The sequence below is a fragment of the Frigoribacterium sp. Leaf186 genome (assembly GCF_001423905.1).
Taxonomy (GTDB): domain Bacteria; phylum Actinomycetota; class Actinomycetes; order Actinomycetales; family Microbacteriaceae; genus Frigoribacterium.
In genome coordinates this window covers 196,279-253,303 of the sequence record NZ_LMPQ01000011.1, presented here as the reverse complement: position 1 = coordinate 253,303, position 57,025 = coordinate 196,279, and the positions used below count along the sequence as shown (strand labels likewise).

Annotated in this window: 51 protein-coding genes (2 of these 51 running past the window's edge); 12 read left to right on the top strand and 39 right to left on the bottom strand. The window is 72.0% G+C overall.

Features of this window, described 5'->3' with window-relative positions; translation table 11 throughout:
* The 4 genes from ASG05_RS12730 to ASG05_RS12715 all read right to left on the bottom strand — a co-directional run.
* Nucleotides 1–418, bottom strand: the beginning of a protein-coding gene (locus tag ASG05_RS12730) for a LamG-like jellyroll fold domain-containing protein (protein ID WP_235491510.1). It extends 920 nt beyond the left edge of the window; the window shows 418 of its 1,338 coding nt (coding positions 1–418); the start codon lies at nt 416–418; its stop codon lies off the left edge, out of view.
* Between the two features lie 108 nt (nt 419–526).
* Nucleotides 527–1,132, bottom strand: a complete 606-nt coding sequence (locus ASG05_RS12725) for a hypothetical protein (RefSeq protein ID WP_056261391.1) — start codon at nt 1,130–1,132, stop codon at nt 527–529.
* Between the two features lie 183 nt (nt 1,133–1,315).
* A complete protein-coding gene (locus tag ASG05_RS12720; RefSeq protein ID WP_056261389.1) occupies nt 1,316–3,028 on the bottom strand; it encodes an AarF/ABC1/UbiB kinase family protein in 1,713 nt (570 codons plus the stop codon).
* Nucleotides 3,029–3,033: 5 nt separating this feature from the next.
* Entirely contained in the window at nt 3,034–3,576 is a 543-nt protein-coding gene (locus ASG05_RS12715) for a PadR family transcriptional regulator (RefSeq protein WP_056261386.1), read from the bottom strand.
* A gap of 391 nt (nt 3,577–3,967) precedes the next feature.
* Between ASG05_RS12715 and ASG05_RS12710 the strand changes: the two genes are divergently transcribed.
* Entirely contained in the window at nt 3,968–5,941 is a 1,974-nt protein-coding gene (locus ASG05_RS12710; RefSeq protein ID WP_056261383.1) for an Ig-like domain repeat protein, read from the top strand.
* Between the two features lie 202 nt (nt 5,942–6,143).
* On the opposite strand, the gene ASG05_RS12705 is transcribed toward ASG05_RS12710, so the two are convergent.
* The 4 genes from ASG05_RS12705 to ASG05_RS12690 all read right to left on the bottom strand — a co-directional run bounded on the left by ASG05_RS12705 (nt 6,144) and on the right by ASG05_RS12690 (nt 11,298).
* The gene (locus tag ASG05_RS12705; RefSeq protein ID WP_056261712.1) at nt 6,144–8,069 is read right to left on the bottom strand and encodes a glycoside hydrolase family 127 protein; all 1,926 of its coding nucleotides are present in this window, start codon (nt 8,067–8,069) and stop codon (nt 6,144–6,146) included.
* Nucleotides 8,070–8,108: 39 nt separating this feature from the next.
* Nucleotides 8,109–8,987 carry a carbohydrate ABC transporter permease gene (locus tag ASG05_RS12700; protein WP_082486768.1) on the bottom strand — a complete coding sequence of 293 codons (879 nt, stop codon included), beginning with the start codon at nt 8,985–8,987 and terminating at the stop codon, nt 8,109–8,111.
* Nucleotides 8,984–9,970 carry a carbohydrate ABC transporter permease gene (locus ASG05_RS12695; RefSeq protein WP_082486767.1) on the bottom strand — a complete coding sequence of 329 codons (987 nt, stop codon included), beginning with the start codon at nt 9,968–9,970 and terminating at the stop codon, nt 8,984–8,986. Before ASG05_RS12695 ends, ASG05_RS12700 begins: the two co-directional genes overlap by 4 nt.
* Before the next feature lie 68 nt (nt 9,971–10,038).
* A complete protein-coding gene (locus tag ASG05_RS12690; protein ID WP_235491509.1) occupies nt 10,039–11,298 on the bottom strand; it encodes an extracellular solute-binding protein in 1,260 nt (419 codons plus the stop codon).
* Between the two features lie 165 nt (nt 11,299–11,463).
* On the opposite strand from ASG05_RS12690, the gene ASG05_RS12685 reads away from it, so the two are divergent.
* Nucleotides 11,464–12,489, top strand: coding sequence for a LacI family DNA-binding transcriptional regulator (locus ASG05_RS12685; protein ID WP_056261379.1), 1,026 nt, complete (start codon nt 11,464–11,466; stop codon nt 12,487–12,489).
* A 135-nt stretch (nt 12,490–12,624) separates the two neighbouring features.
* On the opposite strand, the gene ASG05_RS12680 is transcribed toward ASG05_RS12685, so the two are convergent.
* From ASG05_RS12680 to ASG05_RS12660, 5 genes are all read right to left on the bottom strand, one after another.
* Nucleotides 12,625–13,410: an SDR family oxidoreductase gene (locus ASG05_RS12680; protein WP_056261377.1), complete on the bottom strand. Its 786-nt coding sequence runs from the start codon at nt 13,408–13,410 to the stop codon at nt 12,625–12,627.
* 282 nt (nt 13,411–13,692) lie between these two features.
* Nucleotides 13,693–16,077 (bottom strand): beta-glucosidase, encoded by a 2,385-nt coding sequence (locus ASG05_RS12675; protein ID WP_056261699.1) that lies wholly within the window; start codon nt 16,075–16,077, stop codon nt 13,693–13,695.
* A gap of 47 nt (nt 16,078–16,124) precedes the next feature.
* The gene (locus ASG05_RS12670; RefSeq protein WP_056261374.1) at nt 16,125–17,030 is read right to left on the bottom strand and encodes a carbohydrate ABC transporter permease; all 906 of its coding nucleotides are present in this window, start codon (nt 17,028–17,030) and stop codon (nt 16,125–16,127) included.
* On the bottom strand, nt 17,027–18,061 hold the full coding sequence (locus ASG05_RS12665; protein ID WP_056261372.1) for a carbohydrate ABC transporter permease: 1,035 nt from the start codon (nt 18,059–18,061) through the stop codon (nt 17,027–17,029). The genes ASG05_RS12670 and ASG05_RS12665 overlap by 4 nt, the downstream gene beginning before the upstream one ends.
* A gap of 9 nt (nt 18,062–18,070) precedes the next feature.
* Nucleotides 18,071–19,357, bottom strand: a complete 1,287-nt coding sequence (locus tag ASG05_RS12660; protein WP_056261370.1) for an ABC transporter substrate-binding protein — start codon at nt 19,355–19,357, stop codon at nt 18,071–18,073.
* A 148-nt stretch (nt 19,358–19,505) separates the two neighbouring features.
* Here ASG05_RS12660 and ASG05_RS12655 point away from each other — a divergent pair, with 148 nt between their 5' ends.
* The 3 genes from ASG05_RS12655 to ASG05_RS16435 all read left to right on the top strand — a co-directional run bounded on the left by ASG05_RS12655 (nt 19,506) and on the right by ASG05_RS16435 (nt 21,936).
* Nucleotides 19,506–20,513 carry a LacI family DNA-binding transcriptional regulator gene (locus ASG05_RS12655; protein ID WP_056261367.1) on the top strand — a complete coding sequence of 336 codons (1,008 nt, stop codon included), beginning with the start codon at nt 19,506–19,508 and terminating at the stop codon, nt 20,511–20,513.
* Nucleotides 20,514–20,567: 54 nt separating this feature from the next.
* Nucleotides 20,568–21,224 carry a hypothetical protein gene (locus tag ASG05_RS12650; protein ID WP_056261694.1) on the top strand — a complete coding sequence of 219 codons (657 nt, stop codon included), beginning with the start codon at nt 20,568–20,570 and terminating at the stop codon, nt 21,222–21,224.
* Between the two features lie 574 nt (nt 21,225–21,798).
* On the top strand, nt 21,799–21,936 hold the full coding sequence (locus ASG05_RS16435; protein WP_157490228.1) for a hypothetical protein: 138 nt from the start codon (nt 21,799–21,801) through the stop codon (nt 21,934–21,936).
* Between the two features lie 226 nt (nt 21,937–22,162).
* Here the strand turns inward: ASG05_RS16435 and ASG05_RS12640 are convergent, their stop codons facing one another.
* The 3 genes from ASG05_RS12640 to ASG05_RS12630 form a co-directional block, all read right to left on the bottom strand.
* Complete coding sequence (locus tag ASG05_RS12640; RefSeq protein ID WP_056261360.1) at nt 22,163–24,256, bottom strand: cell wall-binding repeat-containing protein; 2,094 nt, start codon at nt 24,254–24,256, stop codon at nt 22,163–22,165.
* Between the two features lie 141 nt (nt 24,257–24,397).
* Entirely contained in the window at nt 24,398–25,783 is a 1,386-nt protein-coding gene (locus tag ASG05_RS12635; protein WP_056261356.1) for an SLC13 family permease, read from the bottom strand.
* 131 nt (nt 25,784–25,914) lie between these two features.
* Complete coding sequence (locus ASG05_RS12630; protein WP_056261351.1) at nt 25,915–27,276, bottom strand: homoserine dehydrogenase; 1,362 nt, start codon at nt 27,274–27,276, stop codon at nt 25,915–25,917.
* 168 nt (nt 27,277–27,444) lie between these two features.
* On the opposite strand from ASG05_RS12630, the gene otnK reads away from it, so the two are divergent.
* From otnK to ASG05_RS12615, 3 genes are read left to right on the top strand one after another with little or no spacing between them, the layout of a single operon-like run.
* On the top strand, nt 27,445–28,725 hold the full coding sequence (gene otnK / locus ASG05_RS12625; RefSeq protein WP_056261346.1) for a 3-oxo-tetronate kinase: 1,281 nt from the start codon (nt 27,445–27,447) through the stop codon (nt 28,723–28,725).
* Nucleotides 28,722–29,372: a class II aldolase/adducin family protein gene (locus tag ASG05_RS12620; protein WP_056261342.1), complete on the top strand. Its 651-nt coding sequence runs from the start codon at nt 28,722–28,724 to the stop codon at nt 29,370–29,372. The genes otnK and ASG05_RS12620 overlap by 4 nt, the downstream gene beginning before the upstream one ends.
* Nucleotides 29,373–29,392: 20 nt before the next feature.
* Nucleotides 29,393–30,214, top strand: a complete 822-nt coding sequence (locus ASG05_RS12615; RefSeq protein WP_056261340.1) for a DeoR/GlpR family DNA-binding transcription regulator — start codon at nt 29,393–29,395, stop codon at nt 30,212–30,214.
* Here the strand turns inward: ASG05_RS12615 and opgC are convergent.
* From opgC to ASG05_RS12555, 12 genes are all read right to left on the bottom strand, one after another.
* Entirely contained in the window at nt 30,177–32,720 is a 2,544-nt protein-coding gene (gene opgC / locus ASG05_RS12610; protein ID WP_235491508.1) for an OpgC domain-containing protein, read from the bottom strand. The genes ASG05_RS12615 and opgC overlap by 38 nt on opposite strands.
* A complete protein-coding gene (locus ASG05_RS12605) occupies nt 32,708–33,127 on the bottom strand; it encodes an ATP-binding protein (protein ID WP_082486766.1) in 420 nt (139 codons plus the stop codon). The genes opgC and ASG05_RS12605 overlap by 13 nt, the downstream gene beginning before the upstream one ends.
* A complete protein-coding gene (locus ASG05_RS12600) occupies nt 33,120–33,452 on the bottom strand; it encodes an STAS domain-containing protein (RefSeq protein WP_055977855.1) in 333 nt (110 codons plus the stop codon). Before ASG05_RS12600 ends, ASG05_RS12605 begins: the two co-directional genes overlap by 8 nt.
* Entirely contained in the window at nt 33,449–35,428 is a 1,980-nt protein-coding gene (locus tag ASG05_RS12595; RefSeq protein WP_056261687.1) for a glycosyltransferase, read from the bottom strand. Before ASG05_RS12595 ends, ASG05_RS12600 begins: the two co-directional genes overlap by 4 nt.
* A 29-nt stretch (nt 35,429–35,457) precedes the next feature.
* Nucleotides 35,458–36,630, bottom strand: coding sequence for a PP2C family protein-serine/threonine phosphatase (locus ASG05_RS12590; protein WP_056261334.1), 1,173 nt, complete (start codon nt 36,628–36,630; stop codon nt 35,458–35,460).
* Between the two features lie 160 nt (nt 36,631–36,790).
* Entirely contained in the window at nt 36,791–37,204 is a 414-nt protein-coding gene (locus tag ASG05_RS12585; RefSeq protein WP_056261331.1) for a hypothetical protein, read from the bottom strand.
* Entirely contained in the window at nt 37,204–38,343 is a 1,140-nt protein-coding gene (locus ASG05_RS12580) for an Asp23/Gls24 family envelope stress response protein (RefSeq protein WP_056261328.1), read from the bottom strand. The genes ASG05_RS12585 and ASG05_RS12580 overlap by 1 nt, the downstream gene beginning before the upstream one ends.
* A 97-nt stretch (nt 38,344–38,440) precedes the next feature.
* The gene (locus ASG05_RS12575; RefSeq protein ID WP_056261327.1) at nt 38,441–39,043 is read right to left on the bottom strand and encodes a hypothetical protein; all 603 of its coding nucleotides are present in this window, start codon (nt 39,041–39,043) and stop codon (nt 38,441–38,443) included.
* Entirely contained in the window at nt 39,040–39,618 is a 579-nt protein-coding gene (locus tag ASG05_RS12570; protein WP_056261324.1) for a DUF6286 domain-containing protein, read from the bottom strand. Before ASG05_RS12570 ends, ASG05_RS12575 begins: the two co-directional genes overlap by 4 nt.
* The gene (locus tag ASG05_RS12565; RefSeq protein ID WP_056261320.1) at nt 39,615–39,968 is read right to left on the bottom strand and encodes a hypothetical protein; all 354 of its coding nucleotides are present in this window, start codon (nt 39,966–39,968) and stop codon (nt 39,615–39,617) included. The genes ASG05_RS12570 and ASG05_RS12565 overlap by 4 nt, the downstream gene beginning before the upstream one ends.
* Nucleotides 39,965–40,153 (bottom strand): DUF2273 domain-containing protein, encoded by a 189-nt coding sequence (locus ASG05_RS12560; protein WP_054144850.1) that lies wholly within the window; start codon nt 40,151–40,153, stop codon nt 39,965–39,967. The genes ASG05_RS12565 and ASG05_RS12560 overlap by 4 nt, the downstream gene beginning before the upstream one ends.
* The gene (locus tag ASG05_RS12555) at nt 40,150–40,596 is read right to left on the bottom strand and encodes an Asp23/Gls24 family envelope stress response protein (RefSeq protein ID WP_056261317.1); all 447 of its coding nucleotides are present in this window, start codon (nt 40,594–40,596) and stop codon (nt 40,150–40,152) included. Before ASG05_RS12555 ends, ASG05_RS12560 begins: the two co-directional genes overlap by 4 nt.
* 324 nt (nt 40,597–40,920) lie before the next feature.
* Between ASG05_RS12555 and ASG05_RS12550 the strand changes: the two genes are divergently transcribed.
* Genes ASG05_RS12550 through ASG05_RS12540 form a run of 3 tightly spaced genes read left to right on the top strand, consistent with a single transcriptional unit; the run spans nt 40,921 to nt 42,403 of the window.
* Nucleotides 40,921–41,460 carry an RNA polymerase sigma factor gene (locus ASG05_RS12550; protein ID WP_056261314.1) on the top strand — a complete coding sequence of 180 codons (540 nt, stop codon included), beginning with the start codon at nt 40,921–40,923 and terminating at the stop codon, nt 41,458–41,460.
* The gene (locus tag ASG05_RS12545; RefSeq protein ID WP_157490227.1) at nt 41,457–42,071 is read left to right on the top strand and encodes an Asp23/Gls24 family envelope stress response protein; all 615 of its coding nucleotides are present in this window, start codon (nt 41,457–41,459) and stop codon (nt 42,069–42,071) included. The genes ASG05_RS12550 and ASG05_RS12545 overlap by 4 nt, the downstream gene beginning before the upstream one ends.
* Complete coding sequence (locus tag ASG05_RS12540) at nt 42,068–42,403, top strand: hypothetical protein (protein WP_056261308.1); 336 nt, start codon at nt 42,068–42,070, stop codon at nt 42,401–42,403. The genes ASG05_RS12545 and ASG05_RS12540 overlap by 4 nt, the downstream gene beginning before the upstream one ends.
* Nucleotides 42,404–42,466: 63 nt before the next feature.
* On the opposite strand, the gene ASG05_RS12535 is transcribed toward ASG05_RS12540, so the two are convergent.
* The 10 genes from ASG05_RS12535 to ASG05_RS12490 form a co-directional block, all read right to left on the bottom strand.
* Nucleotides 42,467–43,705, bottom strand: a complete 1,239-nt coding sequence (locus ASG05_RS12535) for an alpha-hydroxy acid oxidase (protein WP_056261306.1) — start codon at nt 43,703–43,705, stop codon at nt 42,467–42,469.
* Nucleotides 43,706–43,709: 4 nt separating this feature from the next.
* Nucleotides 43,710–45,251 (bottom strand): rhamnulokinase family protein, encoded by a 1,542-nt coding sequence (locus tag ASG05_RS12530; RefSeq protein ID WP_056261303.1) that lies wholly within the window; start codon nt 45,249–45,251, stop codon nt 43,710–43,712.
* The gene (locus tag ASG05_RS12525) at nt 45,248–47,293 is read right to left on the bottom strand and encodes a bifunctional rhamnulose-1-phosphate aldolase/short-chain dehydrogenase (RefSeq protein WP_056261301.1); all 2,046 of its coding nucleotides are present in this window, start codon (nt 47,291–47,293) and stop codon (nt 45,248–45,250) included. The genes ASG05_RS12530 and ASG05_RS12525 overlap by 4 nt, the downstream gene beginning before the upstream one ends.
* 116 nt (nt 47,294–47,409) lie before the next feature.
* Nucleotides 47,410–48,573 carry an L-rhamnose isomerase gene (gene rhaI, locus ASG05_RS12520; RefSeq protein ID WP_056261298.1) on the bottom strand — a complete coding sequence of 388 codons (1,164 nt, stop codon included), beginning with the start codon at nt 48,571–48,573 and terminating at the stop codon, nt 47,410–47,412.
* Complete coding sequence (locus tag ASG05_RS12515) at nt 48,570–49,049, bottom strand: L-rhamnose mutarotase (RefSeq protein ID WP_082486763.1); 480 nt, start codon at nt 49,047–49,049, stop codon at nt 48,570–48,572. The genes rhaI and ASG05_RS12515 overlap by 4 nt, the downstream gene beginning before the upstream one ends.
* A 100-nt stretch (nt 49,050–49,149) precedes the next feature.
* Nucleotides 49,150–50,649 (bottom strand): L-fucose/L-arabinose isomerase family protein, encoded by a 1,500-nt coding sequence (locus tag ASG05_RS12510; protein ID WP_056261295.1) that lies wholly within the window; start codon nt 50,647–50,649, stop codon nt 49,150–49,152.
* A gap of 114 nt (nt 50,650–50,763) precedes the next feature.
* A complete protein-coding gene (gene rhaS, locus ASG05_RS12505) occupies nt 50,764–51,828 on the bottom strand; it encodes a rhamnose ABC transporter substrate-binding protein (RefSeq protein ID WP_056261291.1) in 1,065 nt (354 codons plus the stop codon).
* Between the two features lie 71 nt (nt 51,829–51,899).
* Entirely contained in the window at nt 51,900–53,006 is a 1,107-nt protein-coding gene (locus tag ASG05_RS12500; RefSeq protein ID WP_082486762.1) for an ABC transporter permease, read from the bottom strand.
* Entirely contained in the window at nt 52,999–54,030 is a 1,032-nt protein-coding gene (locus ASG05_RS12495; RefSeq protein WP_056261290.1) for an ABC transporter permease, read from the bottom strand. Before ASG05_RS12495 ends, ASG05_RS12500 begins: the two co-directional genes overlap by 8 nt.
* Nucleotides 54,027–55,634, bottom strand: coding sequence for a sugar ABC transporter ATP-binding protein (locus tag ASG05_RS12490; RefSeq protein ID WP_082486761.1), 1,608 nt, complete (start codon nt 55,632–55,634; stop codon nt 54,027–54,029). The genes ASG05_RS12495 and ASG05_RS12490 overlap by 4 nt, the downstream gene beginning before the upstream one ends.
* Nucleotides 55,635–55,833: 199 nt before the next feature.
* Here ASG05_RS12490 and ASG05_RS12485 point away from each other — a divergent pair, with 199 nt between their 5' ends.
* Nucleotides 55,834–56,859 (top strand): LacI family DNA-binding transcriptional regulator, encoded by a 1,026-nt coding sequence (locus tag ASG05_RS12485; protein ID WP_369814056.1) that lies wholly within the window; start codon nt 55,834–55,836, stop codon nt 56,857–56,859.
* Here the strand turns inward: ASG05_RS12485 and ASG05_RS12480 are convergent, their stop codons facing one another.
* Nucleotides 56,860–57,025, bottom strand: the end of a protein-coding gene (locus tag ASG05_RS12480; protein WP_056261287.1) for a glycoside hydrolase family 78 protein. The gene runs 2,432 nt beyond the window's last position; only the last 166 of its 2,598 coding nucleotides appear in the window; its start codon lies off the right edge, out of view; it ends in the stop codon at nt 56,860–56,862.

The following is a 57,025-nucleotide window of genomic DNA, read 5'->3' as shown; positions in this document are numbered from 1 at the left end:
CCACGAGCGACACGACGAGCACGCCGAGGGCTCGGTCGCCGCCCTGCCACAGCATCGCCGAGCCGATCGCGGGGACGAGCAGCACGCCCACCCCGCGGACGGCCTCGGTCGGGACCAGGCTCGAGTCGACGTCGGCGTTGGCGTCACCCCTCAACCGCAGCCCGTCGTCGGTGGTGTCGACGAGCCGGTGCAACCGCAGGGCGCCGGCACGGTCGGGGTCGTCGACGAGCAGCACCTGGCCGGCGTCGAGGTGGTCGACGTCGACGGGCATCGCCACGACGACGTCGCCCGCCACGATGGCGGGCGCCATCGAGCCCGAGACGACGGTGGTCGGCGACCAGCCCCAGAGGGCCGGGACGGCCGCCCAGAGCAGGAGGCACACGGCCGTCGCGAGGACGACCCGCGCGGTCGTCGCCACGCACAGCGCACCCCAGAACGACAGAGCGGTTCGGCTCTGCGGATTCGTGGTGGCGGTCGTCATGGCGGCGTGGCCGGGCTCGGAGGTCGACGGGGGTCGACGACCGGGTCAGCGGGTCTGGGCCTCCCAGGTGAAGGCGATGGCCGCTCGGGAGTCCTGACCGGAGTTCGGCGTCGACTGGTTGAGCGTGTAGGTGAACTTGAACGACCGGGACTCGGGGGTCGTGCCGGCCGGCGACCAGGTGGGGGCGCCGTTCGCGTACCCGGTCCGCTGGCTCGCGAAGTCGGCGAGCGTGCCCGAGAAGACCTGGGCGTTCTGCGAGGAAGGGGTGAACGAGTCGCACGAGGTGCTCGACCCGCCGGTGCCCTGCTGGACGGTCAGGTCGAGGTACGACGAGAGCGAGTTCGTCGTCGTCGCCGACGTGCCGTAGAGCCGGACCGCCGAGGGCGCGCTGCCCTTCGAGGTGACGGTGATGCACTTCGAGCCGCTGTCGCCGGGCACGAGGTTCGAGGCCGTGAACAGGGCCACGTCGGCGTCGTCGTCGGTGAGCTGCACGGTGCCGGTCGACCAGTTGCTGGTCGGGTTCGAGGTGGTGGCGGAGAACGCCGAGTAGGAGGCCGTCGAGATGATGGCTCCGGAGGCGATGACGGCGACGGGCACGGCGGCCCAGCGGGCGCGGCGCGTCCAGCGGGCGCGACTGATCGATCGGGACATGTCGGGGAGTCCTTCGGGTGGGGTGCGTCGGGCCCCCGTGGTGCGGGTCGGGAGGGGGCGCGCGACGTGTCGGCACGGTGCCGATGAGCCGAAAGTACCCACGAATCGTCCCCCGGGTAAGGGCCCGGGTGTCCCCAGTGAGGGGGAACCCCCTGTACCCCTTTCGGGCCCCGGCCCGGGTCGTCAGCGCCCGCGGCCGGCCAACAGGGCGTGCAGCAACGGCACCGCCGAGGTGACCATGAGCACCGTGCCGAGCACGTCGTCGCCGCTGCGGAGAACGGCCCCGGCGACGAGCAGCGCCCCGAAGAGCACGGCCGAGACGACCCGCCGCGCCACCCGCTCGATGCGTCCGAGCTGGCGCTCGATGCGCGGGCTGCCCACCTCGAGCGACCCGTCCTGCAGGCGGTCGACCAGACCGTCGAGGCGGCCGGGCAGTCGCGCGGCGACGGAGGCGGCGTCGAGGGCGCGCCGTGCGACGTCCTGCACCGCGTTGCCCCGCTCGTCACGGATCAGCTGTGCCGCGTACGGCTCGACCGAGTCCCAGAGGTTGAAGCTCGGGTCGAGCGCGCTCGCGACGCCCGACGTGAGCGTCATGGCCCGCAGGACGAGCAGGAAGTCCTCGGGCAGCTGGAACGGCAACGACCGGATCAGGTCGCCGAACTGGCCGGCGAACTCGCGGTACTCACGGGGGTCGACCTCACGCAGCTCGGCGAAGCCCATGCCGCCGAACCGGGCGAAGGTCGCGCTGACGGCTCGCTCGAGCCCCACGGTGTCGGCACTCGGCAGCAGGACGCCGAGGTCGCGCATGGCGGTGACCATGCCCGAGCCGTCGCGTGACGCCGCCGCGATGAGCAGCTTGCGGAGCCCGGTGCGGGTGCCCGTCGGCACCTCGCCCATCATGCCGAAGTCGATGAAGGTGAGCTTCCACGGCCGGGCACCGTCGACCGCGTCGGGCACCGGGGTCACGAAGATGTTGCCGGGGTGCGGGTCGGCGTGGAAGAACCCGTGGGTGAAGAGCTGGTCGAACATCACCTCGGCGAAGACCGGCGCGACGTCGGCCGGGTCGATGCCCGCCGCGGCCAACGCCTCGACGTCGGTGATCTTGATCGCCGAGACGTCGTCCAGCACGAGGACCCGTCGCGTGGTGCGCTCCCAGACGACCTCGGGCACGCTCACCCGGTCGTCGCCGGCGAAGTCGGCCGCGAACCGGGCCGAGTTGGCCGCCTCGTTGAGGTAGTCGATCTCTTCCAGGCTGGTGCGGGCGAACTCCTCGACGAGCGAGGGGGCGTCGACCCGATCGGACACGAGCCGGACGTGGCTGAGCCAGCCGCCTACGCGGCGCAGGGCCGCGAGGTCGACGTCGACGATCGCGTCGATGCCGGGCCGCTGCACCTTGAGCACGACGGCGTCCAGCCCGGTGTCGGCCGAGTCGGCGGGGCCGAGCGTCGCCCGGTGCGCCTGACCGAGCGAGGCGGCGGCGATGGGCGACGGGGCCACCGTGGTGAACACCCGGTCGAGGGGTCGCCCGAGCTCGGCCTCGGCGAGCGCGCGGATGCCCTCGAACGGCACCGGGGTGACCTCGTCCTGCAGGCCCTCGAGTTCTTTCGTGATCTCGGGCGGCAGCACGTCGAGGCGCGACGACAGGTACTGGCCGACCTTGATCATCAGGCCGCCGAGGTCGAGGGCGAGCGCGTGGAACCCCCGGGCGAACCGACGCATGCGCCGCGCCCTCGTCCGTTCGGCCAGCCGTCTCAGGCCGAAGCGCGGCAGCACGAGTTCGAACCACCAGGTGACGGCCAGGTGGCGCGACGCGAAGCGGAGGATGCGGCGGTATCGGGCGCGACCCGCGGCGTCCTGGAAGGCGGGACGGGACGGATCGTGTCCGGCGGACGACACCCGCGTCAGTCTCGGGCGAGGATCGAGTAGATGCGACGACGGGCGTCGTCGAGCACCGCCACGGCCTCGTCCACCTGCTCGGGCGAACCGGAGCGTCCGACCTGGGCGGTGGCGCGGGCGAGGTCGACGCCCGCCTTGGGCAGCGCCGTGTAGCGGTCGCCCGACGACGGACCGGCAGCACGGAACGGTGCCGAGTCGTCGGCGCCCGCGACGGCGCGACCGGCCTCGGTGAGCGAGTACACCTTGCGACCGTCGGTCTCTTCGGCGGCGACGAGGCCCTCGTCGCTGAGCAGCTGCAAGGTCGGGTAGACCGAGCCGGCGCTGGGCTTCCAGTCGCCGCCGCTGCGGTCCTCGATCTCGCGGATGACCTGGTAGCCGTGCATCGGTCGCTCGGCCAGCAGTGCGAGGATCGCTGCGCGCACTTCGCCCCGGGGCGCCCGGGTGCCCTCGCGTCGGTCGAAGGTCGAGCGCAGCTGCTCCATGGCCTGCCACATGCCGTCGAGGCCGGTGCCCATGCCGAAGGTTCCGGCGGATGACGTGTTGTTCATGGTGTTCTCCTTCTCGAGGGTGGAACGGGGTCGAACGACACCCGGACGATATACCCCGGCACCCCGCCGGTCAGGGCTGACACCCAGACAGGGGAGGCGCGGCGGCCGAGATTCCGAACGCTCCTGTTCTGGGGGTGCCCCGGGACTCGGACGGGGGGTTCGAGACCGCGCACGACGGTGGTTGTGTTCTATGCACGGGCATGAACCCCCGTCGACGGCTCGCTGCCGTCATCCCTCCGGCGTTCCCCGACGTCCGCCGGAGGACTCCCTGCCGCCTCGGCGTTCCCCGACGTCCGTCGAGGCGGCAGGACCTCCGGCGTTCCCCGACGTCCGCCGGAGGGCACCACCCTCGGTGACGACCCGCGCGCCGAGACAGCCCCGGAGTCCCTCCATGCCCTCGTCCCCGATCCGCCGCCTCGCGGCGACCACCGCCGCGGCGGCCCTGCTGCTCACCGCCCTCGCGACCGCCCCGGCCCAGGCCGCGTCCTCGCCGACCGACGAGGCGCCTCCCGTGGTGACGGCGGCCGCCTCGCCCGCAGGCGTGACGGCCGACCTCTCGGACGACATGGTCGAGGTGCCCGCGTCGCCGTTGATGAAGGCGCAGACCGACGACGAGGTCTCGCGCGCCTCGACCGTGACGACGCACCCGGTCTACGTGAGCGTCGCCACCGTGACCGCCACGACCTCGGACGACTCCGCCACGCCCCCCGACGAGGCCTCGATCCGCACCGCGGTCGCCCAGCTGCACGACTACTGGTGGGAGGAGTCCGGCCACACCGTCGACGTGACGCTCGGCGGCATCGAGACGCGCCCCCTCGACCAGGCCTCGTGCAACCCCTCGACGGTGCTCAACACGGTGCACACCTCGGCCTTCGGCGGCCGGTTCGCCCGGTACGCCTGGGCCGGCACGAACGAGCACCTGCTCGTCCTGACCCGCGAGACCTGCGGCACGACCGCGTTCGGCACGGTCGGCGGCGACGGGGGCGAGATCTTCAGCTCGTACGGCACGGGCACCGCGCTCGGCGTCCCCGTGCTGCTGCACGAGTTCGGCCACAACCTCGGCTTCGGCCACGCCGGGGCCGGCATGTGCCGCAGCACGACCTCGTTCGACGGGGCCGCCGACGACTACCGCTACGCCACGTCGACCGACACCCCGGCCGCCTGCCCCGTGCTCGAGTACGGCGACTTCCTCGACATCATGGGCTACTCGGTCTCGTCGGCCCGGCCCCACCTCTCGTCGGTGCAGCGGGTGCGGGCGGGCTACCTGAGCGACGTGACGACCCTCAGCGGAGCGGGCACCGAGCGCCAGGTCGTCGTCGGTTCGCTCGACGGCGCCGCGACGGGCCGGGCCGTCAAGGTCGTCGACCCGATCAGCGGGCAGGACTACTACCTCGAGTACCGCACCGCCACCGGCCAGGACGCCACCAGCGCCGAGTTCGCCGGCCGGTCGTCGTCGTGCGCGCTCGTCGCCCCGGGCTACACCCGCTGCGCGCTCACGAGCGACAAGACGACCGGCAGCGTGCGCGTGCTGCGGTCGCTCACCTTCTCGGGCACCGTCACCTCGACCGTCGCCCTCGCCGTCGGCCTCGACGCGAAGGCCGACCCCAGCCGTCGCGACACGCACCTCGACGCGGGCGAATCGTTCACGAGCGCGAACGGCGGCTTCACCGTGTCGGTGCGGTCGATGACGCCCTCCGGAGGCGCGGTGCTCGACGTCACCCTCGCCGGCGCCGCCAAGCAGAGACCCGTCGCCGCCCCGGCGACCGCCGTCGCCACGACGAGCACGCTCACCGTCGACCGCACGCGCCAGGCCTACGGCTCGACGACGCGCATCACCGCCACCACGCGGGTCGTCACGGCCGACGGGTCCGCGCCGGTCGGCACCGTCACGCTCCGCGACGGCACGAGCACGGTCGGCTCCGCACGGGTCGGTACCGACGGGCGCTCCGCGGTGACCCTGCCGGCGACGACCAGGGTCGGCGCCCACTCGCTCCGCGCCTCCTTCGTTCCCGACACGGCCGCACAGGGTGCCTCGGACTCGGCGGCGGTCGCCGTCACCGTCGACAAGGCGTCGTCGTCGAGTGCGCTCTCGACGGGCACGGCCCCGGTCAAGCGCAACGCCGCGGCGAACGTGACCGTCACGGTCGCCGTGCCGGGCGTGACGAACCCCGGCGGTGTCGTCACCGTCTCGGCCGGCGGCAAGGTGCTCGGCACGACCGAGCTCACCAGCACGGGCGGGGGCCGCGTGACGGTCCCGGTCGCCTCGTTCACCCGGGGAGGCGTCTACGCCCTGACGGCCTCGTACGCCGGGACGGACACGCTGTCCGCCAGCGTGTCGAAGCGGATGATCGTCGTCGTCCGCTGAGGCGCCGCGCCGCGCCTCCCCGCGTCTCGCGGCAGGCGCCAGGCGCCGAGCACCCGGCACCTGGCACGACGAGCGGTGGGTCGCGGTACCGGACCACGACCCACCACCCGGCCCGACGGGAAGAGCCGCCGGGCGACCGGGCCTTCTCAGGAGCCCGGGGACCTCTCACCACCGGTCGCGACGTCGTCGCGACCTCTCGCCCTCAACCTCGCCGCGCCTCCCCGGCGACCGGCAGCCAGACGCGCATCGTCGAGGGCCCGCGGTTCGCCCAGGTGGCGTAGGGCACGAGGTCGACGGGGCCGAGCGCCCGACTCGAGTCGTGCGACCGGCCGTACGGCCAGTCGTCGCCGTCGTCGGTCAGTCGCGACACCTCGACGGTGACCCCCTGAGCCGTGGTGACGGGCTCGACCGACGTGTCGACGACCACGTCGTTGACGTCGCCCTCGGGCAGGTCGGTCGATTCGAGGGCCATCACGAGCGGTCCCCGCTGCACGGCGACCTGTCCGCGCACGGCGTCGATGCGGGCGTCCGGCGTCACCCAGCGGGCCTCGACGGGGAACCGGACCGTGACGACGTCACCGGCGCGGAACGAACGCCGGACCGTCGTCACGCGCCCCACCCGGGTCGACGGCGCCTCACCGGGGCCACCGACCGCGGCGGACCCCGCCCACGACGGGATGCGCAGGTCGAGCCCGACCTCGCGCCCGGCGTCCTCACGCCAGGTGACGGTGACGTCGCCGTCGTACGGGTAGCCGCTGCGGACCGAGACCGCGACGGGCGTGCCGTCGGCCAGGGCCGTGTCGACGTCGTAGTCGCCGTACTGGTGCAGCTGCAGGCCGTCCGCCGTGGTCGTGGCGAAGCTCAGCTCGACGCTCGCCAGCGTGCGGGCCACGTTCGTCGGGCAGCACGACACCTCGAACCACGGCGCCCGCAGGCTCGACAGGGCCCGGGCGTTCAGCTCGTCCTCGTCGGGGGCGACGCCGTCGGTGCGCTGGTGCAGCGTGTTCGTGTAAAAGAAGGCCCGACCGTCCTCACGGGGCGAGGCCATCACGGTGTTGAGCAGCGTCCGCTCGATCAGGTCGGCGTACCGGGGATCGCCGTCCTGCAGCAGCAACCGCCACGACACCATGTTCGACGCGATGCCGGCGCACGTCTCGGAGTAGGCCCGGTCGGGCGGCAGCTCGAAGTCGGCACCGAACGCCTCGTCCTGGTGGTGCGACCCCATGCCACCCGTGACGTACGTGCGCCGGGCGACGGTCGCCTCCCACTGACGGCGGACGGCGTCGGCGAGCTCGTCGTCACCGGTCTCGACGGCGACGTCGAGGGCACCGGCCGCCAGGTAGAGCGCTCGCACGGCGTGCCCGCGCAGCACCTCGGCCTCGCGCACCGGCACGTCGTCCTGGAAGTACTCCTGCCCGTACTCGATCGGCGCGAGCAGACCGTGGCCGCGGCGCTCGACGAACAGACGGGCGAGCTCGACGTACCGGGGTTCGTCCAGGGCGCGGCCGAGCTCGACCAGGGCGACCTCGATCTCGGGGTGTCCGCAGACCGCCACCCGCCCCTCCGGCCCGAAGGCCTCCCACAGGTGGTCGGCGAGCCGGCGCGCGACGTCGACGAGCGGACCCTCGACGCCCGTCCGGGCCGCGGCCACGGCGGCCTGGATCAGGTGGCCGAAGCAGTAGAGCTCGTGACCCCACTCGAGGTCGGAGTACCGGGCACGTTGCCAGGGCCGCCCGAAGCTGGTGTGGAGGTAGCCGTCGTCCTCCTGTGCCGAGGCGACGCGGTACGCCAGCCGGTCGTAGCGCGCGGCCAGGTCGTCGTCGTGCGACCGGCCGAGCTCCCAGGCCATGCCCTCGAGCAGCTTGTAGACCTCGCTGTCGACGAACTCGATGCCCGCGTGCTCCCAACCGGTCTCGTGCGAGGCGGCCCGGTCGAAGTTGCCGGTCCAGCCGATGCGCTCCATCCAGTCCTCGCAGTGCCGTAGCACGACGTCGGCGTTCAGGCGCTGCTTCTGACCCCAGTAGCCACCGGTGAGGCGGATCTCGGAGGCGTCGAGCGGCGTGAGGGCGGACCGGCTGGGCGAGACGGGCCCGGCGAACGCCGTCGTCGAGGGGTGGGTGGTGGTCACGGGCGTGCTCCTCGTGGGTCGGGTGGTGGTCATGTCGGGTCAGTCCTTGACCGCACCGGCGGTGACGCCGGCGGCCACGTAGCGCTGGGCGACCACGAGCAGGACGGTGGCGGGGATGGACGCGACGACGGCGGTCGCCATGATCGAGTTCCACTCCTGGTTGTTGTTGCCGATGTAGCGGTAGATGCCGAGGGTGATGGTCTGCGCCGACCCGCCGCTGTTCAGCGTCGACGAGAAGACGAAGTCCGACCAGGCCCACAAGAACGCGAACAACCCGACGGTGACGGCCGAGTTGCGACTGACCGGCAGCACCACCGAGACGAAGGTGCGCCACGCGCTCGCACCGTCGAGCTTGGCGGCGCTCATCAGCTCGTCAGGGATGCCGCCCATGAAGGCCGTGAAGATCAGCACGCCGAACGGCACCGCGAGCGTCGAGTCGGCGATGACGAGCCCCCACCACTGGTTGAGGATGCCCAGGTTGAGGTAGATCGCGTAGAACCCCATCGCCATGATGACCTGGGGGATCATCTGCGCGACCAGCAGGAGGAAGCTCAGCGCGCCTCCGCCCTTGGGGCGCAGCTTGGCGAGCGAGTAGGCGGCCGGTGCCGACAGCGCGATCGTCACGACGACCGTGCCGAGACCCACGAGCAGGCTGGTGCCGAGGTAGGGCAGCTGCTCCGAGACGACGGCGGCGTAGCCGTCGAGCGTCGGGTTCGTCGGGAACCACGACGGCGGGCTCTGCCGCATCTGCGCGGTCGGCGTCAGCGAGACGTTGATCATCCAGTAGATCGGGAACAGCATGATCGCCGTGAAGACGACGCCGAGGACGGTCGTGGCCAGGCTGCGCCGGCCGGCACGACGTGAGGAGGCGCGGCGCACGTCCGATCGCGGTGCCGCCGCTCGGGAGGTGACGGTCATGACTGGTTCTGCTTCCTCTGCACGCGCAGGTAGACGAATCCGCAGACGAGGGCCATCACGATCAGCAGGTTGCCGACGGCGGCGGCCGGGCCGAAGTCGGGCAGGGTGGACCCGAAGCCCAGCTGGTACGACCAGATCGCGAAGGTGGTCGAGGCGTCGCCCGGGCCGCCGCGGGTCATGATCCAGATGATGTCGAAGACCTTCAGCGTGTAGACCAGGCCGAGCAGGATGGTGATGGCCGACACCGGGCGCAGCAGGGGGAAGGTGATGCGCCAGAACTTCTGCCAGGCGCCCGCCCCGTCGAGCGACGCGGCCTCGTAGATGTCGCCAGAGATGTTCTGCAGTCCGCTGTAGAGGATCACCAGGTTGAACGGGATGCCGATCCAGATGTTGGCCACGATCACGCTGGTCAGCGCCCACTGCGGCGAGGTGAGCCAGTTGACCTGGCTGCCGCCGAAGGTCTCGAGGACCGAGTTCACGACGCCGCTCTCGCTGTTGAGCATCCACGACCAGGTCGAGGCGCTGACGATCAGCGGCAGCAGCCACGGCACCAGGAACAGCGCACGCAGCGTGGCCGACAACGGGAAGCGCTGGAAGAAGAACACGGCCAGCGCCATGCCGATCGAGAACTGGAAAGCGATGGACACCCCGGTGAAGAGCAGGGTGTTCGTCAGCGCCGGCGCGAAGGTGGGGCTCGTGACCACGTCGGTGAAGTTGTCGAGCCCGATGAACGGTGCCGTGCCGTCGATGAACGACCGCACCGTGTAGTCCCGGACCGACAGGTCGACGTTGCGGATCAAGGGGTAGGCGTAGAACACCGCCAGGTAGGTCACGACCGGGGCGATGAAGGCCCAGGCGGTCAGCTGGCTCGCGTCCGGGCGACGGCGACGCCTCGGACGACCGGAGGTGCCGGGCGGGACGTGCGTCCCGCCCGGCCGTCCGTCCGGCACGGCCTCACGACGTTCGAGGATGTCGGTGCTCATGGTTGCCCTTTCCGGGTGTCGTCGTGTCGTCGTGTCGTCGTGGGAAGCCGGCCCGCGAGGGTGGACGGTTACTTCGTGGCCGACTCGGCGGCCTGCTGGGCCTCGTCGAGCGCGTCCTCGGGCGAGGCCGAGCCGCTGAGGCTGTTCTGCACGGCCTTCCAGAGCTGCTCCGAGATCTTCGGGTACTTCGTGCCGAGGTCGTCGCTGGTGCGCCCCTTGGCGTCGCCGACGGCGGTCACCCAGGGCTCGAGGTCGGGGTCGGCCTGCACCTGCTGCTCTTGGGCGTCCTTCGTCGGGGCGACGTACGACAGCGTCGTGTCGGTCGCGACGAGGTTGTCGGTGCTGGTCAGGCACGACTGGATCTTCTCGCTGACGTCGTACCGGGCGTCGTCGCTCTGGACGGGGACCGTCAGGAACTCGCCGCCGGTGGGGGCCGGCGCCGCGCCTCCGTCCTTCGCCGGGATCGAGATGATGCCGTAGTCGATGCCGGACTCCTTGACGCCGGCGAGCTGCCAGGTGCCGTTCTCGCCGAACGCGAAGTCGCCGGTCAAGAACTCCTGCCAACTCGTGGTCTGGGTGTTGCCGATGACCGAGTTGGGCGCGTAACCCTGGTCGACCCAGTCGGTCCAGAGGCTGAGCGCCGACACGGCGTCGTCCGACGAGAGGTCGGTGAGTTCGGCACCCGAACCCCAGTACCACGGCAAGAACTGGAAGCTGCCCTCTTCGGTGCCGATGCCCGAGAAGGTGATGCCCTTCTTCCCGGCGGCCGTGACCTTCTCGAGCGCGGAGGTCAGGCTGTCCCAGTCGGTGATCGACGCGGGATCGACGCCTGCCGCGTCGAGGACGCTCTTGTTGTAGTACAGCGCGAGCGTGTTGGCGCCGATGGGCACCCCGTAGGTCTTGCCGTCGATCTGACCGGCGGCGAGGACGTTCGGCTCGACGTCGGCCGTGTCGGCGCCGGTCTCGTCGGTGTCGGTGAGCAGACCTGCCTCGGCGAGCGTCGAGACGACGGGGTTGTCGACGAGCAGCAGGTCGGGCGAGTTGCCCTGCTGCCCGGCGAGCAGCGCCTTGCTCGTCAGGTCGGAGGTGTCGTAGCCCGTGCGCTCGACGGTGACGCCGGCCTCGGTGCCACAGGCCTGCACGAGCTTCGCCCAGTCGGACGAGTCGTCGAACTGGGGGTACGGGTCCCAGAAGGTGTAGGTGCCCGAGGCGGCGGACGTGCTGCCACCCGACCCCGAACCGCCGGCGCAGCCGGTGAGTGCGAGGGACGCGGCGGCGATGCCGACGACGGCGACGGCCGCCGTCTTGCTGCGGATGAACGAGATCACAGGGATTCCTCTCTGAATGCTGCGGGTTGCTCGCCCAGAGAGCGTCGTGCGGTGCGGGTGCACGACCGTCTCGCCGTCGAGATCTTCGAACCGAAACCGGTTTCGGGTTGAAAGCTACATTCGCTGCAGTTGCTTGTCAACACGTTCGTGAACTAATTTCGCTGCATGGGCACAGGCAACGGCGGGCGGGGCACGGGGGCGCCCGTCACGCTCGCCGACGTGGCGCGCGCCGCCGGCGTCTCGGTCGCGACCGCCTCGAAGGCGCTCAACGGGCGCGCGCAGGTGCGCGAGAGCACGCGGGTGAAAGTCGAAGAGGCGGCCGCCGCCCTGTCGTTCACCCCGAACTTCTTCGCCCAGGCGCTGAACTCGCAACGCACCGGCACGATCGGCATGGTCACCAGCGACCTCGACAACCGCTTCGTGCTGCCGGTCCTGCTCGGCGCCGAGGACGCGTTCGGCTCGGGGTCGCTCTCGGTGTTGCTGGCCGACGCACGAGACGACGCCCTGCGCGAGCAGCTGCACCTGCGGAACCTGCTCACCCGACGCGTCGACGGCCTGCTGATCGTGGGGCGCACCACCAACCCCCGGCCGCCCGCTCCCCTGGTCTCCGACGTGCCGGTGGTCTACGTCTACGCCCCGTCGACCGACCCGGCCGACGCGTCCTTCACGCCCGACAACGTCCAGGCCGGCCGCCTAGCGGCCGAGCACCTGATCGCCAAGGGGCGCCGTCGCATCGCCCTCGTGAACGGCGAGTCGTCGTACGCCGCGTCGCGCGACCGGGCAGCGGGGGTCGTGGCGGCCACGCAGGCGGCCGGGCTCGAGCTCGTCGGGGGTGCGGCGCTCTACGGGCAGTGGGGTGAGGCCTGGGGGCGGGACTGCGCGCGCCTCCTCGTCCGGGGTGACGAGACGATCGACGCCGTCATCGCCGGCAGCGACCACATCGCGCGAGGGGTGCTCGACGCGCTTCGCGACGAGGGCCGCACGGTGCCGGGCGACGTCGCGGTCATCGGCTTCGACAACTGGGACGTCCTCGTGCGCGAGTCCCGCCCGACGCTCAGCAGCGTCGACATGAACCTCGAGCAGCTCGGCCGGGCCGCCGCCCAGCACCTGGTCGACGCCATCGGGGGGACGACCTCGGCGGGCGTCACCTACGGCGCGGTGCGGGTGCACGAGCGCGAGTCGACGGGCTGACGCGCTGCACCTCGGCACGACGACGAACCCCGATCGCGAAGACGAACCCCGATCTCTCGGGGTTCATCGTCGCGAACGGGGTTCGAGGGCGCAGGAGGCGCGGGGCGGCACCCCGGGACGCGACCGCCCCGCGCGTCAGTACTTCGCGGACTGCCCACCGTCGATCGGCACGACCGCCGCGTTGACGTACGTGGCGTCGTCCGACAACAGGAACGCCACGACCGAGGCGATCTCGGCGGCCTCGCCGTAGCGCTTTGTCGGGTTGACCTGGATGAACTGCTCGGCGGCACCCTTGGGGTCGTCGGCGTCGAGCTGGCGCATCGAGGCCTCGACCATGGGGGTCCAGATGGCGCCGGGCGCGATGGCGTTGACGCGGATGCCGAACTCGCCGTACTCGACGGCCGAGTTGCGGGTCAGCCCGACGACGCCGTGCTTGGCGGCGGCGTAGCCGGACTGGTTGCCGACGCCGCGGATGCCGCCGACGCTCGCGGTGTTTACCACGGCGCCGCCGTCACCCTGCTCGCGCATGACGCCGAGCACCTTCTCGAGGCCCAGGAACACCCCGCGCAGGTTGATCGAGACGACCTTGTCGAACTCGTCGGCACCGAAGCGCTCGGTGAGGTTCTGCCTGCCCTCGATGCCGGCGTTGTTGAAGAACCCGTCGATGCGGCCGAAGCGCTCGACGGTGGCCGAGACGTAGCGGGCGACGTCGTCCTCGCTCGACACGTCGGCCGTGACGGTCAGCACCTCGGCGCCCGGGACGGCCTCGAGCACGGCGGCCTCCGAGTCGGCGAGGCCCTTCTCCGAGACGTCGACGAGGGCGAGCTTCGCCCCCTCGCCGGCGACGCGGATCGCGGCGGCCCGGCCGAGGCCCGACCCTCCGCCGGTGATGAGGACGACCTTGTCGGTGAAACGCTCCATGGCGCGGGCTCCGGTTCTCTCGTGTGCGGGGCCCGACACGGCGCCGGGCCAGTCGCCGTGCGACGGTGCACGGTCGGCAGTAACGCTACACGTGTCGCCTTACTGGGCCCTGACCGCGGTGGCCGCACCGCACCTCCTGCCCGCCCGCGCCGCGCCGCGCCACGACGCGACGCGACGCGACGAACCCCGTTCACGAAGACGAACCACGAGAAAACGGGGTTCATCTTCGTGAACGGGGTTCAGGCGCAGGAGGCGCGGGTCGGCCGCCCGCGCAGGCCCGCCTCAGACGCCGGCGAGCGCCTCGATCTCGACGCCGACGATCCGCTCGTCCGCGATCGTGACCGCGTACGCCTCGCCCGTGATCCGGACGGCGGACTCGGTCTCGCGCTCGGCGCACGAGCCGCCGACCCAGAGCTCGACGTCGCCGGGCTCGACGACCCGTCGGTGGTGCCGGTCGGTCAACGCCAGGCGGGAGGTCGGCACGCGGAACGCGACCCGCGCCTCCTGACCGGGGTCGAGCGTGACGCGTGCGTAGCCGAGCAGCTGCGCGACGGGTCGGGTGACCGAGCCGACGACGTCGTGCGCGTAGAGCTGCACGAGGTCGGTGCCCGGGCGGTCGCCGGTATTGGCGACGGTGACGGACGCGACGAACGAGCCGCCGGCCGGCACGTCCGCCGAGTCGACGACCAGGTCGGAGCGACGCCACGAGGTGTACGACAGGCCGTGGCCGAACGGCAGCACCGGCGTGCTGTCGGCACTCGTCACCTCGGACGGCCCGCCGAGCACCGGGTGCAGGTACGAGAACGGCTGTGCCCCGGCCGAGCGCGGCAGCGACACGGGCAGGTGCCCCGACGGTTCGACGCTGCCGGTCAGCACGCCGGCGACGGCTGCGCCGCCCTCCTCCCCCGGGAAGAACGCCTGCACGACGGCCGCCGGCGCCCACTCGCCCGAGATCGCCCACCCGATGGCGTAGGGCCGACCCGAGAGCACGACCACGACGGTGGGCGTGCCCGTCGCGACGACCGCCTCGACGAGCTCGCGCTGCACCCCCGGCAGCTCGAGGCTCTCGACGTCGTTGCCCTCGCCCACGGTGCCACGGCCGAAGAGGCCGGCCCGGTCGCCGACGATCACGACGGCCACCTCGGCCCCGCGGGCGGCCTCGGCGGCGGCGTCGATCCGCGACCGGTCGTCGCCCTCGACGTCGCAGCCGCTCTCGACGACGACCTCGGCCGTGGGCAGCTCCGCGCGCAGGCCGTCGGCGACGGTCGGCAGTTCGATGCCGAGCGGCACGCCGGGGTGGTGTGCGAGCACGTGGTTGACGAACGAGTAGCAGCCCATCAGGGCCTCGGCGCTGTCACCGTTCGGCCCGACGACCGCGACCGAGGCCGGGCCGGCACCGGCACCACCGGCACCGCCAGCACCGTCGACACCGGTACCGGCACCACCTCGCACCAGCGGCAGCACCCCGTCGTTGGTCAGCACGACGACCGACTCGTCGGCCAGCCGACGCGCGACCGCGCGGTGCTCGGCCGAGTCGAGGTCGATCGAGGTCGGGGGCGGCGTCTCGAAGGTCTCGTCGAGCAGCCCGAGCTCCTCCTTCTCGGCGAGCACGCGCAGCACGGCCCGGTCGACCAGCGCCTCGTCGACCTGCCCCGAGCGCACCCGCTCGGCGAGGGGTTCGAGGTAGGCGTCGCCCGTGGGCAGTTCGACGTCGATGCCGGCCTCGAGGGCGAGGGCGGCGGCCTCGCCGCGGTCGGCCGCGACCGCGTGCATCACCTGCAAGAAGGCCACCGAGAAGTAGTCCGACACGACGACCCCGTCGAACCCCCAGCGCCGACGCAGCACGTCGGTCAGGTACGACGGCGACCCGGCGACGGGCACGCCGTCGATCTCGGCGTACGAGTTCATCACCGAGCGCACGCCCCCGTCGAGGACGGCCATCTCGAACGGTGGCAGCAGCACGTCCTCGACGAACCGCGGGCCGACCTGCGCGGGGGCGTGGTTGCGGCCCGCCGCCGAGGTCGAGTACCCGACGAAGTGCTTGAGCGTCGCGTGGACGCCGGCCGACTGCAGCCCCGTCACGTAGGCCGTGCCGATGGTGCCGACGACGTAGGGGTCCTCGGCGATGCACTCGTCGACGCGACCCCAGCGCGGGTCGCGGATCACGTCGAGCACGGGCGCGAGGCCCTGGTGCACGCCGAGGTCGCGCATCGACCCGCCGATCAGCCGCGCCATCTGCTCGACCAGCTCGGGGTCGAACGACGCGCCCCAGGCCAACGGCGTCGGGAACGTCGCGGCCTGCCAGGCGGCCAGCCCGGTCAGGCACTCCTCGTGCACCAGCGCGGGGATGCCCAGTCGGGTCTCGTCGCGCAGGCGGCGCTGCTCGCGCCACAACCAGGAGGCGCGCTCGGCCGGGTCCACCGGCCGCGTCCCGTAGACCCGCGTCAGGTGGCCGAGCCCGTGGCGGGTGGCCTGTTCGTAGTCGCCCGAGGACGCCATCTCGCCCTGCATCGGGGCGACGTTGTCGGCCCCCTGGTCGACCCACCAGCCGACCAGCTGCGCCAGCTTCTCGTCGAGGGTCATCTCGGCCAGCAGCGACGCCACCCGGTCGGAGGCGCGGGATTCGCCGACCGTGAGGGCCTGCGGTCGGTGAGCGGTGTCGGTCATGTCGGCTCGCGCCTCCTGGTCTGTGGCGGTCGCGGTGTGGGTGGCGGTCATCCCTTGACCGCCCCGGTGAGCCCGCCGACGATGCGGCGTTCGAAGAGGCTGAAGAAGATCAGCGCCGGCAGCATCGACAGGGCCGTGAAGGCCAGCACGCGGGCGGTGTCGACCGAGTACTGCGACGAGAACGCCTGCACGCCGAGGGGCAGCGTGAAGGTGGACGGGTCGTTGAGGATGAACAGCGGCAGCAGGTACGAGTTCCAGGCGCCGATGAACGCGAGGATGCCCACGGTGATCACGCCGGGCAGCGACAGCCGCACCACCATGCGGAAGAAGAAGCCGAGGCGGCTGCAGCCGTCGATGAAGGCGGCCTCCTCGATCTCGTCGGGGATCGCGCGGAGGAACGGCACGAGGATGATGATCGTCGTCGGCAGCGCGAACGCGATCTGCGGCAGGATGACGCCGGCCAGCGAGTTCGTCAGCCCGAGGTCGCGGATCACCAGGTAGAGCGGGGTGATGGCCACGGTCATGGGGAACATCAGCCCGGCGGCGAACAGCGCGTAGAGCACGCCGCGGCCGGCGAACCGGTAGCGGGCGAGCACGTAGCTGGCGGCGAGGCCGAGCGCGACCGTGCCGATCGTGGTCGCGCCCGCCGAGATCAGCGAGTTGCCGACCTGGCGCCAGAACGTGCCGCCGGTGAGCACGTCCAGGTAGTTGCCGACCTGCCACGGGCTCGGCAGCCCGGACGGGTCGGTGGTGATCTGCGCGTTGGTGCGGAAGCCGCCGATCACGATGAACGCGACGGGCGCGAGCATCGCCACGATGACGACCGCCGCGACCACGTACGCGACGCCGCGTCCGGGGTCGGCGATGCCGCGCCTCCTGCGCCTCGTCGGCCGGGGCGCCGTCGAGGCGGGGGTGCCGCCGCGCGGGCGGGCGGGCAGGGTGCTGGCGGTCATCGTTCTTCTCCTGCGGTGGTGGCGGCGGTCGTGACGGCGCCGGCCGTGTCGCGCCGCAGCACGTAGCGCTGGTAGACGAGGGCGACGACGAGCGAGATGAGGAACAGCACGACGGCGACGGCGTTGCCGTACCCGTAGCTGCCCGAGGTGCGGCCGTTCGCGACCATGTAGGTCGCCATGGTCGAGGTGCCGGCGGTCGCCGCGATGTACTGACCCCAGATGATGTAGACGAGGTCGAACAGCTGCAACGAGCCGATGATCGACAGGAACGCCCAGATGCGCAGGGTCGGCCCCAGCAGCGGCAGCGTGATGCGGCGCTGGATCTGCCACCAGCTCGCACCGTCGATGGCCGCGGCCTCGCTGAGCTCTTCGGGCACGCCCTGCAGGCCGGCGAGGAAGAGGATGACGGCGAAGCCGACGTACTTCCAGGTGATGATCACGAGCAGGGTCCAGATGGCGATGCTCGGGTCGGCGAGCCAGTCCTGCGCGAGCGAGCCGAGGCCCACCTTCGTCAGCAGGTCGTTGACGGCGCCGCTGCCCTGCAGCATGAGGCTCCAGCCCGTGCCGACGACGACCTCGCTGATGACGTAGGGCACGAAGATCAGCACGCGGATCAGCGACTGCCCGCGCAGCTTGCGGTTGAGCAGCAGCGCGAGGCCGATGGCGACCGGGCCCTGCAGCACGAGCGAGAGCACGACGATCGTGGCGTTGTGCCGCAGCGCGTCGAGGAAGGTCGAGTCCTGGAAGATCGTCAGGTAGTTGCGGAACCCGACGAAGTCGGTCGGCGGGCCGAAGCCCTGCCAGCTGAAGAAGCCGTAGTAGGCGGCCATCACGATCGGGAACACCACGAAGGCCAAGAAGACCACGAGGGCGGGTCCGACCAGCAGGGAGATCTCGAGGACGCGGGCGCCACGCCCCTTCCGGGACACGGCCCGGGAGGCCGCCGGGGGCGACGCGAGTGCGTCGCCCCCGGCGGTGGCGTGAGCCCGCGAGGGTGCGGCGGGCCGCACGGCGGGTTCGCGGAGGCTCACGACGGGGCCCTACGCCTTCTTGGCGGCGGAGTCGACGGCGTCGACGAACTGCTGCGGCGTGCCGTCGCCCGACAGCAGGTCGACCACGGCGACGTTCATCGCGTTGCCGACGTTCAGGCCGTAGACGGTGTCGAGCCACTGCGAGACGAACGGGGCGTCGTTGTAGGCGCTGAGCACGTCCTGCAGGTAGGGCTCGGTGACCGACTCCTGGGCGACCGTGTTCACGGGAGGCGCGTTGAAGGCCTTGTAGTAGGCCGTCTGCACGTCGGGGGTCGCGAGGTAGTTCAAGAAGTCGACGCACGAGTCGGGGGCACCGGCCGAGCAGGAGTACCCGTCGACGCCGCCCATGATGGCACCGGCCTCGCCGTCACCACCGTCGACGGCGGGGAAGGGGAACCAGCCCAGGTCGGGCAGGGGCTGCGCGTCGGGCGTGAGCGAGGCGATGACCCCGGGGTTCCAGGCGCCCATGAGCTCCATGCCGGCCTGGTGGTTGGCGATGAGGCCGGCCGAGCTGCCGGCGCCCTGCTGGGCCGCCGTCGTCAGGAACCCGTCGTTGAAGGGCTCGGTGTCGCGGAAGTCGGCGAGGTCCTCGGCGGCCTTGACCCAGCAGTCGTCGCTGAAGTCACGGTCGGCCGCGGCCTGCTCGAGCACGTCCGAGCTGCACGAGCGCAGCGCGAAGAAGAAGTACCAGTGGGCGGCGGGCCAGGCGTCCTTGCCGCCCAGCGCGACGGGCGAGACGCCCGAGCCCTTGAGCGCCGTGACGGCCTCGTCGAGCTCGTCCATCGTCGTCGGGGCCTCGGTGATGCCGGCCGCGTCGAAGAGGTCCTGGCTGTACCAGAAGCCGCCGGGCAGCACGGCGACGGGCATCGAGTAGACCTTGCCGTCGATCGAGCCGGACCCGAAGGTGCCCTCGCTGATCTGGTCCTTCGCGTCGGCCGAGATGACGTCGGTGATGTCCTTCACCTGGCCGGCCGCGACCATGGCCTGGAGCTTGCCACCGCCGCGCTGCAGGAAGACGTCGGGTGCGTCGCCCGAGTTGAGGGCGGTCTGCAGCTTGCTGTCGAAGTCCTCGTTCTGCACGGTCTGGACGTCGATCGTCACGTCGGGGTTGGTCTTCTCGAAGTCGGCCGCGGTGGCCGTCCAGAAGTCCTGGCCGGGGCCGGTCGTCGAGTTCTGCCAGAGCGTGAGCGTGCCGTCGTCCGAGCCGCCACCCGCCCCGCCGCTGCAGCCGGTCAGCAGTCCCGCTCCGATCAGCAGGGCCGCAGACCCGGCCAGGAGCCGTCGAGATGTGGTCATGGTTCCACCTTTTCCTCTTCGTTGAGCGGCCGTGGTCGACCGAGCGTGCCGCGCTCCGATGCGCGGCGTGAAGTCAGTGTGAAAAAACGCCGGGCGAGTGTCAAACGTTTTCGAAAACCATTTCGGTCAGCGCTAGGCTGCCGACGTGATGACGCCTCGGGTGACGATCCACGACGTGGCACGGGCGGCCGGGGTCTCGGTCGCGACCGTGTCGAAGGCGGTCAACGGCCGGTACGGCGTCTCGGCGCAGGCGGTGGAGCGGGTGATGGCCGCCGTCGACGAGCTCGGCTACGAGTCGAGCCTCGTCGCCAGCAGCATGCGGGCGCGGCGCACGGGCGTGATCGGCGTGCTCGTGGCCGACTTCGAGCCGTTCAGCTCTGAGGTGCTCAAGGGCGTCGGCGCCGCCGTCCGCTCGCGGGGCGCCGAGTACGACCTGCTCGCCTACAGCGGGGCGCACCGCGGCGAGAACACCGGGTGGGAGCGTCGCTCGCTCAGCCGCCTGAGCGGCACCCTGATCGACGGGGCGATCCTCGTCACCCCGTCGGTGCTGACCACGACCGTCAGCATCCCGGTGGTGGCCGTCGACCCGCACACCGGGCGCACCGACCTGCCCTCGGTCGAGGCCGACAGCCGGGGCGGCGCCCTGCTCGCGGTCGAGCACCTGATCGGCCTGGGCCACCGGCGCATCGGCTTCCTGGCCGGCCGGCCCGACCTGCGCTCGGCGTCGTTGCGCGAGGCGGGCTACCTGCGGGCGCTGCGGGCGGCGGGGATCACACGCGACCCGGGCCTGACGCGCAACGGCGACTTCGAGCTGACGGCCTCGCGCCAGGCCGCCCGGTCGCTGCTGACCAGCGCCGACCGGCCGACCGCGGTCTTCGCCGCCAACGACCTCTCGGCCATCGCCCTGTTGCGCACCGCCCTCGACCTCGGCCTCCGCGTGCCCGACGACCTGAGCATCGTCGGCTTCGACGACATCCCCGAGGCCTCGCGCGAGTCGCCCCCGCTGACGACCGTGCAGCAGCCCATGCAGCGACTCGGCAGCGCCGCCGCGGGCATGCTCTTCACGATGCTCGACGGCGGGACGCCGACCGCCCCCGAGGTGCAGCTGCCGACGCGGCTCGTGGTGCGGGGGACGACGGGGCCGCCGGGGCGGTGACCTCGAGGCACAGGCTTCCACAATCGTTCGCGACCGCGTACGGTTGTGGTCACCATGGCCGAGGTGAGTGCGTCCGAGTACGCGAAGAGTCACGACATCTCGACTCGGCGTGCCCAGGCGGCCGCGGCGGCCGGGCTGATCGACGCTCGGTGGATCGGCGGTCGATGGGTGATCGACGACGCGGTTCCACACCGACACCTGCCCGGCCGACCACTCTCACGCCGGTCGGCCGACGCCCTGCTGGCTCGACTGACCGATGACCCCGAGTGGGCCGGCGGGCTGTCGCCCAGCGAGCGCGGCCGGACGCTCGCCCGCGTCGACGAACTGCAGCAGGGCACGAAGCCCTCCGAGCGCCTCGCCCTCTGGCTGCGAGCGGCGTACCCCGAGGCCCGGGGGTTCGAGGCGCCGACAGCCGACCTCCCCGACCTGCGACGAGACGCCCGACTCACGCCGGGGGGCAGCAGCGACGACCGGTCGGGCATGAGCGACGGGGGTCGGTTCGAAGCGCACGTGTCACATGCCGATCTCGACGCCCTGTCACACGAGTACCTGCTCGTGCCGTCCCGCCGACCCAACGTCCTGCTGAGGGTCCACGACGGTGGCCCACTCGGCCCGCTGACGCTAGGCGCCCTGATCGCCGACCTGGCGACCAGCGCCGGGCCACGTGAACGAGCCGCCGCCGACCGGTTGATCCTCAGGAGCCATCGATGATCGTGGCTCCCCCGCTCCACCCGGCTCAGGCCGAGGCCTGGCACGCCCTGTTCGAACTGCACGCCCTCCTGCCGCGCGGCTGGGCACTCGTCGGCGGCCAGATGGTCCAGTCGCATTGCTGGGAGCGAGGCGCCACACCGTCGCGCCCCACGGACGACGCCGATGCGGTGCTCGACGTCCGGGCGCACCCGACGATGTTGATGCGCTTCACGACGCTGCTGAGGGACCGCGGATTCGTGGCGGACGGCCAGAGCTTCGAAGGACACCAGCACCGCTGGTCCGCGGTGAGGCGCAGATCGACGTCCTCGTCCCGCGCTTCCTCGGCGTGCGGGCGTCGTCGCGCCGCGGGGTCGGAGGCGGTACGACCATCGGGGCTCCGGGCGCGTAGGGAGCCCTCGACCGCGCTCGCCCCGTCGAGGTCCGGGGGAACGGCCGTGAGGGCGTCATCTCGAGGCCGACCCTTCAGGGAGCGCTCCTCGCCAAGGCCGCAGCCGTCGAGATCCCGGGCGACGACCACACGAGACACCTCGTCGACATCGCCACCCTCGGGTCGCTCGTCTCACGGCGTGATCGAGTGGCGACGGACGTCACCGACACCGAGCGGCGCCGCATCCGTGCCGCCTTGAGCCTGATCGAGCGCGACCCTCTCGTCTGCCGCGTCGCCGACGTCGATCCGATCGTGGTCGAGCGCCTCAGACTCGCCTTCGCCTAGGCCCCCGCAGACCCCGGTGTCGCCCTTGACACCAGAGCCCCGTGACGGGAGTTCGGGCTCCCGACGGTGCCAGCGGTTCGGGCCGCTGACGGCGTGCCACGACTCGGTCGGACACGGGGCACCCTAGGCGGCACCCGGGCATGTCTTCGGAGCGGTCCGCCTCAGCCGTTTGGTCGCCTCGCCACACCTCTGCCGTCGATTCGACCGGGACCGCCGCCGGCGGCCGTCAGCCACACGGGGTGAGGGCGGCGACGTTCTCGGAGAGCACGGCCGGGCCACCGAGCAACTGGACGTCGGCCACGTCCAGCCGATCGAACTCGTCGAGCGTGGCCGCAGGCACGCAGTCGCCGGGCGTGATGAAGAGCGGCGCGTCGAGCGCTCCCGCGAGAGCGACGCCGCTCAGGGCGTCCGGGAAGTTCGTCCCCACGGCGAGGAACGCGGTGTCCGACCGTTCGAAGGCGTCGGCGTTGACCTGGACCGAGGTGTCGTAGCGGTCGGCACCGGCGAACTGGTACGAGTCGGCGTTCAGATCGTCGAGGACCGCAGGGTTCAGCGACGCCGGGCCCCCGACGCCGACGACGCCGTCGAGCCCCCTCGTCATCGCCACCGTCGCGGCGTCGGCGTGTGCGGCGCCCCCGTCGACGATGAGCAACGGGGCACCGAGGTGTGCCGCGGCCGACCCGGCGGACAGCGCGTCGGGGAACCGGGTTCCCGAGGCGACGTAGGCCCCGGTCGCCGACCCGGCGAAGAGCGGCGATGCGGCGTCGACGAACACGCTGCGCATGATCGCGCGTGACGTCGCGTACCGATCGTCGCCGGAGAGCCTGGTCACCGGCGCGATCGCTCCGAGGGCCCTCGCGACGTCGGACGACACCGAGGCCTGACCACCGACGACGACGATCCGCTCGGGGCTCAGCCGTCGGAGCTCCGACGCGGTCGCGGAAGGCAACGCGTCGCGCTGCACGAGCAGCAGGGGTGCTCCGAGGGCGGAGGCGGCGGGACCGGCCGACAACGCGTCGGGGAAGTTCGTGCCGCTGGCGACGAACGCGACGTGGCGACCGTCCGGGTCCTCCGTCCTGGAGGGGAACGCCGCGGCCGCCTCGGCCGCCGTCGCGAACCGGTCGTCGCCGTCGATCCTCGACACGGTCAGGACGCGGGGGACGGCGACGATGTCGGCGCCGGTGAGCTTCTGCCCGGCCGTGACCGGGAAGGACGTCGCCGACCCGACGTCCACCGTGGACGGGGCCCAGGTCGGCCGATGCGAGGCCGAGGGATCGGCGTTCGGGGTCCATCGCATGCGATAGGTGTCCGGGAGGAGCGTCGAGACGGGGTCGAGGTTGCCGAACGAGCGGCTCCACCGGACCTTCTCCCACTGGCCGGTCATGGGGCGGAACGCGAAGGCGGCGTACTGACCATCCTCGCGACCGGTCGGATCGTCGGTCGCGAACGAGACCGTCCCGGCGATCGACGCTCCCGCCTCGAGGACGGTGTCGATCGCGTCGGGGCCGACGGCCGAATCGAGGGTGAGCTCGGGCGAGTCCTCAGGCCACTGGACGTTCCCAGCCCACGCCGACGCGTAGTCGGGGCCTTTCTCACCCGGCACCGCGTTCCCGAGCCTGTCGCTCGGCTGCGGGACGAAGCGCAGACGGTAGCTGCCGGTCGGGACGCAGATCCGGTAGGCGCCGTCCAGGGAGGCGAAGGTGACCGCCGACAGGCCGGGCTGCGCCTGGGGGTCGATCTTGGCGGGCTCACCGGGGACGACCTGGACGGCGACGCCGTCGGTCGCGTGGATCGTCCCGTCCGTCGCGCGCCCGTGGACGGTTCCGGTGAGACACGGCTGGAGTTCGGATCTCGGCGAGACGGTCACGCTCTGACCGGGCGCGACCGTGATCTGCGACGACGGGTCCTCCGAGCGGAGGGGCGGCACGGATCCTGACGCGATGCCCCCGCCGAAGGCCGTGTGCGCCGTGATCTTGCCCCCGTCGTAGAGCTCGACCTGGTACCGCCCCGGGACGACACCCGAGAAGGCGAAACGCAGACCGTCGGCCTTCGTCGTCGCGACTCCGAGGCTCGTGCCCTCGCCGTTCACCGCACTGAGGTACACCCACGCGACGGCGTCGTCGCTCGGCACGGCGGTGGTGACGATCCGGCCCGTGACCGTCCCGCCACCCGCACCGCTCGCCGTGCCGGTCGCCGTGGGGACGGAGCCGTCCGCGGCCGAGGCCGCGGGGGCACCCGGCACCGGGGTGGTGGCCGCACACACGGCGAGGACGAGGGCGAGCGTGAGGCGGAGGGCCCACGGGGCGAGCAGTCGAGGCATCCGCTCAGTATCTCGTGGTTCCTCCCGCACTCCGACGCCCCAGTCCAGGGCTGAGGCGGTGTGGACCGACGGCGTCGAGGACGCAAGGAGGCGCGGGTCACGCGACCCGCGCCTCCTGCGTCCTCGAGGCCGTCAGGCCCGTCAGGCCCAGAGGAACGGCACCACGAACAGCAGCAGCGTGACGACCGGCCCGATGACCACCATCGACAGGCCCCACCGGGTGAGGTGGCGGTAGAGGCGGGGACGGTCGTCCTCGACGCCCGAGGCGACGATGGTGGCACCGGTCGTGCCGAACGGTGCGCAGTCGACGAGCGAGGCCGAGATCGCCAGGGCGTAGATGAAGCCGGTCATCTCGAGCCCGCCGCCGGGCACGAGCAGCGGCACGGCGAGCGGGATCAGTGCGCCCAGGATGCCGATGGTCGAGGCGAAGGCCGACACGAGACCCGCGATGACGCAGATGACGAATGCGGCCAGCAGCGGCGACGACACCGACCGGGCGGCCTCGCCGAGCTGGTCGATGGCGCCCAGCCGCGTCAGGACGCCGACGTAGGTGATGATGCCACCGAGCAGCAGGATGGTGTTCCAGTCGACGCGGGCCAGCGACGCGCGGCCCACGTCGGGCTTGACGAAGGCCAGGAAGACCGCGAGCGTCAGGGCCACCGCGCCGAGGTTCAGGTCGACGTCGAGCAGCGTGATGGTGAAGAAGCCGACGATCAGCACCGGGATGCTCACCAGCACGACCAGCTGGTAGGCACCGAGACGGGTCGCGGTGGCCTGCTCGGTGACGACGGCGGTGCCGCCCTGGAAGCGCGTGCCGACGGCGGTGCCGCCGGTGCCGCCGACCGTGCTCGTGCTCGTGCTCGTGCCCGTGCCCGTGCCCACGCCGGCCGACGCAGCCGACCGAGCGGCGCCCGCAGCGCGGGTCCGGGCGATCAGCTCGCGCCCGCCGAAGAGGAAGAACGCCACCAGCACGACCAGCGTGTTGATGCCGACCGAGAGCCCGAACATGAGGCCCGGGTTGTACGCGATGCCCGACGCCCGCGCCACGGTCATGACCGTGATGCCGTTGATGCTCGTCGGGGCGAGGGCGCCACCGACGATGGCCGAGCTCATGACGATGCCCATCATCGTCGAGTGGATCTTGTGCTTGTGGGCGAGGCTCATGGCGATCGGCACGATGGTGAACGCGGCGTGCGACGTGCCGAGGCAGGCGACGAGCGTGCCGATGACGAACATCGCCCACGGGATGAGCGCGACGCGGTCGCCGATCAGCCCGACCGAGCGGTCGACCAGCCAGTCGACCACCCCGGTCTCGCGGGCGATGCCGAAGAGGTAGGTGATGCCGAGCAGGATCAGCAGGGCGTCGACCGGGAACCCGCCGAGGACGTCGTCGAGGCTCTCGCCCACGACGAGCACCCCGACGAGCAGGGCGGCGACGAGCGCCAGGGCCCCCATGTGCACGTTGCGGATCGCCGAGAGGGCGAAGACGGCCACGAGGACGATCAGGGCGACGAGCTCGACGCTCACGAGGTCACCGCCGGGGTCGGGTCGGTCGGGTCGGGGGTGTAGGGCATCGTCGTCGATCTCCTGGTTCGGGGTCTGGCGGGATCAAGGGGGGGATGGAGCAGAGGAGGCGCGGGTCGGCGACCCGGCGGGGGTCAGCGACCCAGCGCGAGCCCGGCCCGGTAGGCCGCGAGGGCCGCCTCGGGCACGTCGGCGAGGTCGTCCAGTCGGACGAGCGCGCCGGGGGCGACGTCCGCCACGAGCCGTGCACTGCCGAGCAGGTAGTACGGGGCCACGCCGGCGTCGTCGGGGTCGACGATCACGGGGGCGACTCCGGCGATCTCGTGGTGGTGGCCCTCGACCCGGAAGGCGGTGCCGGCCGACAGCGCGCCGGTGGCACGGGCGGCGAGGACCGTGTGCTGGCGGGGCTCGGGCAGGCGGGAGGTCCCGTCGACGGCCGCGGCGACGGTCAGCGGGGTCTCGACGCCCATGAAGTGGTACGGCCAGTAGATGCAGGCGTGTCGCCCGTCGCGGCTGACGACGTGACCCTTGCCGCGCAGGGTCTCCCACGTGACGGGGTCACCGGTGCGGACGATCACGAACACGCCGCCGGCGAAGCTCGCCTCGCCCGGCAGGCGGAGCATCGAGAACACGTCGACGACGCCGGTGCGTCCGAGCAGGCCGCCGTCCTCACGCGCCGTGTAGAGGTCGGCGAGCTCGTCGGGGCGGGCGACGGGGTAGTGCATCGCCTCGACGTCGGCGCGGGCACCCGTGTAGAGCGACACGACGTTCATCTCGCACGAGTCGGCGGCGGCGGCGCGCTTGAGGCCGGCCACGGCGGCCCCCCGCGCCTCCACGGTCGCGAGCGGGTCGTCACCCAGGTCGAGCAACGACGCCAGGGCCGGCGCGTCGACGGTCGTCCCGGCCTGGTCGACGACGCCCGTGGCGGGGTCGAAGGCGAGGTCGTACTCGCCCGACTTGCCGAGGGCGACGACGTCGAAGCCGCACTCGAGCACCCAGGCGACGAGGCGCAGCAGGTTCGCGGGCTGGTCGCCGTCGCCCGGCAGGTAGCGGAGGCCCGCGGCGCGGGCCTTGGCGCTCAGGGCGACGCCGGCGACGGATTCGACCTCTTTGCTGACCATCACGACGTGGACGCCGTGGTCGAGCGCGGCGTCGGCGTAGGCGTGACCGGCCTCGATGCGGCCGGTGGCCTCGACGAGAACGTCGACGCCGTCCCAGTCGACGGCCGAGGCGTCGGCGATCACGGCGACCGACCCGGCCGACACCGCCTCGGCGGTGGCCGCTGCCGTCGACGGCGTCGCGACGGACGAGCGGGGCACCCCGAGGTCGTCGAGCATCGCCGTCACGCCGGCGACGTCGGGGTCGACGAGCTGCGTGGCCGTCATGGCGGGCAGACGACGCAGCTGGTCGAGCAGCGTGCGACCGTACCCACCGTTGGCGCCGGTCAGGAGGACCCGGATCGGAGTCGCGCGAGTCGTCGTCGAGTGGAGGATCACCGTTGTTCCCGTTCGTTCAAGAGCCCGGAGCGGCCCGGGCGAGCATGGCAACTGTAGCGAGACTTACCAAATTGTCAAACATCGCACCAAATAGTCACATAGACTGTTCGTGCTCCTGGCGTCGCCCGTGCGACGTCGCGAGCCCTCCAGCCACCGAAGGGTCCCGCCATGTTGATAGGTGCCGTCGCCGACGACTTCACCGGAGCCACCGACCTCGCCTCGGGTTTCCGCCGCCGCGGTCTCGAGACGGTCGTCGTCGTCGCCCCCGCGGCGGTCGACCCCTCGACGCACGCGGGCGTCGACGCCGTCGTGGTCGCCCTCAAGACGCGCACGGCCCCGGTCGACGAGGCCGTCGAGCGGTCCACCGCCGCCCTGGCCTGGTTGGTCGAGGCCGGTGCCGAGCGCTTCGCCCTCAAGTACTGCTCGACCTTCGACTCGACCGACGAGGGCAACATCGGGCCCGTCCTCGACGCCTTCCGCGACCGCCTCGGGGTCGACCGGGCGATCGTCGTCCCCGCGTTCCCGGCGAACGGCCGGACCGTCCGCGACGGCCTCCTGTACGTCGGCGACGACCTGCTCGAGGACTCCTCGATGCGACACCACCCGTTGACCCCCATGACGCGTTCGAGGCTCCGTGACCTCCTCTCGCCCCAGACGCCGACCCTCGTCACCGAGGTGTCCCTCGACAGCGTGCGCGCCGGGGTCGACGCCCTGACGGACGCACTCGACGCGGCACCCGCCGGCTACCTCGTCGTCGACGCCGTGGACGACGACGACCTGGTGACGATCGGCCGAGCGACGTCGCACCATCGCCTGGTCAGCGGCGGCGCAGGCCTCGCCCTCGGGGTCGGCGCCGACGACGCACCACCGCCCGCCCTGCCCCCGGAGTTCGCGCACGTGACCGGGCGTCGCCTCGTCGTCTGCGGGTCCGCGTCGGCCGCGACCCGCGGCCAGATCTCCCACGCCGCGGCCACGCATCCCACGCGCAAGGTCGACCTGACGGCTGCGACCGCCGACCCGGAGGCCGAGGTCGCCGCGCTGGCCGCGTGGGTGCGCGGCCTCGACGCCGACTCCGTGCCCGTCGTGTACTCGGTCGGCGAGCCGTCCGACGTCATCGCTCCGTCCGACGTCGTGACCCCGGGTGCCGAAGGCCCGACGGACCGACGCCCCGCGCCCGCGTCCGTCGTCGAGACGGTGCTGTCGACGCTGGTGCACGACCTCGTGGCCGACGGCACCGTCGGCCACGTCGTCGTCGCCGGCGGCGAGACGAGCGGCGCCGTGGTGACGGCGCTCGGCACGACCGCCCTCGTCGTCGGGCCACCGCTCGGTCCCGGCGTGTGCTGGAGCGCCGCGACCACGAGCGCCGGCCGACCGGTCGCCCTCGTCCTGAAGAGCGGCAACTTCGGTGCCGCCGACCTGTTCTCGACCGCTTGGGAGGCCCTCTCGTGACCGCAGCCGAACGACTCGTCGACGCCGGACGTGCCCTCGTCGCGGCCGGCCTCAGCCCCGGCAGCTCGGGCAACGTCAGCGTCCGCGACGGCGACCGCCTGCTGATGACCGGCACGGGCACCATGTTGGGCTCGTTGACGGTCGACGACCTGTCGGTCCTCGCCCCCGACGGCACGCTGCTCGCGGGCCCGAAGCCGTCGAAGGAGGTCGCGCTGCACCGGGCGCTCTACCTCAAGAACCCCGAGCACCAGGCCGTCGTCCACGTCCACTCGCCGTCGGCCGTCGCCCTGTCGTGCCTCGAACCGTGGTCGGACCACTGCGCCGTGCCACCGCTGACGCCCTACTCGCTGATGCGCGTGGGCCAGGTGCCCCTGCTGCCCTTCGTCGCGCCCGGCGACGCGGCGATGGGGTCCCTCGTCACCGACAGCCCGTTGCCGTTCCGGGCCGCGCTCCTGTCGAACCACGGCAGCGTCGTCAGCGGCGAGGACCTCGACCGCGCCGTCCTCGGCGCCGTCGAGGTCGAGGAGGCCTGCCGGATCGCCCTGCTGACGCACGGCGCCGACCGCCGCCTCATCCCGGCGGACCAGGTGACCGCGATCACCTCCGCGTCGGGCATGCCGTGGACGGGGCCCACCGCACTAGGCTGACCGACGCGAGAAAGGCCGACGTGTCCCCCACAGCCCCCCTCATCCCCGAGCAGCGGCGCGAGAGCATCGTCGAGCACCTGCACCGCGAACGCGTCCTGAGCTACCGGCAGTTGACCGACCTGCTCGGCGTCAGCCAGATGACCGTCCGGCGCGACGTCGCGACCCTCGAGGACGAGGGCCGCGTGACCGCGACGCCCGGCGGCGCGAAGCTGACGCCGCGGTTGCTCGTCGAGGCGAGCCGCGACGTCAAGCAGGACGTCGACGTCGCACAGAAGCGCGCCATCGCCCGCGAGGCGGCCACCCTCGTGCGCGACCACATGACCGTCTACCTCGACGCCGGCACGACCGTCCAGGCCATGCGCGAGCACCTCGACGAGGTCACCGACCTGACCGTCGTCACGAACGACCTCGCCACCGTCCGGTCGTTCGCCGACCACCCCGACGTCGACCTCATCGTCGTCGGTGGCCGGGTCGACAGCGCGAACCAGTCCACGGTGGGGCGCTTGACGCGGTTGACGCTGACCGAGCTCTCGCTCGACCTCGCCTTCATCTCGTCGAGCTCGTGGGACCTCACGCACGGCGTGACGACCCCGGTCGAGGCGAAGGTCGAGGTCAAGCGGGCGGCCCTCGAGGTCGCCGAACGATCGGTGCTCGTCGCCGACAGCTCGAAGTACGGTCGCTTCGGCAAGTACCGGGCCCTGCGCCTCGCCGAGCTCCAGACGATCGTCACCGACGACCGCCTCGACGACGAGGCGGCCTCGGCCCTGCTCGACGCCGGGCTCGACCTCGTCGTCGCCGCACCGATCAGCGCGGCACGATCGAGAACAGGAACTTCTTCTTGACCATCACCCAGAGCAGCAGCACCGACGCAGCGTGGACGATCGTGCCGACGAGCACGCTCGACCGGTCGAGCCCCGGGATCGACGCGACGGCCAGCACGAAGAACACCTGCCAGATGAACACGTAGAGGCTCGCCTGGCCGAGGGGCACGTACAGCCAGCCGAACGCCTTCGACAGCGGCACCCAGAACACCGTGAGCACCGCGTAGACGCAGACGACGACGAGGGCGACGTCGACGAGCCGGCCCCACTGCATGTCGACGCGCTGGTAGCCGGTGGCGTACAGCGTGTCGTAGAGGCCCGACGGGATCGGTCCGGGGCTGAAGCCGTAGGCGTGCGCGGCCCAGATCAGCGCCAGGAACCCCGCGTAGCCGACGACCCCGACGCCGACCAGCACCTTGCCGAGACGGGTGGTCAGCGCCCGCACGATCTGCCGCCGGTACCAGCCGATCACGAGGCCGTGGGTGAAGAGCACCTGCCAGGCGAACAGCGGGAAGACCGCCTCGAACTGCGACGGGAACAGGTGCACGTCGGGGAAGGCCACGCCGACCAGGTAGACGGCCCAGCTCACGAGCAGCACGGCCCACCAGGCACGTCGCTTGATCGCCCACATGAGCGCCGGGATCGTCAGGCTGAGCACGACGAACAGCCCCATGATGTTGAACGGCCACGGCCCCATCTCGAGCAGCAGGAACTGCCGGACGGCGTACCACGGCGGCGGGTAGTCGAGCAGGCGGTCGGCGTTCGGGTAGAGGTCGTAGACGCGCCCCTCGGCCGAGGTGCCCGTCGACCCGGTGCCGCGGTCGGTGAAGGTCGTGATCGCGTCCGTCGCCAGGAACGGCACGAAGCTGAGCGCGAAGACGATCAGGATGACGGCGAGCGTCACGACGTACTGCTTGCGCGCGCGGACGAACGCCCCGATCGCCGCGGCCTTCTCGCCGTACTTCTTGATGCCGAGCGGGTAGACCATGCCGAGCACGATGCCGCTGAGGAACACGAACATCTCGGCCCCCGTGATCGCGCCGACGGCCTTCAGCGTGACGAACGAGAACGGTCCCGCGACCTCGATGTGCGTGATGACGACCGCCAGGATGATGAACCCGCGGAAGAGGTCGATGCGCAGGTCGCGCCCGGGCGAGCCGTCGTCGGGGTAGCGCCAGCGGGGCAGCACCCGGCCGACGAGTCCGCTGACCAGGAAGGCCAGGGCGAGCGCCCCGGCGCAGGCCACGATCCAGCCCATCTCGTCGCCGCCGCCGTCGCGCACCTGGACGGTGGCGGCGTCGCCGTCGGTCGAGGTGACCCGTTCGGTGACCGGGCCGAGGTCGATGCGGTCGCTGCCCTGCAGGTCGGTGCGCAGCGACCCCGCGATGCCCGGCTCGGCCGTGGCCCGCCAGTCGACGGGCCGGCCGCCCGCCTCGGCCTCGTCACGCTCGACCTCGAGCCAGGTGACGCCGGCGATGCGGTCGTGGGCGGGCAGGGCGGCCAGCACCTGGCGCCACCAGCCCTGCTTGACGTCGAGCTCGGCGGCACCCTCGAGCTCGTGGGCGTAGAGGGCGCCGGTGTCGAGCAGCATCGGCCGGTCACGCCCCTCGGCGAACCGGTCGTAGAACGACGACGCCTGCGCCTCGGCGTAGCCCCAGGTCTCGTCGAAGCGCCCCTCGACCTCGCCGGCGGCCGGGGCCTGGTTCTCGACCAGCGGCACCGACGTGCCGGCGGCCGTCGAAGCACTGCCCTTGGCGAAGTAGAACATCGACTGGCCGACCCAGTCGACCGCGTCGTCGCCCGGGTAGTACGGCCCGTACGGGTCGTCGGCCTCGGTCACGCGTCCGTCGTCGTTCGTGTCGAGCAGGTCGACGTCGCCGTCGGGGGTCTCGGTCAACCGACCCACGGCGTCCGCGAACGGGTAGCCCGCCCCGTACGACGGGGCCCACACCAGCTGTGCCTGCGACTCGCCCGCGTGGACGACGTCGGCCAGTTCGCGGAACGCCCCGACGAACGCGGTCGGCTGCTGCCCCCAGCGCTGCCAGTTGCCGTTCATCTCGGGGGCGAAGCGCACGAGCTGCAGCGTGCCGTACTGCTGGTCGATCTCGGTCAGCAGGTCGTCGGCCCGGCGGGCGTCGGCGTCGTCGAGGTCGGACAACCGGCCGGTGGGCTCGAGGCTGACGACGAGCACGGCGCCCTGGGCGGCGGCCGCGCGCGCCGAGCGCCGCCACTCGTCGGCGGCCCGGCCGTCGAGCGGGTAGTCGACGTTGACGCCGTACAGCGACGGTGTCGCGCCGAGTCGCCCTGCGTAGCCGTCGGGCCCGTCGGAACCCCAGTCGAGGTCGGGCCCGAACCAGGTTCCCGCCGGTTCGGGAGGCGCGGCGGCGGCGGACGCACTCGTCGCGTCCCCGGCCACCGCCGGCCCCAGCGTCACCGGCAGCAGGGCCGCGACCGCCAGCAGGACGGCGCCGACCCGACGGGAGAGCCGTCGGGCCGGCCGCACCACCGGGTGGTTCAGCGTCGGCACACGAGCGTCCACACGTTCCGGCCGTCTTCGTGCTTGTAGTCGAGGCTCTCGAGGCTGAGCAGCGCCAGGGCGAGCCCGCGGCCGTCCTCGTCCTCGAGGTCGGCCATCGAGACGGCACTGAGGTCGATCTCGCTGGGCATGCCGTTGTCGTGGAAGACGGCGGTCAGGCGGTCGTCGGTCGCCGAGAGCTCGAGGGTGAACCGGCGACCGTGGTCGGCGTCGGAGCGTCGCGAGTGCTCGACGACGTTAGCCGCGATCTCGACGATGGCGGTCTCGAACGAGAACCGGGTCTCGAGCGAGTCGTCGCCGAGCGAGGTCCACCACGTCTCGAACGCGTTCTGCACCAGGTCGATGCTCTCGGGTTCGACGGCCACGTCGATGACGACGGAGCCGGGCCGCTCAGTCATCGAGGGCGGCCGCGACCGAGGCGCGGGGCTTGAGGATGCGGTCGAGGTTGGTGAGGCGCAGCACCATCGAGACCTGCTCGGTGGGGGCGACGAGCCGCAGGTCTCCCCCGGCCTGGCGCGCCGACTTGAGGCACGACACGAGGGCGCCGAGGCCCGACGAGTCGACGAAGGTCGTGCCCGACAGGTCGACGACGATCAGCCGGTCGCCGGCGGCGAGACGGGCGGCGACCTCGTCTCGCAGCTGGGGTGTCGAGACGACGGTGAGCCTGCCCTGTGGTGAGAGGACGCAGCCGCCCTCGACGGCCTCGACGGTGACGGTCATCATGATGGCTCCTTGTCGTGGGGTGCCGGGGGCCCCGGGTAGAGGACGGCCCGGACGATGATGCTGAAGATCACCAGGTCGAAGAGCACCCAGGCGATGTTGACGAGCGGCGCGACGCCCTCGGCCTGCCCGGTCGCGTAGCGGACGCCCACGAGCACGAGGGCGGCCACGAGGCACGCCACCGCCCAGATCTGGGGTCGCACGAGGTCCCAGCGGGGGCCGGTGGCCGCCTGCCGGGTCTTGGGGGTCACCGAGAAGCCGAGCGCGCGGCCGCGGTACACGTTCTGGAACGCCGTCGTGACCGCGGCGATCCACACCGGGAAGAGCGCGAGCGAGTACTGCTGGCCTCGCCAGGTCGGCCGTCCTGCGGCCACCACCCAGAACAGCAGCTGGTTGAGCACCAGGAAGGGGATCAGCCGGGCGAAGAAGTCGACGCTGTAGGCCTGGACGGGCACGACGCCGAACGAGAGGCACAGCACCGGTGCGGCGATGTAGACCACGGCGGCGAAGCCCGAGAGGTAGCTCCACATGGTCGAGAAGTACATGAGGCGCTGCCCCCACGACAGCCCCTTCTGCACGAGGGGGTTCTCGCGGAAGAACACCTGCATGGTGCCCTGGGCCCAGCGCAGCCGCTGGGTCATCATGGTCGACAGGTCCTCGGGGGCGAGCCCGACCGCGAGGATCTCGTCGTGGTACGCCGACTTCCAGCCCAGCCCGTGCAGCCGCATCGCCGTCGCCATGTCCTCGGTGACCGAGATCGTGGCGAGCGGCATGATCGCCTGCGCCTCGCCGCCGCGGTCGACGTCGAGTGCGCCGACGAGCAGCGAGATCGACTCGATGGCGGCGAGCGGCGAGGACGACCGCTGCGCGAGCAGGTCGAGCGCGGCCTCGTCGAGCGCGTCGAACGTGTCGGGGCCGAGCTGCATCGCGGCGAGCTCGGCGAGGTCGCCTTTCATGGCGGCGAGGTCGGCGTCGGCGAAGCGGAAGGCGATGGTGTCGATGCCGCGCTGGAACCGGTAGGTGACGTCGCCGATCGACTCGCCGGACGCGAACTCGGCCCTGGCTCGCTCGACGACGGTCTCGGCGTCGTCGAGGGCCTCGAGCACGCGGGGCTGGCCCTCGGCCTCTTCTCGGGCCCGGGCCAGCAGCTTGCGCGAGGTGCGGACGGCCCGACGCACGGCCGCCTCGACCTCGGTGACGTACCGTGCGACGCCCAGCTGCATCAGCGCCTCCCGACGGAGGACGGCGTTCGAGCCGCAGAAGAACGCGCTGTTCCAGCCGTCTTTCGACTGCTGGATCGGCCCGTAGAACAGGGGCGCCTGGCTGCCCAGGGGGTCCGACCCGGGCACGTTCTCGAACCACTGCGGCGTCTGGACGAGAGCCGTCCGGTCGTCTTTGAAGTAGCCGAGGGTGCGGTGCAGGATCTCGGGGGCCGGCACCTGGTCGGCGTCGAGGATCAGCAGGAACTCGCCCTCGGTCGCCAGCAGCGCGTTGTTGAGGTTGCCCGCCTTGGCGTGCCGGGGGCGGTCGGCCCAGTCGTCCGAACGGGTGATGACGCCGATGCCGGCGGCCTCGCCGGCGGCGCGGATCTCGGCCCGACCGCCGTCGTCGAGGATCCACGTCGCGTGCGGGTAGCCGATGCGCTGCGCCGCGAGGGCCGTGCGCATCACGAGGTCGACCGGCTCGTCGTACGTCGTGACGAAGACGTCGACCGTGACCCGGGTCTCGGGGTCGTCGGGGTCGGGGGCGGTCGGCGGTTCGCCGCGCTCACGCAGCCGCCAGGCGCCGAGGCCGAAGAGCAGCGAGTCGACGACGCTGTAGGTCTCGGCGAGGATCAGCGGCACGGCGATCCACCACGACGACCAGTTGACCGACGCGGCCCAGCGCCACACGATGTAGTTCAGGCCCGCCAGCGACGCCAGCAGCACGGCGACCCGGATGGCGACGAGGCGTCGACCCGGGGTCGTGCGGTCGAGCAACCGCTGGTCGCGACGACCGAGGGTGACCGTCACGCGTGCCGTTCCATCACGACGACGGTCACGTCGTCGCGCGACAACCGGCGGTGCGTCAGGGCGGCGACGGAGTCGAGCAGCCCGGGGCCGTCGGTCCGGGTCGCGAGGCGCCCGACCTCGAGCGCCCAGTCGAGGTCGTCGTCGAGCACGTCGAGCACGCCGTCGCTCATCACGATCAGGCGGTCGCCCGGCTCGAGCCGGGTGGTCTCGGTGGCGTGCTCCTGGTCGTCGAGGCCGAGCGGCAGGCCCGTGCCGGCGAGGTGCTGGACGGTGCCGTCGGCGCGGACGACGAGCGACAGGCCGGCGCCGGCGTCGACGTACGAGAGCTCACCCGTGTCGAGGTCGAGGACGGCGTGGAAGTACGTGACGAACGAGCTCGTGCGCTGGAGGTCGCGCTGCACGGCCCGCTCGATGCGGTCCACCGCCAGGCCGAGCTCGCGGCCCGCGGCGACGTGGGGCGAGGCCGCGCGGCAGGCCGCGCGCACCGACGACCCGATGATCGCGGCCCCGACGCCCTTGCCCATGACGTCGCCGACCGCCACGTGCACGAGCCGGCCGATGAGGCCGTAGTCGAAGTAGTCCCCGCCGACGCTGAGCGACGGCAGGCAGACCCCCTCGACGCGCACGTCGTCGACGACGAGGGGCTCGTCGGGCAACAGGGCCTGCTGGGTCGCCCGGGCGGCGGAGGCCTCGGCGTCGGCCAACAGCTCGGCCTGCGCCCACGCGGCCAGGTCGCGGAACTCGACCATCTCGTCGCTCGTCAGCTGACGTGGCTCGGCGTCCATCAGGCAGAACGAGCCGACGACGTTGCCCGAACCGTCGCGCAACGGGTGCCCCACGTAGAAGCCGAGCCCGTTGTCGTTGAAGGCGCCGAGGTCGGCGAAGCGGGGGTCGACCCGGGCGTCGTCGGTCGTGATGACCTCGCCCGTGTCGGTCACCAGGCTGCAGGGTGTGTCGGAGCGACCGGACTCGGGGTCGTCGAAGCCGGCCCGGCCGACGAAGAGGGCGCGCTCGTGGTCCATGACGGTGACGGACGACAGCGGCACGCCGAAGACGGCCCGGGCGACGCGGGCCACGCGGTCGAGTCGGTCCTCGTGGCCGGACTCGACGATGCCGAGGCTCTCGACCGCCCGCTGACGCCGTCCTTCTCGGGATTCGTCCCTGACCACACGGCTCCCCTCGCACGACCCGCCTGGTGGGGACGCGCCTTTTCCGAACGCATCAACGATGCCACAGACGCCGCCTCTGGTCATGACCACCAAAAGGGGGACAGCACGAAGGAGGCGCGGTGCCGGTCGCCCGGCACCGCGCCTCCTCGAGGGGGTCGCGTCAGTTGCCCGGCCAGAACCTCGCGATGAGGTCCTGGATGAACGGGATGACGTCCTGAACCTGGTCGACGCCGGCGATCGCGACGGCCACGAGCGGCCACAGCGACACGACCAGCGTCGAGATCACCGCGGCCACGCCGAGCACCCAGGCGAGGGCGCCGTTGCGCACCTTCACGATCAGCAGCAGCAACAGCAGCGCCAGCACGTAGCCGATCGCGATCGCGGCGGCGATCGAGCCGACGGGCACGTCGAGGGCTCCGGCCGTGCCGCCGTCGGCCGCGCCGATCAGCGTGAGGACCGGCAGCAGCACGCCGACGACGATCAGCAGGCAGATCACGACCGAGGTCACCAGGGCGGCCCAGACGGCGCGTGGTCGCGGTCGCCTCGTCCTCGTCGTGGTGCGTCGGCCGAACATCACTTCTCCGTCGTCGAGGCGTCGTCGCCGTCGACCACGACGTGCGCGTCGCTGTCCGAGTCGACCTCGACGGTCACGGTGCCGCCGTCGACCGTGACGACCACGTCGGCGCCGTCAGCGCCGTCGCCGTCGACCGAGGAGGCGCGGGTCGCGTCGCCCTCGGAAGCACGGTCCGCGTCGTCGTGGGAGGCGCGGTCCGCGTCGTCCCCGGAGGCGCGGTTCTCGTCGACCGCGTCGGCCACGCCGTCGACCGCGTCGGCGGCCTTCTCGCGGGCACCGGCGACCACGTCGGACGTCTTGTCGAGGGCGGCGTCGGTGGCGTCGGCGGTCTTCTCGCGGGCGTCGGCGCTCGTGTCGGCCGCCGAGTCGCGGGCGTCCGAGGCGGCCTCCTTCGCCTGGTCGGCCACGTCGCGCGCCTTGTCGGCGACGTCGTCGGCCTTGTCGGCAGCCCGGTCGCCGACCTCGGCCGCGGTGGTCTTGGCCTGATCGGCCACCTCGCCGGCCTTGTCGCCCAGCTCGCGGGCCTTGTCGGACAGGTCGTCGGCCGCGGCCCGGGCCTTGTCGGACAGGTCGCTCGCGGCGGCTCCGGCGCGGTCACGCGCCTCGCCGGCGGCGGCCTTCGTCTTCTCGCCGGCCTCCTTGGCGCGGTCGCCCGCGGCCGAGGCGGCGGCTCCTACCTTCTCGCCGGCGTCCGAGACGGCCTGCTTGGTCTTGTCGGCCGCGGCGTTCAGCTTGTCGGCGGCGTCCTCGTCGGCGTCGAACGGGCCGTGGACGTCGGTGACGGTCACGTTGACGGTGACCTCCTCGCCGTCGAGCTGACCGACGGCGTGCTGCACCTGGGTGCGGACGGTGTCGGCGAGCGTGGTGACGTTCGTGGGGTACTCGGCGACGACGGCGATGTCGACGACCAGCCCCTCGTCGGTGGTGCCGGCCCGGACGCCGGGCACCGAGCCGGTGCCGATGGCGGTGCGCAGGGCGCCCGCGAGTCGCTGCGTCGTGGTGCCGAGGGCGTGGACGCCCGAGACGCCGAGGACGGTGACGCCGATGGTGTGCTCGAGGACCTCTTCGGGCGAGGTGGCCTGGGTGGACGCCGCGGCGTCGATGTCGATGGGGGTGACGTGGTGGGTGGACTCGCTCATGAGACCGGCCTTTCATCGTGGTGCGTGGGGTGGAGCGACGGACGGCCCCCGTCCTCGGTCGAGGGCGAGGGCCGTCCGCGCGGTGTGTCGACGGTCGTCAGTCGAGCCGGGTCGCGGACGACATCTGGGTGCGGAGACCGCCGTTGATCTGGATCACGACGGGGGTCTCGGTGCCGAGCAGTCCGTCCCAGTGCGCGACGGCCTGGTCGATGCTGCGACGGATCTCGGTCGGCGAGACGCCACGGCGGGCGTTCGCAGTGATCCGGAGGACCGACTGGCGCTTGACCTCGAACGCGGTGACGTCCACCGAGACGATGCCCGGGGTGGCGGCCAGCGCCTCCTCGAGGACCTGTTCGGCGACCTTGGCGTCGATCACCAGGCGACCACCGGTCGTCTGGTCGCCACGCGAGCCCTCGCCGACGGTGAGCAGCGTGTCGGTCTGACCGTGGCCCTGACGCAGGGCGAACCAGGCGAGCAGGACGATCAGCACGAGGCAGACTACCGCGGCGACCCAGAGGATCCACGGCTGCTGGTCGAGGGCGTCCGTCGCGGGGCCCTTGGCGTCCGAGGCGGCCTGCGAGACCGTCTGCTGGACGTCGGGCAACAGGGCGCCGACGGCGACCGCTCCACCGGCGAGCAGCAGCACGAGGCCGATGACGAAGACGACGATTCGGTTCAGAGCGCGGTTGGTATTGTTCATGCTCCGACCGTTCCTTTCTCGGACAGCTTGACCTTGTGACGCAGGGCCGGGCTGAAGTCGTAGGCGCCGAGCTCGTCGCGGACGGCCTCGTCGATGCTGCGGACGTCGGTCTGACGACCGGAGGTGCGGGTCACCTCGATCAAGGCGCTGCGCTTGCCGACGCTGACGCTGACCTGCGAAGGGTCGACGTCACCGGCGTAGCTCGCGGTGCGGGCCAGCGAACGGGCGATGACCCGGTCGTCGACCACGGCCACGGTGCGATCGGCCTTTGCGCCACGACGACCCCGGCGACCCGGGGCGAGCGACACGACGATCAGGACGAGCCCGATCAGCGCGACGACGACCGCGACGGCGGTCAACGCCCCGACGGGGGCGCTGGCGGCGTCCAGCGTCGCGGCGACCAGGTCGGTCGGTGCGAGCAGCAACGGCGCCTGGCCGACGGCCTCGAGGACCGACTCGATGCCGATCCACGCGAAGACGACGATCAGCAGCACGGCGAGCGTGATGGCGATGCCGGCTCGCGACGAGTGCGTCTCGCGGCGCACGATGCGCTTGTACAGCGATGCGGTGCTCATGCGACGCGTTTCCTCTCTCGGACGTCGGCGCTCGTGATCTGCAGGTCGACCTTGTCGATGCTCGACCCGGTCAACTGCAGCACACGTTCACGGATGGTGGTCTGGGCAGTCGTGAGACGGTCCAGGAGGGTGCCCGAGCGACGCTCGGTCACCCCGAGGGGCGAGACGCGGATGGGCGTCTTGGCGATCACGCTGAGTGCGCCGTCGTGGTCGGCCAGCTCGACCGACACCTTCGACGCGGAGACCTCGAGGGCCTCCGCGGTGACGGCCGAGACGACCCGACGCACGGCACGTGACGTGATCTTGTTCCGGCCGTGGAGGGCCTGGTCGGCCGTCACCGCCGCGGTCACGACGACCGCCGCCCGCGGAGAGCGTCAGCGAGGCCGCGGATGTCGAGCTTGCCCTCGACGACGCGGCCGACGCCGAAACCGATCGCCATGGCGATCGCGACGAACACGAAGGCCCAGAACCCGAAGGCCAGGGCGGTCAGCGCCAGGACGGCGCCGACCAGCATGCCGGTGGTCGTGGCGGTCACTTGACGCGGCTGTCGTCGGCGTCGTCCTTGTTGTCGTCCTCGGAGGGGATGTAGACGTCCGAGATCGTGACGTTGACCTCGGTGACCTCCATGCCGACGACCTGCGAGATGGCCTCGGTGACCGACTTGCGGACGTCGTCCGCGACCTTCTGGAGCTCGACGGGGTACTCGGCGACGATGACGATGTCGGCGGCGACCTGCTTCTCGCCGACCTCGACCGAGACGCCCTGGCCGCGGTCCTGCTGGTTGATCACGTTGCGGATCGCGCCGATGGCACGAGCGGCACCGTTGCCCAGGTCGTGCACGCCACGCACCTCGCGGGCTGCGATGCCGGCGACCTTCGAGACGACGCCCTCGGCGATGGTGTTCTTGCCTGCGGCGTCGTTCTGGGTGTTCTTCGCGGCAGCGGTGCTGGTGCTGGTGGCGGGGGTCACGTTGCTCATGGTTTCTCCTTGCGCTGGGGCCGGGGTCGAGCCCGACCGGTGTCTGCGTGCCCGTGAAGCGGGACACATCATTCAGACGCATCGGCCACGCCACATGTCATGGTGGGTCAGCCAGCTTTCAGGGAACGATCCGAGGGCACTCACTAATCGGCCATCACGTCCCCCGATCCCGCCGTGGAGTGGTAGTCACTTACCGAGGGACGATCGCGTCCCGGCACGCCGTCGAACCGATCCGAGGAGGTCGTCATCCCCACCGACGATCCCCGCACCGACGAGTCCCGGACGGCCGACTCCTGTCCGGCCGACTCCCGCCCGGCGGACCCGCTGCTCGACGCGGCCGACGCGACCCTGGCCGTCCGGGCCCGCGACGGCGACGTGCACGCGTACGAGGTCATCGCCCGGCGGCACGGACCGCTGATGCGGGTCTACGCCGCGCGCCTCCTGGGCTCCGAGCTCGAGTCGGACGACGTCGTGCAGGACGCCTTTCTGACGGCGTGGAGGCGCCTGGCCGACCTCGACGACCCGTCGCGGGTGCGCAACTGGTTGATGCGCATCGTGAGCAACAAGGCCGTCGACCGGTTGCGGGTCCGACGTGACCACGACGACGTCGACCGGCTCGAGGTGTCGGCTCCCCGGCACGAGACGCCCGAGCGGGTCGTCGAGGCACGACTGCAGCTCGACGCCATGTGGGCCGCCCTCGACAAGCTGCCCCTCGACCAACGACGGTGTTGGCTGTTGCGAGAGACGGCCGACTACTCGTACGCCGACATCGCGGAGGCCCTCGACCTGCCCGTCTCGACGGTCCGCGGCAAGATCGCGCGGGCCCGGACGTTCTTGATCACCGAGATGGAGGCGTGGCGATGAGCACCGACGACCACCTCTCCCCCGACGCGCCCGAGCCCGGGTCCGACGACACCGTCGACGGCGTCTCCGTCGACCGCCTGAGCGACTACCTCGACGCCGGCCGCACGCCGCGCGACGCGACCATCGAGGGCTCGGCCGCCTGCCGCCTCTACCTGCAGTCGCTGGCCCGGGTGCGCGAGCTGTCCCGCGCCTCCCTCGAGAACGAGGCCGCCCGCCAGCCCGACCGCGACGGCGCCTGGATCGACGGCCTGCTCGACTCGATCAAGCGCGAGGTCGTCCGCGGACGCGAGATCCCGATCAGCCACCCCGACGCCGGGGTGCGGCTGAGCGTCACCGAAGCTGCCGCGCGGGGGCTCGTGCGCCGTGCGGGCGATGCCCAGCCGGGGGTCGTGCTCGGGTCGACGAGCTTCGAGGGCGACCTCTCGACCGCCGGTGCCGACGTGGCCGTCCGGGTGACGGCCGCGGCGCGCTTCGGCCTCGACCTCGGCGCGGTGGCGGACGAGTTGCGTGCCCGGATCACCGAGGCGCTCACCCGGCACACCGGGTTGACCGTCACCCGCGTCGACGTCCTCGTCGACGACGTGTTCGTGGCCGGGGAGGACGACCGATGAGCGACGACTCGCTGTCCCGAGAGCTGACCGACCTGCTGCGGGGGGTCGCCGGGGTCGTCGACGTGTTCGACGCGCACCCCGTCGTCGAGGGTGCGGTGCGGGTCGTCGCCGCCGGACTCGACCTCGCGGGCTCGACCGGCCTGGTCGAGGTCGAGCGCTCGGGGTCGTCGGTGTCGGTCACGGCGCACGTCGCGACCGCGCTCGACACCCCCACGCCCGAGACCCTGGCCCGGGCGGCCGACGCCCTGCGCGAGCACCTGGCGTCGGCCGGCCTCTCGCGCGACGACGTCGTCGTGTCGGTGTCGGCCCGGCTGGTCGACGCGCCCCGCTGAGCCGCGTCGCCCGAGCCGGCGAGCGACCTGGAGGTGGGGTCGACTCCCCGTCGGCTCCGAGCCTCAGGCTCGGGGGCGCGGCTGCAAGCGCTCCAGCTGCGTCACGTGCCGCGGCTCGAGCTCGTCGAGGGAGTGCGCCCCGAGCAGCTTCATCGTCCGCACGACCTGGTCCGAGAGGATCTCGATCGTGCGGTCGACGCCCTGCCGCCCGCCGGCCATGAGCCCGTAGAGGTACGCCCTCCCGATCAGGGTCGTCTTGGCCCCGAGCGCGACGGACGCGACGATGTCGGCGCCGTTCATGATGCCGGTGTCGACGAGGACGTCCGTGTCCGCGCCGACCTCGCGCACCACCTCCGGGAGGAGGTGGAAGGGGATCGGCGCCCGGTCGAGCTGCCGCCCGCCGTGGTTCGAGAGCACGATGCCGTCGACCCCCGCGTCCACGAACTTCTTCGCGTCGTCGATGCTCTGCACGCCCTTCACCGCCAGCTTGCCCGGCCACATCTCGCGGATGATCCGCAGGTCGTCGAAGCTGATCGTCGGGTCCATCGCCAGGTCGAGCAGATCGCCGACCGTCCCGCCGGTGGCGCTCAACGACGCGAACTCCAGCTTGTTCGTGGTGAGGAAGTCGTACCACCACCACGGTCGGGGCAACGCGTCGAGCACCGTCCCCAGCGTCAGCTGCGGCGGGATCGAGAACCCGTTCCGCTTGTCCCGGAGGCGCGCCCCCGCGACCGGGGTGTCCACCGTGAAGAAGAGGGTCTCGTACCCGGCGGCCGCCGCCCGCTCCACGAGGCCGTACGAGATGTCGCGCTGCCGCATGACGTAGAGCTGGAACCAGTTGCGCCCGTGAGGGTTGGCCGCCTTCACGTCCTCGATCGACGTCGTCCCCAGCGTCGAGAGGGTGAACGGGATGCCCGCCGCCGCCGCAGCCGAGGCGCCGGCCGTCTCTCCCTCGGTCTGCATGAGCCGGGTGAACCCGGTCGGCGCGATCGCGAACGGCATCGCCGACGGCGCCCCGAACACCGTCGCCGTCGTGTCGATCTCGGCCACGTCCCGCAGCACCTCCGGATGGAACTCGACGTCCTCGAACGCCTGCCGGGCCCGCGTGATCGAGATCTCCGCCTCCGCGCTGCCGTCCGTGTAGTCGAACGCGGCCTTCGGCGTGCGGCGCTTCGCGATCGCCCGCAGGTCCTCGATCGTCAAGGCGGCCTCGAGGCGGCGCTTGCGCCCGTCGAGCTCGGGCTTTTTGAAGCTCAGGTACTCGAGCAGCTCGACGGGCTTGGGGAACTGACGCTGGACCATGGTCTCAGCCTCTCTGCGAGGTGGGGGCCGCGGTGGTCCGCGGCTCGTAGCGGACGAGGGATGAGCTGTGACGCACCAAGGCGCGCAAGGACTCGAGGCTCTCGCGCACGAACCCTGCGGCCCGCGCCTGGACGAGGACGTTGCCGAGCGCCGTGGCTTCGACCGGCCCGGCCAGCACGGTGCAGCCCGTGCGGTCGGCGGTCAGCTGGCAGAGCAGCTCGTTCTGCGAGCCGCCCCCGACGACGTGCACGGTGCGGAGGGCACGGCCCGAGAGCCGCTCCGCGTCACGCAGCGTCGCGGCGTACGCGGCCGCGAGCGACTCGAGGATGCTGCGCACGGTCTCGGCGCGGCCCCGCGGCGGCTCGACGTCGTGCTCGACGCACCACGCCTCGATGCGCGCGGGCATGTCGCCCGGCGGGGTGAAGCGCTCGTCGGTGGCGTCGAAGACGGCGACGGGCCGGGTCACGGCCGCCGCCTCGGCGAGCAGGGAGGCGAGGTCGCTGCTGCGCTCGGCGGCCGAGGTGCCCGAGCGGCTCCACGCACGCATCGACTCGCTCAGCAGCCACAGGCCCGACACGTTCTTGAGGAACCGCACCCGCCCGTCGACGCCGCCCTCGTTGGTGAAGCCGGCTGCGCGGACGTCCTCGCCGAGCAGCGGCGACGGCAGCTCGAGGCCGACGAGCGACCAGGTGCCGCTCGACACGTAGGCAGCGTCGTCGCCCGTGAGCGGCACGGCGACCACGGCCGAGGCGGTGTCGTGCGAGCCGACCGTCGTGACCCCGAGCGAGGCCGGGGCGCCGATCGCCGCTGCGACCGACGGCAGCAGGGGCCCGAGGGAGGCGCCCGGGTCGACGAGTGGTGCGAACAGCTCGGGCGTGAGCCCGAGCCGGCTCATCAGCTCGACGTCCCACTCCCCCGTCGCCGGTGACAGCAGACCCGTCGTCGACGCGTTGGTGCGCTCGGTTGCGGCGACGCCGGTGAGCCACCACGAGAAGAGGTCGGGCACGAGGAGGGCACGGTCGGCCGGGGCGAGGACGCCCGCCGCTCGGTCGGCGGCGAGCTGGAACACGGTGTTGAACGGCAGGTGCTGCAGGCCGGTGCGGGCGAAGAGCTCCGCGGGTGGCACGACGGCGTGCACCGCCTCGACCCCCGCCGCCGACCGTTCGTCGCGGTAGTGATGCGGAGAGCCGAGGAGGCGGCCGTCACGCAGCAGCCCGTAGTCGACGGCCCAGGAGTCGACCCCGATCGACCGGACGCCCGGCTCGTCGCGGAGGGCCTGGGCCAGCCCCGCGGTGACCGACCGCCAGAGCCCCAGGACGTCCCAGTGCAGGCCGACGCGACCCGCGCCTCCTGCGCTCTCGACAGCGCCCTCGCCGTCGCCCCGCCCCTCGGGCAGCGTGACCGGCTCGTTCGCGAACCGGGCGACGTGCTGCAGGCGCACGCCGTCGCGGTCGACGTGCCCGAGCACGACGCGACCGCTGGTCGCCCCGAGGTCGACCGCGGCGACCACGCCGCCGCCCGCCCCGGTCGAGCCGCCCGGGTTCATCGCAGGAAGGCCGCGGCGACTCCCGCGTCGACCGGCACGTGCAGCCCGGTCGTGTGCGAGAAGTCGCTCGTGCAGATCGCGTAGACGGCGGCGGCGACGTTCTCGGGCACGACCTCGCGCTTGAGGATGGTGCGCTGGGCGTAGAAGGCGCCGAGGTCCTTCTCGTCGACGCCGTAGGTCGCGGCGCGGTTGGCACCCCAGCCGCTGGCGAAGATGCCCGAGCCGCGCACGACGCCGTCGGGGTTGATGCCGTTGACGCGGATGCCGTGCTCGCCGAGCTCGGCCGCGAGCAGCCGCACCTGGTGCGCCTGGTCGGCCTTCGTCGCGCTGTAGGCGATGTTGTTCGGGCCCGCGAAGACCGAGTTCTTCGACGAGATGTAGACGATGTCGCCGCCGAGGCCCTGGTCGACGAGCACCCGGGCCGCGTTCTTCGCGACGAGGAACGAGCCCTTCGCCATCACGTCGTGCTGCAGGTCCCAGTCGGCCTCGGTGGTGTCGAACAGCGACTTCGAGAGGCTGAGACCGGCGTTGTTGACGACGAGGTCGAGCCCGCCGAACGCGAGCAGGACCTCGGCGATCGACGCCTTGACCGCGGCCTCGTCGCTGACGTCGGCCGCGACGCCGCGCGCCACGTCCGGGCCGCCGATCTCGGCCGCCGCGGCCTGTGCCTTCGCGAGGTCGAGGTCGGCGATCACGACGCAGGCCCCCTCGGACGCGAGGCGCGTCGCGATGGCCTTGCCGATGCCCGACGCGGCGCCGGTGACGAGCGCGACGCGGGTGGCGAGCGGCTTCGGCGCGGGCCGCCGCTGCAGCTTGGCCTCTTCGAGGGCCCAGTACTCGATGCGGAACTTCTCGGCCTCGTCGATGGGCGCGTAGCTCGAGACACCCTCGGCGCCGCGCATCACGTTGATGGCGTTGACGTAGAACTCGCCGGCGACGCGGGCCGTCTGGGCGTCGCCGCCGTACGAGAACATGCCGACGCCCGGCACGAGCACGATCAACGGGTCGGCCCCGCGGATCGCGGGGCTGTCGGGGGTCGCGTGCCGGTCGTAGTACGCCTGGTAGTCGAGGCGGTACTGCTCGTGCAGCTCACGGAGGCGCGCGATCGACTCCTCGACGGTCGCGTCGGCCGGCAGGTCGAGCACCAGCGGCCGCACCTTCGTGCGGAGGAAGTGGTCGGGGCAGCTCGTGCCGAGCGCCGCGAGCCGGGGGTGCTCGGTGCCGGCGAGGAAGTCGAGCACGACGTCGCCGTCGGTGAACGAGCCGACCTGCGGCCGGTCGTGCGACGCGATGCCGCGGATCACGGGCGCGAGGGCCGCGGCCTTCGCGCGACGCTCGTCGAGGGGCAGGGCCGAGTATCCGGCCAGCGGCGGGCCGAAGGGCTCGGGCCGCGAGTGCTCGTCGAGCCAGGCCTGCGCCGTCTCGATGATCCAGCGCGAGGCGGCCTCCGCCTCCTCGCTGGTGTCGCCCCACGCGGTGATGCCGTGCCCGCCCAGGATCGTGCCGCGCGCCTCCGGGTGCTCGGCCTTGATCGCGGCGATGTCGAGTCCGAGCTGCCAGCCCGGTCGGCGCCACGGCACCCAGACCACGGCACGGCCGAAGATCTCGGCCGTCAGCCGCTCGCCGTCGGCGGCGGTCGCGATCGCGATGCCCGCGTCGGGGTGCAGGTGGTCGACGTGCGCCGCGTCGACGAGGCCGTGCATGGCGGTGTCGATCGACGGCGCCGCGCCTCCCTTGCCGTGCAGGGCGTAGTCGAACGCGGCGACCATCTCGTCCTCGTGCTCGACGCCGCGGTAGACGCCCGCGAGGCCGCGCAGCCGGTCGAGGCGCAGCACGGCGAGGCCGTGCTCGGTGAGGGTGCCCAGGTCTCCCCCGCTGCCCTTGACCCAGAGCAGCTCGACCGGCTCGCCCGTCGCCGGGTCGGTCGCGGTGCCCTTGGCCGAGGTGTTGCCGCCGGCGTAGTTCGTGTTCGCCGGGTCGGCGCCGAGGCGGTTGCTGCGCGCGACGAGGTCGGCGGCGGTGCTGGTCGTGGTGCTGGTCACGAGGAGGGTCCGTTCGAGGTCAGGAGGGGCGGGTCGAGGTCAGGAGGGGCGGGTCGGGTCGTCGCGTGCGGGCCGGGCGGGCCGCCTGTCAGGAGGCGCGGGTCAGGAGGCGCGGGTCAGGTCCAGCTGAGCTGCTTGCCGCCCACGCGCTCGGCGGCCAGGCGCTCGGGCGTGCCGCTCGTGAGGTACGCCGCCATCGGGTCGCGCGGCAGGCCGCGGCCCTCGCGCCAGTCGGCCAGCGCCGGGCGGACGTCGGTGTAGAACGCGTCCATGAGCACGGCGTTCGCGCCGAGCACGTCGTGGGAGGCGCGAGCCGCGTCGAGCGCCGGACGGTCGACGAGCAGGGCGCGCGCCGTCATCTCCTGCACGTTCAGCACGCTGCGGATCTGGCCGGGGATCTTGTCCTCCACGTTGTGGCACTGGTCGAGCATGAACTGCACGGGCGAGCCCACGTCGAGCCCGCCGCCGTCGACGACCTCGAACAGGATGCGGAACAGCTGGAACGGGTCGGCCGCCCCGACGATCAGGTCGTCGTCGGCGTAGAAGCGCGAGTTGAAGTCGAACGAGCCGAGCTTGCCGAGGCGCAGCAACTGCATGACGATGAACTCGATGTTCGTGCCGGGGGCGTGGTGGCCGGTGTCGAGGCAGGTCAGCGCGCGATCGCCGAGGGCGCTCACCTGGGCGTAGCTGGTGCCCCAGTCGGGGACGTCGGTGTGGTAGAACGCCGGCTCGAAGAACTTGTACTCGAGCACGAGGCGCTGCTCGGCACCGAGGCCGGCGTAGATCTCGGCGAGCGATTCGGCGAGGTGGTCCTGGCGCTGGCGCAGTGAGTCCTGCCCGGGGTAGTTCGTGCCGTCGGCGAGCCAGATCTTGAGGTCGCGCGAGCCGGTCTCGTGCATGATCTCGAGGCAGCGGAGGTGGTGGTCGACCGCCTTGCGGCGGACCGCCGCGTCGCTGTGCGCGAGGCTGCCGAACTTGTACGCGTCGTCCTGGAACGTGTTCGAGTTCACGGTGCCGAGCGAGACGCCCAGCCCCTCGGCGTACGAGCGCAGGGCGCCGAAGTCGTCGACCTCGTCCCACGGGATGTGCAACGCCACGCTCGGTGCGAGTCCGGTGTGCTCGTGTACGCGGGCCGCGTCGGCGATCTTCTCCTCGGGTGTGCGGGGCGTGCCCGGTGTGCCGAACACCTTGAACCGCGTGCCCGAGTTGCCGAACGCCCAACTGGGCAGCTCGATGGCCTGACGCTCGAGGGTCGGTGCGATGGACTCGAAGGTGGTCATGATGCTTCTCCCGTTGTCGTGGTGCCGGTCGTCGTCGATGACGCCGTGGTCGTGGGGGCTGTGGCAGCCGGGGTCGTGGGGGCCGCCGCCGTGGGGCCCGTGCGGTCGGGCTGGCGGCCGCCGCCCGGGAGGCCGAGCTGCGCCTCCAGGTTGAAGATCTGCGCGAGCAGCTCGAAGCCCTCGTCGGGGGGCGTGCCGTCGAGCGAGGTGAAGAACTCGGCCATCGAGGCCTGCCAGCGGGCGTTGACCTCGGTCCGGGCCATCGCCGTCTGGGCGGCCTCGAGGGAGGCGGCCTCGACGTAGCCGACGAGCAGGCCGTCGGGGGCGGCGAAGAGAGAGTAACCGTGCCAGCCGCTGTCGTGGAGCGCCTGCAGCATCTCGGGCCAGACCTCGGCGTGACGACGGGCGTACTCGTCGAGGCGGTCGGGCGCGACCTGCAGCCGGAACGCGTATCGCTCGTGGTCGTGGGCGGTCATCAGGTGGTCTCCGGTTCGTCTTTGAATCGTTTCAATGGAACGAGCGTAGCGTGCGTCCGGGCCCTCGGCAAGACGATCCGGCGACCGACCGCTCGCCCGCTCACGACGTCGCGCGGCCCAGGCTGCGCTCGAAGCCGTCGGCGTCGTCGAACGGCGCCGCGACGTGCCGGTGCTCGATGCCGAGCAGAGACGCGGCGGCCGCGACATCACGTGCCACGTGGCCGACGCAGAGCCCCCAGTGGTGCCCGATGCCGGTCCGTGACCACTGGTCGACCCACTCGCCGGGATCGCCTCCGAAGTCGACGCGCGAGGTCGTGTTGCCGATCGCGAGCAGGGGCCCGGGGACGACCTCACCCTCGCTCGTGATGAAGGACAGCGCCCCGTCCCGGTCCTGCCCGAGGCCGAACGTCGTCACGGGGCCGGGTTGCACGTCGAACTCGACGCTGACCCCGTAGCCGCGCTTGCCGTGGAACACGCCGAGCCCACGCAGGATCGGCCGCGACGACGAGATCGCCAGGTGCGCGGGCCCGTCGTGCCCCATCTCGACCACGTCGTCGTCGAAGTTGATCGCCTGGATCTCGGTGAACGAGCCACCGGCCCCGAGCGCCTGCGCCGCGAGCATCGCGACCGACGTGCGGAGTTCGTACTCCCCCACCGCCGGCAGCCCGCGGGCGTTGAGCAGGGACGCGCCGAGGATCATCCCGGCCCCGAGCCGCTCGTGCTGCTCGCCTTCGAGGCCGCGGTGGTAGTACGCCAGCGAGTCGAGGTCGAAGTCGGCCACGAGCCGGTCGAGCCCGACCGAGACGCGGGCGCCCCAGTCGAAGTCGTCCTGGTCGACCGAGGCGTCGACCTCGAACACCTGGCGAGCCAGGCCGACCCGCTCGCGCACCTCGGTGTCGGTGACGGCGTCGACCCGCACGCGCAGGTCGTCGAACTCGAGCACCTCGACGTGCGAGCCGAAATGCGTCGAGAGCAGGGTCAGGTCGGTCGAGACGTCGAGCATGCCGGGGTACAGGTGGCCCATCAGGCCGTGTCGTGCCTCTCGCAGCCGTGCCCGCACGCCCGCGGCGTGCACCCAGCGCTCGATGCGCGCCCAGGCACGTTCGCTGCGCAGGTGTCCGGTCACCGAGCGGAACTCGATGCCGGCACGGGTGAAGACGTTGGCCACCTCGGGCACCGGGCACTGACCGCAGTAGGCGAGCCACAGGCCCGTGTCGAAGCGGTCGTGGTCCATCTTCTCGCTCGGCTGCAGGTCGATCACGAGCACGGGCACCCCGGCCCGCTGCGCGATCGGCAAGACCATGGACGAGGTCAGGTAGGTGGTCAGGAAGACGACGATGAGGTCGCAGTCGGCCGTGCGCAGGGTGTCGGCCGCGACCCGCGCCTCCTGGGCGTCCGAGATGAAGCCGGTGTCGACGACCTCGGCGTCGAGGCCGCCGAAGCGGTCGACGACGTAGCGGGTGGACTCCTGCAGCTGGGGCAGCAGCCCGGGGAACTGTGGCCAGTAGGTGCCGAGCCCTCCGGCGACGAGACCCACGCGGGTGCGACGGCGGCGGAAGGGGGGCAAGAGGTCGCCGACCGGCGAGGCGGTGGTGCTCATGGGCGATCGCTCCGATGCGACGGCGCCGAGGAGGCGCGGGTCCGGTGTCGAGGGAGGGTGTCCGGAGGCGGCGGGTCAGGTGGTGACCCCGTCGCCTCCGGTCACGGATGACGACTAGAAGTCGTAGTCGTCGATGTTGTCGACGTCGAACTCCGTCGGCGGTCCGACGATGACGATGCCGTCGGCGCCGACCGTGCGCTCGCCGAGGTCGCCCGCGGTGAACGTGTCGCCCTCGGCACCGGTGATCGTGCCGTCGACGAGGGCCTGGCCGGCGTAGGCCGCGACCTCTCCGAGCTGAGCCGGGTCCCACAGGGCGAACGCGGTGACGGTGCCGTCCTTGACGAACTCTCGCATCTCGTTCGGCAGGCCGAGCCCGGTCAGTGCGACCTTGCCCTTGTACTCCGAAGTCGAGAGGTAGCGGGCCGTCGCGGCGATGCCGACCGTGGTGGGCGAGATGATGCCCTTGAGGTCGGGGTTGGCCTGGAGCAGGCCCTGTGCCTCCTGGAACGACTTCGCGTCGTCGTCGTCGCCGTAGACGGTCGAGACGATGGTGATCCCCGCGTAGTCGGGATTCGTGTCGACCTCCTCCTGGATGTACTTGATCCACTCGTTCTGGTTGGTCGCGTTCGCGGTGGCCGACAGGATCGCGATGTCGCCCTGGCCGCCGATCTGCTCGCTCATCTGGCGGATCTGGATCAGCGCGACGTCCTTCGCCTCGACCTGGCTGACGAACACGTCGCGGTAGTCGGGGTTGGTGTCCGAGTCGAACGCGACGATCTTCGCGCCGCCGTCGCGCGCCTCTTTCAGGGCCGGGCCGACCGCGTCGGGGTCGTTCGCGGCGATGACGATGACGTTCGTGCCCTGCTGCGTGAGCGTGTTGAGGAACGTGACCTGAGACGAGGCGCTGGCCTCGAGGGGGCCGACGACGCTGTAGTCGTAGCCGATGGCCTTCGACGCCTTCTCACCGCCGCCGAGCACGACGTCGGTGTACGGGTTGTTGAGCTGCTTCGGCACGAAGGCGATCGACTCGGTGCCGCCCGAGCCGGAGCCCGAGCTGGCGTCGTCGCTGGCCGCCGTGAGGGCGCAGCCGGAGGCGACGAGGGTGACGGTCGCGAGGGCGGCGACCGCGGCGGCGGCACGCCGGAGGGCGCGGCCTCGGGTGTGAGTGGGGAACTCCATCGTTCTGTCCTTTGCTGTGGGTGGGGCGGTGCGGGTGAGGTGTGGTGGTGCGGGTGGGTTCGGGGGGCGGCTCAGGCGTGCTCGGCCGACCGGGCCAGCACGGCCCTCGCCGCCCGTCTCGCTCGGGTCTTCTCGCGGACGACCGAGATCAGGCTCGGCGTCACCACGCTCCCGACGAGCAGGAGCCCGGTGACGACGTTGAGCACGACGTCGCTGATGCCGCCGAGCCGCAGCGCGTAGCTGATGCTCGAGATGATCAGCACGCCGGCGACGACGCCGGGGATCGAGCCGCGGCCGCCGAAGATCGAGACGCCGCCGAGCAGCACCGCGGCGATCACGGCCAGCTCGATGCCGGTCGCGTTGTCGCTGCGGGCGCTCGAGTAGCGGAGGGTCCAGTAGATGCCGACCAGGGCCGAGACGACGCCGGTCGAGACGAACATCCAGAACTTGGCACGGCCGACGTGGACGCCGACGAAGCTCGCGGCCTCTTTGCTGAAGCCGATCGCGGGCAGTGCCCGGCCGAACGAGCTGAAGTGCAGCAGCACCCCGAAGAAGAGGATCACGACGACGACGCCGATCATCACCGTGGGGATGCCCGTGCCGCCGATCTTCGACGTGAAGAACGAGGTGAGCCCGGGCGGGAAGTTGGCGACGGCGTCGTCGCCGATCACGACGAGGGCGAGCCCGCGGTAGAGGGCGAGGGTGCCGATGGTGACCGCCAGGCTCGGCAGCCCGATCGTCGTCACGAGCGCGCCGTTCAGGGCGCCGCAGACGACGCCGATCAGCACGCAGACGACGAAGATCTCGGGGATGCCCCAGCCGGCGGCCCACAGCACGCCCATCGTCGCGCTCGTCAGGCCGGCGGTGCTGGCGACCGAGAGGTCGATCTCTCCGGTGATCACGACGAGCGCCATCGGCATCGCGATCATGAGGATCGGGATGGCGTCGAGCAGCAGGAACCCGGTGGTCTGCACGCTGGCGAACCGGGGCACCGTCAGGGCACAGACGAGCAGGGTCGCGAGCAGGGCCCAGACCATGATCGCCCCGCGGCCGGTGAGCAGGCGGCGACGGCGCAGCGCCCGCTCGGCGCGGGCACCGGGGTCACGGGCGCCGGCGCGGGCAGAGGACGAGGAGTCGGCGGAGGCCTCGGGAGCTCGGGTGACGGTCTGGTCAGGCATTGGTGGCCTCGCTCGTGCGCAGTCGTCGGGCCTTGCGGATCGAGGCGATCCGCTCGACGAGGATGGCGGTCAGGATGAGGACGCCGACGATGGCCTGCTGCCAGAACTTGTCGACGCCGAGGGCGGTGAGGCTGCTCGTGATGGTGGTCAGCAGCACGGCGCCGATCGCCGCGCCGACGACGCTGCCCGAGCCGCCGAAGATGGCGATGCCGCCCACGACGGCCGCGGCGACGATGTCCAGCTCGAGCCCGGTGCCGGTCGTCGCGCCGACCGAGTTGAAGCGGCTGGCGTAGAGCACGCCCGCCAGGCCGGTCAGCGTGCCGTTGAGGACGAAGGCCGTGACGACCCGCCTGTTCACCGCGATCCCGAACAGGCGCGCCGCCTCTTCGTCCGAGCCGATGGCGTACAGGTCGCGGCCGGGCCGCGTGCGGGCCAGGAACACGGCGACGAGCACGACGACGACCACGGCGATGATCGTGATGATCGGGATGCCGAGCACGGTGTCGACCGACAGGCGCCCGAAGGCGGCGGGCCGGTCGCCGGCGAAGTACTGCTGACCGCCGGCCCAGGCGTTGTTGAGGCCGCGGTAGATGTAGAGCATGCCGAGCGTGATCACGAGCGACGGCACCCTCGCCACGGTCACCAGGAACCCGTTCACGGCCCCGAGCACCGCCCCGATCGCGAGCCCGATCAGGAACACGAACACGATCGGGATGTCCGGGGCGGCGGCGAACACCGTGCCGGTCGCGAAGGCGACGAGGCCGAGGATCGAGCCCACCGAGAGGTCGATGTTGTTCGTGATGATGACGGTGCCGAGGCCGACGGCCATGATCACCGTGATCGTCGCGTTGAGCATCAGGTCCTTGACGCCTTGGGCCGAGACGAAGAGCGGGTTCGCGATCGTGGTGACGATCACCAGCACGACGAGGGCGGACGCGACCGGCACCTCGCGCTGCCGGAACACCGAGGCGAGAGGGCTCCGTCCCGACGTGGGGGCAGGCGCGAGGGCGTGGGAGGTGGTCATCGGGTGGCCTCTGCGGTCGCTGTCGGGGGCGTGGTCGGGCTGGCTGCGGGAGCGGTCGGCGCGGCCTCGATCAGGTCCGCCGCGTCCGACCCTGTCGCCGCGTGCATGACGCGCTCGGCCGTGGCGTCGGCGCGGTCGAGGGTCGCCGTGAGCCGCCCCTCGTGCATGACGAGCACCCGGTCGGCCATGCCGAGCACCTCCGGCAGCTCGGACGAGATCATCAGCACGGCGATGCCGCGGCCGGCGAGGTCGCTGATCAGCCGGTGCACCTCGCTCTTCGTGCCGACGTCGATGCCACGGGTCGGCTCGTCCACGATCAGGAAGGTCGGGTCGGTCGCCAGCCACTTCGCCAGCACGACCTTCTGCTGGTTGCCGCCTGACAGGGTCGCGACGGCGAGCTCCTGGCTGCCGGTCTTGACCTGGAGTCGCTGCGACCAGTCGGCCGCCGCCTCCCGCTCGCGTCGGGCACTGACCAGGCCGAAGCGGCTCAGCGTCCTGCGGAGGGTCAGCGTGGTGTTGCGGCTGACCGACATGTCCATCACGAGGCCTTGCTTGCGGCGGTCCTCCGGCACGAAGCCGATGCCCGCGGTGATGGCGGCCATCGGGTCGCGGCGGGCGAGCGGCTTGCCGTTCACCGTGACGCTGCCGGCGTCGTAGCGATCGATGCCGAAGAGCGCGCGGGCGACCTCGGTGCGGCCCGCGCCGACGAGGCCGGCCAGGCCGACGATCTCGCCGGCCCGCACCTCGAACGACACGTCGTGGAAGACGCCGTGCCGCGTCAGGCCCTCGACGGTGACGACTGGCTCGCCGATCCGCGCCTCCTGCTTGGGGAACAGCTGGTCGACGTCGCGGCCGACCATCGCGCGGACGATCTCGGCCGTCGTGACGTCGCCGGTCGCGTGCTCCGAGATGAAGGCGCCGTCACGCATCACCGTGATGCGGTCGCTGAGGCCGAAGACCTCGTCGAAGCGGTGAGAGATGAACATGATCGCGCTGCCGCGGTCACGGAGCGCCCGGGCGACACCGAACAGGCGCTCGACCTCGACGCCGCTGAGGGCGGCCGTGGGCTCGTCCATGATCAGGACCTTGGCGTCGAGCGAGATGGCCTTGGCGATCTCGATGATCTGCTGGTCGGCGATCGAGAGGCCCTCGGCGACGCGGTCGGGGTCGATGGGCACGCCGAGCCGTTCGAACAGGGCGCGCGCGTCGGCACGCATCTTCGCACGGTCGATGAAGCCGAGGCGCGAGGTGGGCTGGCGGCCGACGAAGATGTTCTCGGCGACGGTGAGGTCGGGGAAGAGCGTCGGCTCCTGGTAGATGACGCTCACGCCGGCGGCCTTGCTCTCGGCCGGCGTGCGGAAGACGATCGGGTGCCCGTCGAAGAGGAACTCGCCACTGTCGGGCTGGTGCACCCCGGCGAGGATCTTGACCATCGTCGACTTGCCTGCGCCGTTCTCGCCGACGAGGGCGTTGATCTCGCCGGCCCGAAGCTGCACGCTGCCGCTGGCCAGGGCGACCACGGCGCCGAACGTCTTGCGAGCCCCCCTCAGCTCGAGCACGGGGGCCGTCGGCGAGAGGCCGACGGGCGTGGGGTCGATCGTCATCGATCGTTCTCCTCATCGAGAAATGAATCGTTTCAAAAGGTGTTGGGGATGACAGTAGGGGCGGGCCGGGACGACGTCAAGCACCAGTTGCGTCTCGGCTGCCCGCGGCTCGCCGGTCGGCGCCCCCGGTGAGGCCCGGCCTAGACTCGGCCCCGTCGTCAGAGAGCACGACCCAGGGCAGGAGGCGCGGGTGGAGTCGGTGAGCATCCGTGACGTCGCGACGAGCGCGGGCGTCTCGGTCGGCACCGTGTCCAACGTGCTGAACCGGCCGGACAAGGTCAGCCCCGCCACGGTGGAGCGGGTGCACGCGGCGATCGACGAGCTCGGCTTCGTCCGGAACGACGCCGCCCGACAGCTCCGAGCCGGGGCCAGCCGGGCCATCGGGCTCGTGATCCTCGACGGCGGCAACCCGTTCTTCTCCGACGTCGCCCGCGGGGCGGAGACCGCCGCCGAGAAGGCCGGCCGCGTCGTCCTGCTCGGCAACAGCGACCAGCAGGTCGAGCGCGAGGCGCATTACCTCGACCTCTTCGAGGAGAACCGCGTGCTCGGCATCCTCATCTCCCCGGTCGGCGACGTCACCGCCCGGCTGGCGCGACTGCGGCGACGCGGGACCCCCGCGGTGCTCGTCGACCGGCAGGCCGAGCTCACCGACTTCTCGTCGGTCTCGGTCGACGACGTGCGCGGGGGTCAGCTGGCCGCCGAGCACCTCCTGTCCATCGGTCGCCGCCGTCTCACGTTCGTCGGCGGCCCCCTCGACCTGCAGCAGGTGGCCGACCGGCTGCAGGGCGCGCAGGAGGCGGTGCGCGCCGCGAACGCGGAGGCCACGGTCTCCGAGCAGGTCGTGCTCGAGGTCGTCGAGGTGCCGGCACTCACGGTCGAGCACGGTCGCGCCGCCGCCGCCGGGCTCATGTCGCGCCCGGCGGACGAGCGACCCGACGCGGTCTTCGCCGCGAACGACCTCGTCGCGATGGGCGTGCTGCAGTCGCTGGTGATGCTCGGCGACCTGCGCGTGCCCGACGACGTGGCCCTGATCGGCTACGACGACATCGACTTCGCCCGCGCCGCCGTGGTGCCGCTCAGCTCGATCCGCCAGCCCAGCGCCTTGATCGGGCGGACGGCGATGGACATCCTCCAGGACGAGATCGACGATCCGGCACGCGAGCCGCGCCGGGTCGTCTTCGCGCCCGAGCTCGTGGTCCGCGCGAGCACCGTGCCCGAGGCCTGATCAGCCCGCCGCGCCGACGACGGGAACGACCGCGGCGCACGTGAACTCGTGCCGCCCGTGCGACACCTCGACGATCGTGCCGTCGGGCAACGAGACCTCGCCGGTCGTGCCGACGGGCAGGGCCACCGTGAGCGTGAAGACCTCGCCCTCGACACGCCACGACGAC

Excerpts from the sequence above, each read along its gene's own strand:
- ASG05_RS12675 (WP_056261699.1), bottom strand. The coding sequence starts at position 16,077 with ATGACCGACACCGCTCACCGACCGCAGGCCCTCACGGTCGGCGAATCC.
- ASG05_RS12585 (WP_056261331.1), bottom strand. The coding sequence starts at position 37,204 with ATGTTCGGCCGACGCACCACGACGAGGACGAGGCGACCGCGACCACGC.
- ASG05_RS12490 (WP_082486761.1), bottom strand. The coding sequence starts at position 55,634 with ATGACGATCGACCCCACGCCCGTCGGCCTCTCGCCGACGGCCCCCGTG.
- ASG05_RS12650 (WP_056261694.1), top strand. The coding sequence starts at position 20,568 with ATGGCCGAGGTGAGTGCGTCCGAGTACGCGAAGAGTCACGACATCTCG.
- ASG05_RS12540 (WP_056261308.1), top strand. The coding sequence starts at position 42,068 with ATGAGCGACGACTCGCTGTCCCGAGAGCTGACCGACCTGCTGCGGGGG.
- ASG05_RS12655 (WP_056261367.1), top strand. The coding sequence starts at position 19,506 with ATGACGCCTCGGGTGACGATCCACGACGTGGCACGGGCGGCCGGGGTC.
- ASG05_RS12725 (WP_056261391.1), bottom strand. The coding sequence starts at position 1,132 with ATGTCCCGATCGATCAGTCGCGCCCGCTGGACGCGCCGCGCCCGCTGG.
- ASG05_RS12600 (WP_055977855.1), bottom strand. The coding sequence starts at position 33,452 with ATGATGACCGTCACCGTCGAGGCCGTCGAGGGCGGCTGCGTCCTCTCA.
- ASG05_RS12575 (WP_056261327.1), bottom strand. The coding sequence starts at position 39,043 with ATGAACAATACCAACCGCGCTCTGAACCGAATCGTCGTCTTCGTCATC.
- ASG05_RS12500 (WP_082486762.1), bottom strand. The coding sequence starts at position 53,006 with ATGCCTGACCAGACCGTCACCCGAGCTCCCGAGGCCTCCGCCGACTCC.
- ASG05_RS12515 (WP_082486763.1), bottom strand. The coding sequence starts at position 49,049 with ATGACCGCCCACGACCACGAGCGATACGCGTTCCGGCTGCAGGTCGCG.
- ASG05_RS12715 (WP_056261386.1), bottom strand. The coding sequence starts at position 3,576 with ATGAACAACACGTCATCCGCCGGAACCTTCGGCATGGGCACCGGCCTC.
- ASG05_RS12555 (WP_056261317.1), bottom strand. The coding sequence starts at position 40,596 with ATGAGCAACGTGACCCCCGCCACCAGCACCAGCACCGCTGCCGCGAAG.
- ASG05_RS12680 (WP_056261377.1), bottom strand. The coding sequence starts at position 13,410 with ATGGAGCGTTTCACCGACAAGGTCGTCCTCATCACCGGCGGAGGGTCG.
- ASG05_RS12685 (WP_056261379.1), top strand. The coding sequence starts at position 11,464 with ATGGGCACAGGCAACGGCGGGCGGGGCACGGGGGCGCCCGTCACGCTC.
- ASG05_RS12530 (WP_056261303.1), bottom strand. The coding sequence starts at position 45,251 with ATGAACCCGGGCGGCTCGACCGGGGCGGGCGGCGGCGTGGTCGCCGCG.
- ASG05_RS12640 (WP_056261360.1), bottom strand. The coding sequence starts at position 24,256 with ATGCCTCGACTGCTCGCCCCGTGGGCCCTCCGCCTCACGCTCGCCCTC.
- ASG05_RS12510 (WP_056261295.1), bottom strand. The coding sequence starts at position 50,649 with ATGAGCACCACCGCCTCGCCGGTCGGCGACCTCTTGCCCCCCTTCCGC.
- ASG05_RS12710 (WP_056261383.1), top strand. The coding sequence starts at position 3,968 with ATGCCCTCGTCCCCGATCCGCCGCCTCGCGGCGACCACCGCCGCGGCG.
- ASG05_RS12605 (WP_082486766.1), bottom strand. The coding sequence starts at position 33,127 with ATGACTGAGCGGCCCGGCTCCGTCGTCATCGACGTGGCCGTCGAACCC.
- ASG05_RS12670 (WP_056261374.1), bottom strand. The coding sequence starts at position 17,030 with ATGACCGCCAGCACCCTGCCCGCCCGCCCGCGCGGCGGCACCCCCGCC.
- ASG05_RS12570 (WP_056261324.1), bottom strand. The coding sequence starts at position 39,618 with ATGAGCACCGCATCGCTGTACAAGCGCATCGTGCGCCGCGAGACGCAC.
- rhaS (WP_056261291.1), bottom strand. The coding sequence starts at position 51,828 with ATGGAGTTCCCCACTCACACCCGAGGCCGCGCCCTCCGGCGTGCCGCC.
- rhaI (WP_056261298.1), bottom strand. The coding sequence starts at position 48,573 with ATGACCACCTTCGAGTCCATCGCACCGACCCTCGAGCGTCAGGCCATC.
- ASG05_RS12580 (WP_056261328.1), bottom strand. The coding sequence starts at position 38,343 with ATGAGCGAGTCCACCCACCACGTCACCCCCATCGACATCGACGCCGCG.
- ASG05_RS12545 (WP_157490227.1), top strand. The coding sequence starts at position 41,457 with ATGAGCACCGACGACCACCTCTCCCCCGACGCGCCCGAGCCCGGGTCC.
- ASG05_RS12495 (WP_056261290.1), bottom strand. The coding sequence starts at position 54,030 with ATGACCACCTCCCACGCCCTCGCGCCTGCCCCCACGTCGGGACGGAGC.
- ASG05_RS12535 (WP_056261306.1), bottom strand. The coding sequence starts at position 43,705 with ATGGTCCAGCGTCAGTTCCCCAAGCCCGTCGAGCTGCTCGAGTACCTG.
- ASG05_RS12700 (WP_082486768.1), bottom strand. The coding sequence starts at position 8,987 with ATGACCGTCACCTCCCGAGCGGCGGCACCGCGATCGGACGTGCGCCGC.
- otnK (WP_056261346.1), top strand. The coding sequence starts at position 27,445 with ATGTTGATAGGTGCCGTCGCCGACGACTTCACCGGAGCCACCGACCTC.
- ASG05_RS12695 (WP_082486767.1), bottom strand. The coding sequence starts at position 9,970 with ATGAGCACCGACATCCTCGAACGTCGTGAGGCCGTGCCGGACGGACGG.
- ASG05_RS12660 (WP_056261370.1), bottom strand. The coding sequence starts at position 19,357 with ATGACCACATCTCGACGGCTCCTGGCCGGGTCTGCGGCCCTGCTGATC.